This window comes from Mesorhizobium sp. WSM4817, from assembly GCF_055811135.1.
Window position 1 is genome coordinate 76,075 of sequence record NZ_JBVVQQ010000022.1, and the last position, 53,662, is coordinate 129,736.

Genomic DNA, 53,662 nt, shown 5'->3' on the forward strand with positions numbered 1-53,662 from the left:
AAGCCGAATCGCTCAGCTACTCGATTACCGTCGGCGAATTCACTCACAAATACTTCATTGCAAACGGGAAGTTTGCGAGCTGTCTCCTGCTCATATTTTGCATAGCGTGCGACACAGCGCGCTGTTCTACATCAAGGTGGTTCGTCAATGCGGATGCCACTGCGCTCGTAGTCTTGCAGAGCTGAGGCATTGCGTCCGTTAGCCTTGCCAGACTGGTTCGAAAAACCGGGGAAAGCTCAGACGCGGTGATTTCCATGCGAAGGGGATGTGAGCAGAAACAGAACTTGTCGATGATTTGGCAAATTTCGCAATTACATGCCCCCAGAGCTATGTCAGTGAATATTTCTTCCGCTCGGAGAGCGAGTTCCGTTGGCGATGACTCACCGGAGGGGGCGGTTCGGTCGAGAGGGTGAGTTCGTGTACGAGTTAAGGCGAAGGTGAGTGTTGCGCGCGCCACCACATACGAGTCCAATAGAACCCACTCGACCAGAGGTCTCGTAAAGTAGCCCCTTTGAGGAAGGGACACGATCTTCCCTTCCGCTGCAAGTCGGATAAGTGCTTCGCGCACCGGAGTCCGGCCGATGTTGAGCTTGGACGCTAGCTCTTTGTCGCTGAGATGCTGCCCCGGCATGTGGGCTTTGCCGTAGAGCAATTGAAGCACCGCGTCGTAGGCTGCATCGGCTTTTGCGTGCTTCCTGGCGTCAATAGCCAAACTGGGCATCTCTGTTCGACGACATTGGGCCGCATTTTTGCAGAACCACATCTCCACGCTTCCCTTTTTTCGACGTCCTTTGAACGTTCGACTAGCAGAATTGAGTTTCTGCGGCGTTGCTATTTCTCGACATCCGGACATAACGCATGCACCGCGCACCGCCTCAGCTGCATACACCATGCATATGAGGTGTGACCATGGCCGGCCGCGGCGCTCGAATGCCGAATCGTCAGAGGTCCAGACGCGGAAAGATTTAGGAGGCGTTAGGCGCTCGACGCACCTGACCTGCGCGCAAACCACTTCCTGCGCTCGTCGCTTCGCCACGCTAGACGTCATGTTCCAGGGCTGAGATCGGTGGCCGGCCCTTTCGTGCGATTGAAAGACGAGGGTTGCTCGGATGGGCCGAGCCGATCCTCACGCACGGAGGGCGAGCCATGGGAGAGTATAGCGAAGCGTTTGTCGCGTTTGATGTAGCCAAGAAGAAGCACGCGGTGGCGATCGCGGAGGGCGGCCGCACCGGCGAGGTCGAAAATAGTCCTGCAGCGATAGAGCGGACGATCAAGAAGCTGGGAAAGAACTATGATGGACTGCACGTCTGCTTCGAGGCCGGGCCGACGGGTTACGGGTTGTGCCGGCAGGTTCGCGATCTTGGTCACGACTGCATGGTGGTTGCGCCGGCCCTGATCCCGAAGCGCTCGGGCGAGCGGATCAAGACGAACCGACGGGACGCGGTCACGCTGGCGCGGCTGCATCGGGCGGGCGAGCTGACTGGAGTGTGGGTGCCGGACGTCGTCCATGAGGCTGTCCGCGATCTGGTTCGGGCCCGGGAAACTGCAGGCGACGATCTGCGCCGTAAACGCCAGCAACTGCTCTCCTTCCTTCTGCGCCATGGCCGGATATACGAGGGCGGCGGTCATTGGACATTGGCGCACCGGCGCTGGCTTGCCCGCCAGAGCTTCGAGCATATGGCGCAGCAGATTGTGTTCCAGGAGAAGATCGACGCGATCGAGGACGCCGCTCAGCGGCTACGCCGCCTGGACGAGCAGTTGCGCACTATCGTGCCGACCTGGTCCATGGCACGGGTCGCCGAGGCCTATCAGGCGATGCGCGGCGCCTCGTCCCTGGTCGCAGTGATCTTCGCGGCCGAGATCGGGGATGTGCGCCGCTTCGATACGCCGCCGCAGTTGATGGCCTTCCCTCAGCCTGGTTCCGGGAGAGCGCTCGACTGGCGATACGGTCCGCCCGTCGAGCCTTACGCTCGCCGGCAATCGACGCGCCCGCCGCCCCTTGGTCGAAGCGGCTTGGACTTACCGCTACCCGGCCAGGGTCAGCGAAGCACTAAGGCTCCGGCTCGAGGGTCTGCCGAAGGCTGCACCTTCCGAAGCCTGTCGAAAGCAAACAGCTTGCCTTTGCGCACGCTGTCTTCAAGAGGACTCGCCATCGCCAGATGCGCCGCAATCGCGCTGGCCAGCATGCAAGCCCGTCCCGCGCATCGATCCGGCAAGGCGCGGTGTGTCGAAGCGGATTGGTTCTTGGTCGGGGCGCAACAGAATATCCGACGACAGTTGGGCGTACACTCGTCCGCATGACGCATATCGTCGACAAACTTCAACCACTGAGAGGGTAGAAGGGGCTCTGCCCTCTCTCCCCCACAAGCAGAAACCGGCATTCCCCATGCTTCAGCCTTCGGGCCGCAGCACCGGCCTTCGGGTTGGTGATCCCCCTTCCGCTTTTCTGCTTGTCCCCGCTCTCCCGGTCCTCGCCGAACTGGCAAGGCAGGGCCAGGCCTGCACTAGGGAGCTTCGCAAGCCCTGCATTGTCGAGAAAGAGCCTGAGTGCCGACCCGCTATCCCGCTATCGCGTCATGTGGGCGAACAGCGATGCGAACGAACGCATACGCTGATCGCGACTCACCAAGGCGTATCGCTGATGGATCGCGAGATGGAAGGTCGCGAGCAGTCCTAGAGCGATCGCGCAGATAAACCAGTTGCGGGATGCCGCGATATCGATCTGAGCCGTCTCTTGCAGGGTGGCGCTATGATTGACAATGGCGCTCGACACTTCGAACATCTCCTGTTCGAGCCTGGTCATGTAATCCAGCGCGGCCTGGTCGTGTCGTGACGCCTACCAGGAGAATTGTCAATCGGCGCCGAACTTTGACCCCTGATCGGCGTCCAATATTGACCCCCCTTGCATAAGCGCGACGAGGAGCGCTCGCCGGACGGAGCTGGTCGGGGTTGCGCAGCCCGGCGAGTGCGGATTGTTTGGTCGATGGTCGCAGAGATCCGTCAGGCGCGGTTCTTGAAGCGCCAGGACTCGTTTCCGGTCTCGATGATCTCGCAGTGATGGGTGAGCCGGTCGAGCAGCGCCGTCGTCATCTTTGCGTCGCTGGCAAAGACACTCGGCCATTCGCCGAATGCCAGGTTGGTGGTGACGATGATGGAGGTGCGCTCGTAGAGCCGGCTGATGAGATGAAAGAGAAGCTGCCCGCCGGCCTGAGCGAAGGGGAGATAGCCGAGTTCGTCGAGGACGACGAAGTCGAGTCGGGTGAGGTAGTCAGCGATGCGTCCCTGCTTGCCGTTTCGGTGCTCCGTCTCGAGCCGGTTGACGAGATCGACGACGTTGAAGAAGCGGCCGCGTGAACCGTTGCGGATCAGGGCGCGCGCGATGGCGATCGCCAGATGCGACTTGCCGGTTCCGGTGCCGCCGATGAGCACGGCATTGCGCTGGTCGGCGACGAAGGTGCCGTTGGCGAGTTCGCCAACGAGGGCCTCGTTGACCGGCGTGTCGGTGAAGTCGAAGTCCTCGATCTCCTTGGCGAGCGGCAGCTTGGCGACGGTCAGCTGGTATTTGATGGAGCGCGCCTGCTTCTCGGCGATCTCGGCCGACAGCAGATCGCCGACGATCCTCGGCGGCTCGTGCTGACGCTTGATCCCGGTGGCCATGATCTCGTCATAGGCGCCGCGCATGCCGTAGAGCTTCAAGGTGCCCATCAGTTCGAGAACCTGTGTCCTTTCCATCAGCTTGCCCTCCTGAGGCTGTCGTAACGGGCGCAGTCGGCCTGCGGCTCATGCTTCAGGCGTAGCGCATCCGGAGTGAGCACGGTCACCGCCGGCGCCGGATCGCGGCGGCGGGCCAGGATGTTGAGGATGACAGCCGACGAGCAGACGTTCTGGTCGAGGGCCTCCTGACAGGCCGTCTCGACGGCCTCGATCCCGTCGGAGACCACTGCAGCCAGGATGGCGACCATCTGCCGGTCGCCGTCGTCAGCGTCCTTCAGTTTGCGGCGAACCTTCTCCGTGGCCGACGGCAGAACCCAATCCCGGAACGGTGCGCCGTTGCGTAGCGCTCCGGGCTTTCGGGAGAGGACCGGGACGTAGTGCCAGGGATCATAGACGGTCTCGCCGCGTCCGAAGGAGCGGGCGTGCTCGCCGACGATGAGGCCGTCCTGGCGGATGACGATGCGGTCGGCATAGGCCTGGGTCTCGACCGGCCGTCCGACTGCCGTCGACAGCACCGAGTATTTGTTGTTGTCGAAGCGCACCGTGCAGGTCTTCGACACCGAGGCGGGAACCGCATGGAAGCCATTGAACGGGCCGCGATAGGCGATCAGCTTGCCGCGTTCCTCCTCGAACACCTCCCAGATCGTGTGGTCCGGCTGATCGACATGGCGGTGGGCCTTAGCCCAGGCGACGCACTTGTCGAGCAGCCAGGCGTTCAACTCCTCGTAGCTCCTGAAGCGCAGCCGTGGCGTGAAGAAGCGCTCGCGCACCAGTCCGACCTGGTTCTCGACCTGCCCCTTCTCCCAGCCGGAGGCCGGGGTGCAGGCGACCGGCTGCACCAGGTAATGGCTGCACATCTGCAGGAAGCGGCGATTGTATTGCCGGTCCTTGCCCACGAAGACCGTCTCCACCGCCGTCTTCATGTTGTCGTAGATGCCGCGCGTGCAGGCTCCGCCGAAGAGCGAAGGCCCGATCGTGGGCATCGAACACCATCTCCTGCGTCTCGCGCGGATAAGCCCGCACGAACATCATGCGGCTGTGGCAGAGCCGGACATGGGCCACCTTCACGGTCACCGTCACGCCGTTGATGAGGACGATCTCGTGGCTCCAGTCGAACTGGTAGGCGTCGCCGGGCGGGAAGAACAGCGGCACATAGGCGTCCTCCGACGCCGACCCTTGCGCCTTCGCCCAGTTCTTGGCGTAGCGCCGGACCGCATCATAGCCGCCTTCGTAGCCGAGCCGGTGAAGCTCTTCGTATATCCGCACCAGCGTCAGGCAATCACGGCCGGACTTCCCGCGGTTGCTGCTCAGGAGCGCATCGAACTGGTCCTGCCAGGGTCCGATCTTCGGCATCGGCTGCCGCTCGCGCTCATAGGAGAAGGACGTCTCATCAGACCTGAGAATCTTGCGCACCGTGTTGCGCGACAGATGAAGGTCCCGGCAGATCCGTTTGACGGACCAGCCCTGAACATAAAAAGCGCGCCGAACACGGGCAATTGTATCCACCGACTTCATCCCCCCTCCATCCGCTCGCCGAGACAAGCGGATGGTCGCAGATCGCCATCAACAGGGGGGTCAAAATTGGACGCCGATTCCCCGCCTTAGGGGGTCAAAATTGCACGCCGAAACACAAGGAGAATTATCTGGTGAACTGACCGGCCAACGCCAAACTGATGCTCGCCAGGCCGACTTGTCAGCAGACGACAGAAAACGCTCAACGGCCGCGCCTTAGTAACCGCTTCAAGCTCAAACCGGCCAAAAAAATGTAAGGCGGCATGGCGAGCGAATAGTGACCACAGTTTAATTCCAAAATATTTGGCCTAGCCCCGGCGTCCTTCAGCCTCTGCATGAACCTCTCCGATAGCTCTGGCAACACCACCTTGTCTCTCTTGGCCAACACAACCTGAAGATCGAGACCAGGCCGTGCCAAACTATGCGCGTAATTCTCCAAGTTAAGTGGACCCCAGGCCCTTCTGAGATCGGCCAGCTCAATCTCAGGCTCAAGGCCATCGCGTATCGATCGTGTCGCGCGGCCCGTCCAAACCATATCCGCTAGACTCCCCGCCGTCAGAAACAACGAGGCTTTTGACACAGCCAAGTCGTGTGCCGCGACTATGGACGCAACCCAGGAACCTAAGCTCATTCCGAGAACCGAAATCTCTCGATAGCCTTCCCTTTTCAACCAACGTATGAGTTTTCGCCCATCCAACACTGCCTGCCTTACAGATTGGATCGTTCGACCGAGATTAGGGCTAAGCATGTAGTCGGCGTGCATGGAGCCGGGACGGCTGCGTTCGAAGTGGTAAGGCATAGCAATCTCGACAACCGTGATGCAACGCTGCGAGAAAAAGTTGGCAATCTGACGATTCCGGGCGCTTGCATTCCAATGGTGAAAAATCACCATCGCCTGATCGAACGAACCGCTTTCTGTGATTTTCGCCCAGACTACATTGTTGTCTTCGATGTCAGTAGAAATGTCCGATGGAAATTTGAGCCACCCGTCTTGCCTTTCAAAACCCTGATCGCTCCCGCTCGGCTCATCGAAAAAGGCTAGATCAGCCACGGCCCGGTCGGCAAGGACACAAAACTCCTCGATACTTGCTATCTTCTTCGCACCTGGAAAGGCGCGTTCCGCGTCAAGGACGAAATCCGTTGGTTTCTTCCCTTCCTCTGCGCGAAGGGCCCGGCGTTCGTCCCAACGATCGAGCCAACTATGAAACACTCTGATTATTTCCTAACTTACTCGCTCGCCATCGCCCCAACCCTGGATCAAACAGGCCGTATATTGCGAGCAGCACTCCAACGCCCAGAAGGATCGAAAAGCCAGCAAATGCATCGATCAGCAAGTAGCCAGCCACGAGTAACGCTACCATCGCTGACATCCTCCACAAAGGCATACAAAACCGACGTTCGACACCTAAACGGATGGAACCATAGAGAAAAACAACACAGGTCGAAATAGCGATAAGAAGGCTACTGTAATGGGTCGGCCTACGATAGCTGATCCCGGCGCTCACATCATTGCGCCCATAGAAGGCGGAAGTCATATCGCTGACCAACCAAGCCACAATATTCTCTCCTCGCGATGTCAAGTAAGCACTCTGGACCTTCATGACTATGGCGATCAGAACCCCCAAAACAGTACACTGAAAAATTCCACGCATCACTCTGAGGCTGGCTTCGTTGTGCTCGTGCTGACAATCCACTTCCGGCCGATTACTCGCTGCTTCTCCAATTCTCCAAAGATCATGGATCACCGTATAGAGCAAAATGAGACCTACGAAGAACAGATAAAAGCACAGGCACATGTATAGGTAAGCGAGCCCCGTGAATACGACCGCTTCCGGCACCGATATAACCTCAGGGCGCACAATCGCTAACGAGCCCCAATCCGTCGCATAGTTGCCACCGCCTTGCATCAACGGAATCAAACACACGCCGATCCACTGAAAAAGACCGGCGAACAGCACACAAATCAAAAAAACCGCCCAATATGAACATGAAGAAGCTTCTACGCTACGCGCCCAGGCATCGTCGCTTTCCATCTTATTGCCATTCCCCACAAGCTTTGGACGGCCTTCATCTTTCCAAAAAATCACTAGCTCGGTCACGAAGGCAAAAAACAGTGGCAAAAATACCATGAAGACGAATGTCCAATTCGCTGTCCAAAGAAACCCAACCTGCTTGACGACGCCATCCGCCCGGCCATATGTCACGCTGTGAATCCCCGTAATATACGATACAAACCCAAGGGCGGTGACACCCGCAAACACCGACGCCGGTAAATTCAGGGGAGATCCGTGACTAAAGAACGCCTCCGATTTCCTCGCCAAACTAAAACGCCGCCTCGGCCCCTTGCCGTCAGTATCCCTTTTTAGCTCTGCCGGAGACGCTGTGTCGTCATCGAAGGTCGCAGCCAGTGCTGTATCTGGAATCTCTTGTGCAACGCTGCTTCCGGCTTTCTTCCATTCTCGTCTCTTGGCCGATAACCGCGATTGCGCCGCACTAAGCTCCATCTGCCATTCGCTGGTTGCCACCGGATCATCGCACCCAAAAACCCTCGCCAGCCAACGAATATTGGCAGTGCTGATTCCCTTCTCGTTCTCTTGAAACCAAAGCTGCACCGTTCGCAGATCGACCCCAATCCGGTTGGAATCGATCTGTGAAATCGCCTCTGCGAGAAGCTCGGGCGTCCATGGGCCTGCAGGAAACCCGTCCTTGCCCAATGGCCGACCAGCACCCGCCGCGGCCAACCGCTTGAATATTTCTTTGAAATCACTTTCGTCTCCGGGCGGAGGGAGAAATATTTTTCCATTCTTAATCAATGGCTTACAGGCGCTGCTTTCGTTTCGTTTCGCTGGCCTTCGTATCCTATCGTGCTCTCGTCCTTGATCAACGTTTTTATCAACTCGATTTTGGCCGGCACGGGAGAGGATCGAATACCGGCGACCCGCTAGAGAGGCTGAACACGGTTGTTGCGTCGGTCATGCGAGCTGAGCATGGCAAATGTCCCCTAGGCCGGAACGACCCTACGTCGGAACGAAGTGATCCGGTGTGAAGGCTGGTCCGCTTTGCCGAACCGATCGTAGCGGGCGCACCACATGAGGGGTTGAAGGCCCGTTCTCGCCGCCTGGCCATCGGGGGATCACACGAAATCGCCGAAGCGTTCAGGGAGGGAAACGAATGCAGCACTGGCTGGATAAGCTGACTGACCTTACCGCTGTCGAAGGCGATCAACGCAACCTTAAGGATGCTCTGGCTGGCCTGGCTGAACAGATCGGCTTTGGCGGGTATGCCTATCTCAACATCCAGCCCGGCCACACGCTCGCGATTTCGAACTATCATCCAGAGTGGCAGTCGGTATACTTCGGACGAAATTATTCTGCGCTCGATCCGGTCGTAGGACGCGCGAAAACCATGAAGCGGACCTTCACGTGGAGCGGCGATCAGGAGAGGCCGCGGCTTTCAAAAGCCCAACGCGCGTTTTACGCGCACGCGGCTGATTTCGGCATCCGCTCCGGCATAACCATCCCCGTCAGAACGGCGAACGGTTCGATGTCGATGTTCACCCTGGCCTCTGAGAAGATGGCGGTCGACCTCGACCGGGAGATCGACGCCGTTGCCGCTGCGACGGCGGTCGCCCAGCTCCATGCCCGCATCGCCTTCCTGCAGGCAACGCCCAGCGTCGAAAGGGCTGCCTATCTTGACCCCAAGGAGGCCACCTATCTTCGCTGGATCGCCGTCGGCAAAACGATGGAGGAAGTGGCGGAACTGGAGGGAGTAAAGTACAACAGCGTACGCGTCAAACTTGCCGAGACCAAGAAGCGCTTCGACGTCCATACAACGACGCACCTGACTGCCCTCGCCATCCGCAGAAAGTTGATCTGAAGCTCAGTTCACCGATGCCTTCGGGATATAGCCGAGAATGCTGATCAGCGTGTTCACAACGCTCATCTGCGCGTGCATCTCCATACTGGCCTCGATGTAACAGAGATGCCGAGCGCCGCCGATCACATTTCGTGACTTATACTCCTCAGGTAATGCCTGGAAGTTGATCAGCCTTGTCCACCAGACGCCGGTGGGTTCGGATGGCGTCGATCGTGAGGGTCTCCAGGTCGGTCGGGGGAAGTCCGCTCGTGAGCCCCACTATCGGCCGAAGCTCGAATTTTTCCTTCAACGTCGCGTCGTCCGATTCCATTCCAGTCCCCTTAGGTTTGGCTGCGGTACGCCCCCGCTGACGACGAACCCTTTGAACCCTAGCCGGGGTTCGGATCCGAGATGACTCGGCCCTGAGACCTTTTGACCCCGTGCTCCTTCCGCCCAGGTGCGCGTCACCTGCGGCCGCCAGAATGCGACGGCAGGTACGACATTCACTGCCACGACAACAGGAGGGAAATGATGACAACTACCTCATATTTCGGACTGGATGTCCACAAAGACACAATTTCCGCCGCGGTAGCTGACGCCGACCGGGTGGAGGCGCGTTTCTTCGGCCAGATTGCCAACACGCCGGAGGCCGTCACAAAGCTGACAGCCAACTGAGCAAAGACAATCAATTGATCGTTTATGATGGCTCCTATTTTTCACGAGCGCCGATACCCGACAGATCGATCCGAATGCCTGCTTTATTCGGGTCGGTGGTCGCGGCTTCACGCGCAAGATCGGTTCCGCCAGCCGCGGTTTTGTCGCCACGCTGCTCGGCGGTTTCCCCTTCGCTCGCGGGCGTCGGCTGGGCCAGCTTCTCTTCTGTGGGGTCGGGCGCCCGAAACACGGCCGTGCCTTCGAAGTAGCCGGTCTGCCAGGCGATGATCGCGTCGTCGAAAAGCTGCGGCAGGACCTCCTTTTCGGTGGGGTTGCCGTACCATTCAGTAACGATCCGATAGACCTTGGCGAACAGCGCCGTACCCATCCGGAGATTGGCGCAGGCATCGACCAGGTCGGGCTGGAGTTCGCCCGCCTCAACGACGCCAAGGCCGGCCGGATATTGCGTGATGCCGACGCGCACGATATTGCGACCGACATGCTGGCGGATCAGTTCCATCGCCTCGTCCGGCGTGGCTGGCTTCGGAACAAGCACGACACGGTTGCCCGACCGGACGGTGACGGTCAGCGGATCCTGCGACCCTGCCCGCTCGATGAACGTCTCAACGATCGCTGGCTTCAGAGCCCGATCGGCGCATTGCTGAATGAGGGCGGCGTCGACCATCCCGGTTTCTCCTTTGCTCATGTGTTGAAGGCCTGCACCAATGGACGGTTGAAGAGCTTCGCCCAGGCGACCGCGCTGGCCCGCTGGATGGCGACGATCGAGGTGCCGGCGGTCCACCAGCCGTTGCCGGTCGCCACGATGATGTCCGGGGCGTGCAGCATTGACTGGAGCGCCGGCCAGAGAATGAGCTGCTCGTAGCAGATCAGCGGCGCGATCCTCGTGCCCGCGAGCCCTACGACCGGATTGGCAAAGAGGTGGGCTCGGGCGCCGCCGCCCTGTCCCGTCCAGGCCCGCCATGGCTGCCACATGGAGACCGGGACCGGCACGCGTTCGCGATAGAGGATGCGCGCCTCGTCGGCGGTGATCGCCACCATGACATTGTCGTAGCCGCTGGCGTCGATCACGGCCGCGCCGGCGAGGACGGTGATGTCGGACCCGCGCAAGCCCTCCTGCCAGAGATGCACGACGGTTGGCGTCCAGAAGCCCAGCGCGCTCTCGGGAAGAACGATGAATCGGCTTCCCTCGGCTGCCCGAGCGCGAACCGTTGCAATGAGGCCACGGTGATGCTCGAGCGAACCGTCACGCCCGAGCCTCTGGCCTAGTTCGAGGTCGACGCCCTTCCATCCGGCCGGTAGGGAAGGTTCTGTCCACGTTGCGGCGGACCAGAGCCACAAGCCTCCCAGGGCAATGACGGCTGCCGGCCAGTATCGCGATGTCATCATCGCGATACTGGCCGCAGTTGCGGCAAGGCCCCACCATCCCCATCCCGAAAAGAGCACGCCCGCCGCCGTCGTAGAATGCGCCCAGCCGGTGATGCCGAAGGGCGGCAGCCCCATCAGCACCGCCGCCGCGAGATACCGCACCGCTCTTCCCTTCCCCGGATGCCGTGTCCAGAGAAGCGCATGCACGGTGACGAAGGAGGTCGAGGGCATCACCCAGAGCAGGAGGCCCGGCCAGATGTCGGCGGCATAGAAGGTCGCGACACCCTGTGGCAGGCCGCGTGAGGCGGCGAGGAAATAGCCTCCCGAGACGGCGGCCGCGACCACGCGCGACGGCGACTTCGCCCAGAGCAGCGGGAAGACCATCGCGACCGGGAGGGTCAGCACAGTTCCGCTCCAGCCGACAGTGCCAACCACAATCGACAAGGCGATCAGGACCGACCCGCGCCAGCGTTTACGGATCGAAGGTGACGACCGGCCGGGCAAGGCCGAGAAGCCCGCTGTCGGGTACCGGTCCAAAATATCGGGAGTCATAGGAGCTCGCAAAGGATGAGTGGAGATAGAGATGGCCCGGTGGCACGGTGCCTCCGGGATAGGGGTCGATCGCCCTGCCCTCTCCGTCCGTCTTACGAATGCGGGACGAGCCAAGCACCTCGCCGTCGATCTCGACGTTGACGCCGATGTCGATGCGCTGCCCGGGAAGTGCCGCGACAGTCTTGATGAGAGGCGCGAAGCGGCCGGCACAGAGTCCGCGCCGGAGATAGCCGCGCTGTCGTGCTGCCTCGAACCGCGGCTTGGCCGGAGGGCAGATGAACACCAGCTCCCCGGCAATGGCGGCTCGATGAAGCGGCTCGATGCGCCAGATACCGAGCGGCTCGCTCGGCGTGAGATTCAACCGAAAGCCGCCGACAACACCGATCGCCGCCAGCGCGCCGATGATGCTGCCGGTCGCGCAGAGCGCCGCCGTGACACCACGCCTGGTCATTGCTTCATCACCGGCGTCTGGCGCTGCGAAAGGCGCAGTTCCTCTGCCTGCTTCAGCATAGCTGCCGTGCGCTCGTGGGCTGCGAGCTGCTGCGCGGTCCGCATCACCGGCCAGGCCTCCTTCAGCCGTTCCTTTTCCTGGGGCTGGAGCCCTTCGGCGAGTTTGTCTAAGAGCTGACCTGCGGGATTGCGCGCGGCGTTGGTCAGCAGCGTGCGCTCGCCGAACCGTTGCGCCACCGCCTCGTTGAAGCCGTCGATCTCGAGCTTGGCCTCGCGGTTGCTGAGTGCGTATCCCAGCGCTGCGGGAAGATCGTTGCGGTCGATGGCGTCGCGCACCCGTTCCAGCACACTCCGCGCGGCAGGCGACAGCGCCGGAATGTCGATCGACACACGCTGGCGCAGCGTCTTCTCCTCACCCTCGATGCGCTGCAGGGCGCTCTCACGCATCTCAAGATAGCGCTCGATGTCGCGCTTCAGCGCCGGCGCGTTGACGTCGGCGACGCGGCGGGCTTCGCGGTCCGCCTTGCTGGCGAGAAGGCCGGTCTTGCCGATGAGCGGGCCGATCGATACCGGATCCGTCGCGAGCTTCTGAAGCGTCTGCGACGCCGCTCGGCCGTCGGCCAGGACCGCGTCGAAGTTCATCGTCCGGAAGGCGGTCTCGGGATCGGCGAAAACGTAGCGGAACCGGGTCGAGACCTCCTCCCATTGTTTTTTGAGGGCGGGATCGTTCGCGAGCGTCTGCTCGACGGCGTCGCTTAAGGGTATCGGGAACAGCTTCACGCCGGCAAGCATCGGGCGGGCCTTCTTCGTTTGCATTGAGGGGGTCTGCAGCAGGCCGAGGCGCTCACCCGCCGCACGAAGGAGGATCGCCAGTTCCGCGAGCTTCGAGCCCTGGCGCAGCGTCCAGTCGAGCCGGTCGCGCAGCATCGTTCGGGCGACATGAACGATGTGCAGGCCGCGGTTCTCGGCGAAGGAGAGCGCGTGACGGTAGAGCGTGCCGCGCTCGTAATCGAGCGTGGTTTCCTTGGCGTTCCGACGTGACAGGATCTTCGTCAGGCCGCCATTGAAGGCGAAGGAGCGGCGGCCATAGTAGAGCTGCAGATCGTCGCGATGACGGGTCATCGCGACATAGGCCAGATGGCGATCCAGGGAGAGGGAGGCGAGCACCTTCACCCGATCGACGGTGGCGCCCTGGGACTTGTGAATGGTAGTGGCATAGCCGTGGTCGAGATTGTTGTAGAAGCGCTGTTCGACCGTCACCTGGCGGCGCTGACTGCTCTCACCCAGGCTGACCGTGATACGGTTCGGCGCTGCCTCGACCACGCGCCCGGTCATGCCGTTCTTGACGCCGAGCGAGCCCTCGTTTTTCAGGAAGACGATCTGGTCGCCGGCGTCGAAATGGCGGATGCCGTCGGCGGTCCTGAAGGCATGGCCTGCACTGAGGATACCGCGATCGACCAGCTTCTCGCGCGCGAGCTCGTTGAGCATGCGGACGTCACGACGCAGGTGCGCGAGAATCAGCGTGGACTTCGCCGGATCGTAGTCGCGGTTCCAATCGGCGATCAGCTTCTCGACAGCCTCAGACTTCAGCTCCGAACCGAGCACCCTGCCCTGTGAGCGATAAGCGGCAAGCGCCTGGTCGACACGGCCGCGCGCCAGATCGAGCGAGGCCTTGCGCATCCAGTCCTCGCGCTGGCGATAGATCGTTTCGAGCTCGGCATAGCCGATGCGGTCGACGATGGCGCGGAAAGCGGCGCCCGCCTCGATCGGCTGCAGTTGCTCCGGATCGCCGACCAGAATGAGCTTGGCACCTGCCCTGACGACGGCCTCGACGAAGCCGGCCATCTGCTTCGACGCGACCATGCCGGCCTCGTCCATGACGAACACCGTCTTGGCGCCGAGCGTGTCACGGTCCTCCTTCCAGCGTAGCTCCCACGACGCCAGAGTGCGGCTGACGATCCCTGCTTCCTTCTCCAGACCCTCTGCCGCCTTGCCGGCGAGTGCTGCGCCGACAACACGGTATCCGGCAAGTTCCCATGCCTCGCGGGCCGCCTTCATCATGGTGGTCTTGCCGGCGCCGGCGCGGCCGACGACAGCGGCTACCCGGGCGGGACCGGCGACGTGCTCGATGGCGGTTCGCTGCTCGTCCGACAGGCGGGCATGCCGGGCAAAGGTCGCTTCCAGTAGCCTCTGCGGAACGCCGTGGGTCTCATGACCGGAAAGCCAGATCGCCCGCCGCGCCATCCCGGCTTCGAGCCGGATCAGATCCCGCAAAGTGTAGCGGGCGGGCATCCTTTCTCCGGTTGCGAACGCCACCGTGTCGCGCTGCAGGCGAAGCACCTCCGGGCGCTGGATGATGCGCGCAAGGAGCTGCTGAAACACTGCCGGATCGTCGACATAGCGATGCAGCACCTTGGCAATATCGCATTCATCGAAGACGCTTTTCTCGCGGGTAACGAGATCGAGCACGATCTCCGGACGGGCCTGAATGCGGCGCAGGTTCTCAGCCTTCCGCTCCTCCTGCAGATCGAGCCTCTCCAGCGATGGCTTCCACCCTTCCGCTGTTGCCTTGCGCTGGATCGCCTTGGCGCCAACGCCGACATGGATCGTCGGCACGAGCTCGATGCCCTGCTTCTCGTAGGAGCGGCCATCGACCTGCAGCGCGATCCCGTTCACCGCGAGATGATGGTTTAGTCGTTCAAACCAGGCATCGCGAAACGCGTTGAAGTCTTGGCCGTCGCCGGCCCATAGTTCGTAGACGATCTTGCCAGTGTTGTTTCGCAGCGGCTGCCCATCTTCGCCGGTGACCGCGACCTTCTTGGCGCCAAAACCGTCTTCGGTGAGCGGCCGCAGCGTCGTCATCAGGTGGATATGTGGATTGCCGGGGTTGTCGTGGTAGACCCAGTCGGCGACCACACCCTTCGACAGGATGTGTTTTTCCACGAAGTCGCGGACGAGCGCGATGTTCTGTTCTACTGAGAGCTCCAGCGGCAGGGCAATGGTGAGGTCCTTTGCGAGCTGCGCGTCGACACGCTTCTCGAAGGCCTCGACCCTGTTCCAGAAGGCTTCCGCCGCACCAGTGACAGACCGGTCCGCGATCAGCTTGCGCGCCCAATGCGGCGCATCGGCCGGCAGCAGGAACTCCTCATGCACCAGGCCCTGCTTGAGCGAATAGTCGATCGTCCGCGCCTCGCGTTCGTAGTCCATCCGGGCGCAATGCCGGTAGGCCGCTGACAGCACCGCGCTGCGACCGTCGCCGCGGCTGACGATGCTGACGGAGAAATGGGCGATGGCCACGGCGACGAAAACTCCCGAACACGAAGCTCATTCGTCGAGAGCCGCCGGCCACTTGGGCCTCGACGCAAGACGTCGCGTCAGCGACGTATAATTGCGCCCTTGGATCCGCTCCTTCGGAACGGCGGGATGATCCTCCAAAGTGTCGGCCTTGCCGACGTGCAAATCTGCACGTTCCTCCGGACGTGCTTTTGAGAAAGTCTTGCGCCGAAACAAACGCCACCTGACTTCAAGGAGACGCGACCGGAATGAAGAAGCCGTCGTCGAAGATACGTGAAGAAATCGCCCGCCTGCAGGACCAGCTCAAGCAGGCCGAGACGCGCGAGGCCGAGCGCATCGGCCGGATCGCGTTGAAAGCCGGACTTGGAGAAATCGAGATGGAGGAGGCCACGCTTCAGGCAGCGTTCGAGGAAATCGCCGTGCGCTTTCGCGGCGGCAAGGGAGCTGCGACCGGAAAGAGAAACACCGGTGAGGGCAGGACTGCGGGCGCTCCGCCCGCGACGGTCGCAACTGGCGCGGCTGCGGGCAGCGGTAGCGAGGCTTGAGCGAATGCGCCGGAGCCAAGCGACCGACGCACGAAAGAAGGATACGCGCGAGAAGATCGAGCTCGGCGGCCTGATCGCGAAAGCTGGTCTCCGTTACGAGAAGCGAGCCCTGCTGCTCGGCCTGCTGATCGACGCAAGCCAGCGCATCAAGGGCGACGATGCGGAGCGCTCGCGCCTGACCGCAATCGGCGCGGAGGCCTTCGGCAGTGACGGCGAATAGGATCGCCCTCGCCCTGATCCCGGCGACGATGATGGTCGGGGTGACCATCATCATGCCGGGGATCGAGCACTGGCTCGCAGCCTTCGGCAAGACGGCGCAGGCGAAGCTGATGCTGGGACGCATCGGTCTCGCTTTGCCCTATGTGACGGCGGCCGCGATCGGCGTGATCTTCCTGTTCGCAGCCAACGGCGCGGCCAACATCAGGGCGGCGGGTCGGGGCGTCGTCACCGGGAGCGTGGCGGCGATTCTGATCGCGTTGATGCGCGAAGCAGTCCGCCTTGCGGGAATTGCCAATATCCCATCCGGCCAATCCGTCTTCGCCTATGCCGACCCGGCGACGGTGCTCGGCGCCTTCGCCGCCTTCCTCGCCGGCGCGTTCGCGCTGCGCGTCGCCGTGAAGGGCAATGCCGCCTTCGCAAGGCCTGCTCCGCGCCGTATCCATGGTAAGCGTGCGGTCCATGGCGAGGCGGACTGGATGGGCATGGCCGAGGCCGCAAGGATGTTTCCGGATGCCGGCGGCATCGTCATCGGCGAACGCTATCGTGTCGACCGCGACAGCGTGATGGCCGTGTCGTTCCGGGCAGAGGCGCGGGAGACATGGGGCGCCGGCGGCAAGAGCCCGCTGCTTTGTTTCGATGGCTCGTTCGGCTCGTCGCACGGCATCGTCTTCGCCGGCTCCGGTGGTTTCAAGACGACGTCGGTGACAATCCCGACCGCGCTCAAATGGGGCGGCGGTCTCATCGTGCTCGATCCGTCGAGCGAGGTCGCGCCGATGGTCGTCGATCACCGGCGCAGAGCCGGCCGCAAGGTGATCGTGCTCGATCCGGCCAGCCCTGCCACTGGCTTCAACGCGCTCGACTGGATCGGTCGCTTCGGCGGCACGAAGGAGGAAGACATCGTCGGGGTCGCGACATGGGTCATGACCGACAATGCGCGCGCTGCATCGGCGCGCGACGACTTTTTCCGCGCCTCGGCCATGCAGCTCCTGACCGCTCTGATCGCCGACGTCTGCCTCTCCGGTCATACCGAAGAGAAGGACCAGACGCTGCGCCGTGTCCGCGCCAATCTCTCCGAGCCTGAGCCGAAGCTGCGCGAGCGGCTGACGCGCATTTACGAGCAATCGGAATCCGCCTTCGTGCGCGAGAACGTCGCGGTCTTCGTCAACATGACGCCGGAGACGTTCAGCGGCGTCTATGCCAATGCGGTGAAGGAGACGCACTGGCTCTCCTATCCGAACTATGCCGCTCTCGTCTCGGGCGACAGCTTCTCGACCGACGAGCTCGCGGGCGGCGGTACGGATATCTTCATCGCTCTGGATCTGAAGGTGCTGGAGGCGCATCCGGGGCTGGCGCGGGTGGTAATCGGCTCCTTCCTCAATGCGATCTATAACCACAATGGCGAGGTCGCGGCTAAAACCCTGTTCCTGCTCGACGAGGTGGCGCGTCTCGGCTATCTGCGGATTCTCGAAACCGCGCGCGACGCGGGGCGTAAATACGGCATCAGCTTGACGCTGATCTTCCAGTCGATCGGCCAGATGCGAGAGGCCTATGGCGGCCGCGACGCCGCCTCGAAATGGTTCGAGTCCGCATCCTGGATCTCGTTCGCGGCGATCAACGATCCGGAGACAGCGGAGTATCTTTCGAAGCGTTGCGGCGACACGACGGTCGAGGTCGACCAGACAAACCGCTCCTCCGGAATGAAGGGATCGTCGCGATCGCGCTCGAAGCAGCTCAACCGCCGGCCGCTGATCCTGCCGCATGAGGTCATGCGCATGCGGGCCGACGAGCAGATCGTCTTCACCGCGGGCAACCCGCCGCTGCGCTGCGGGCGCGCGATCTGGTTTCGCCGCGACGACATGAAGGCCTGCGTCGGAACCAACCGGTTCCATCGGAGCGAAGGCGGTGACAGTGGCTGATTTGCCCAACGCCGATCAGGCTTCCCTCGTCCCGAACGTCACGCCTGCTGCGAGAGGATCGTCACGCGAACGCGCCGAAACCGTTTTAGCGGGTTCGGTGAGCGCCGCCTTTTCGGCGCGAGTAGAGCCGTCCGCCGTACGCGGCTCGCCCAAATCCGATTCAGCCCAAGTGGCCATTTCTGGCCTCTGAGATGCGGGGAAGTTGAACGATGCCCGTAAGACGATCGAAACCGCATCCTGCGACAACCTCGCAAGCCAAGCAGGGAGGCATGCGTTGAACACCGTCGTCAGATTCCGGCAGAAGAAAACACCGCGCTTCGGGCAGCCGAAGACGCCGCGCGGGAAACAGTCCGTCTATCGGAGGAAATCATCGCGTCGGAAAATCGGATCGGCGATTGCGAAATTGGTCGTCGGCGCACTCGCCGCGGCGGCGGCATTTGGCGCTTACCAGCTCAGCCAAGCGGGCGGGATCGAGGGAATGGCGGCCCTCGTCTCGGCACCGCGGCAGGACTTGCTTTCGGCTTCGTTTCCGATTTGCGGCGACGGTCCCCGCGTGACCTGCGTGGTGGATGGCGACACGTTCTGGCATCAGGGTGTGAAGATCAGGATTGCCGATATCGACACGCCGGAGCTGAGCCCGCCGCGATGCGAGGCAGAGCGGACAAAGGGTGAGACGGCGAAGCGCAGGCTGCGGGAATTGCTGAATGCAGGAAAGTTCTCATTGGTGGCCGGTTGGCGCGACGAGGATCAACATGGGCGGAAGCTGCGAACCGTGACCAGGAACGGGCATTCGATCGGCGAGACATTGGTCGCAGAGGGCCTTGCCCGCCGGTGGGACGGGGGCCGGCGGAACTGGTGCGACTGACGCATCAGCAGCGTGAATCGGTCGGCAGGGATCGATTCAGCAAAGTCGTTGGACGGCGCTTCCGAAGGAAGCGAGAGTCGCGCCATGTCGAGCAAGGAAACCGGACCCGTTCATCTTCGCCGCATCGACCCGACACAAAACATGCGGCGCTTCTATGTGCTGGCGATCCAGCCAACGCTGTTCGGAGGCGCTTCGGTCATCCGCAACTGGGGCCGCATCGGAACGAACGGCCAGTCGATGGTTCAGACATTCGATCAGTCGGAAGAGGCGGACAGCGCCCTGGTCCGCCTCGAGCGGAGCAAGAGGCGAAGGGGCTACCGCGATGCCCGGCCGCCGGAAGCCTGAGGATTCTTCGCGCCCATTTGCAGCACATGCTGTGACCCGCGCGAATCGCGCCCGAAGCGGACCAGGCCGTTCGCGCAAGATTAGATCAATGCTTGCGTTGGTTACTTGAGTTCCGCCTTTAGATCCAGCAAGGCAGTTACCGCTGTTCTCGAGAATTTCGGGACGGCGAGAACGAAATTGCTGCTGATGAACTGGTCGGCCGCCCCAAATTCCGGCAGTTCTCGCAATTCATCATCCGCTACGCTATGGCAGATCGAAGCGCATTGCCGATCTGCAGGGAATCGACAAACCGGAACGGTCGGTTGTGAAGCGCCCCGACAGATGGAGCAATCGCGCCGGGCATGCCTCTTGCCATTTGCAGCTCGGCGATGAACCAGCAAGCGTCGAAGAGTCCGGCTTCACGCTTCTGCCCGTCCGGAGCCGACAGGATTTGCTCGAGAGTCTCCCTGAGTTCGGGGGCGCAGGGCAATCGGGCAAAGGCCGTGCCAAGCCATTTGGGATAGGGCGCATAGCGGCGCTCGACCAGCATTGCGAGCCGCATGATATTTCCGACCATGCGCGCGGCGATTACGCGGGAGCCAATCTCGTCACCGGCATTCCCGGTTCGACCGATATAGGCGCGCTCCTCGGCGATGCGTCCCCACTGGGCCGCGAGCTTGTAAAGCCACACGTCACGTGGAAAGTAGCAAAGGCGATCCCTAAGAGCGCGTAGTTCGCCGATGTCGTCTCGAAACACCGCACCAGCCGTCACGGTCAAAAACAATTGCTCGGGATAGGAAAGCCAATCGTGCGTGGTGACGTCAGCTGTAAACTGCCTCCCGAGAAAGCGATCGCACCAAGCCGACAATGTATATAGTTCAACACCGTGTTCTGATCCCAGCAGACCTGCTCGGGCATCTGCAGCGGACGGACGGACATTGGTGGGGTAGCGAACTGGCCAGCCGTCGAATGTATCGGGCAAGCTGAGATCAAGGATCCCCTTCCGCCTGCCGGCGTTCGCTTGGAAAGGCCGAAGGCCCCGCCTTGCGGCGGAGCCTTCGTCGAGGCGATCAGTCCCGGTTGGGGCGAGACCAGATCAGCTGCAGGCCTTCCTCGCCTTCCACCTCGATAAGGGTGGCGTAGATCGGAGCGGGGAAGCTCGGGTCGTCCAGCTTGACCGAGAGGTAGTCGCGCTCGGTTTCCCTGGAGACCTTCTGCCAGGCCGCACCCAACTCGACATTGCCCGAGAAGATGCGGAAGTGCGGGCCCTTGTCGGAGGGGCTGTCGATGCGAACCAGCTTGGCCTTGACGTTGAGGTTGAGCGTTTTGATCGTGCCCGCAAAACCGTTGCCCGAGGAAGTGAAGGTGCCGATGGTAGCCATGATGTCGTCTCCGTGAGTTTCTCGGGCCGCGACCATCGCGACCTCGATGGCGGTCGACAGACCGGAGGCGATCGGCCCGCACCCCGCAGGGGACGCAACGCAGTGGAGGGCAGCCAGGGCGAGGCTTTCTTGTTCCGCGCGGAATGGCGGCGCAGCCGTCAGGGGAAGAAAGTCGCGACCGGCTGTTGCGGGTTTGAGAACGAGTCGGAGCGAAGCGAAGACGGCCTTCGGTCAGACCAGCCACATCGAGGACGCAGGTGGTGCGCCCTTCCATGAAACCGCCGGCCAGATGACAGGCGAACCCTATCGGCATGATCACCGCAACCGCAGCCACGGTTAGGCGCCATCAAACACGTCCCTCCCCGTCAGGCGCGATCGCATAACGACAGACCGTCCAACCGGAAAAGGGGCGCCACCGCCGCCTCCTATCCGGTCAAAGGACGACCGGCCGACTGGCGAAAGTCCGGGTCCGGCGTCTGCCCCTTCAAGATGGATGGCCGCTACACGGTCATGCAAATACCCATCTAGGCTGGACGTCGGCAGAGGCCGGCTGATCTGACTCGGCCCGCTGGGCAGCTACCCGAACTCACCGGTGCCATGGCGGGGTCTTCAGCCGACTGCGGAACGCCGGTTTGCTGAAGCCACCGACATGTGCCAGGCGGGACGATTACAGACCGCACATGCCCTCGCATTCATTCGGCCAGAGGTCGAGCTGGCCGTGGTCGGCCGCCCAAATCGGCTTCATCTAGGGCAACGCCGGAGCGATGCAGGAAGGCCTCGCCGCGTATGCCACGCAGGCCGGTGCGGATCGCCCGATCCACCTCCACGGCATCGTCCCACGCCGCCCGGTCGTTGTTCCGCATGGATCGCCACATGGCGTCACTGTGGAACGGGCAGCCGATGCACGCGCTTTTCGGCGGTTTCGGATAGCCATGGCTTTTCAGCCAATCGAGACAGTTCTTCCGGGTCATGCGGCTCTCGATGAGGGGAAAGCGGTTGAGTTGCCACGCTGCCCGGCTCGGCTTCATGCGCACCACCTCGTCCATCGAGATTCCCAGCCACTGGTGAACGACGGGGTATGTCGGGGAACGTTTGCGTGTGAGACCAGCCAGTTCCCGCACCTTGCGGCGTATCGGTTCGATCTTGCTGGTGGTGGTGCATTGTCGCCGTATCATGCCGATCGAGATATTACCGCGGCGGTCGACGGTGCGGGTGAAAGCCGGGATCGACGCCCATCTCTTGCCGTTGCCAGCGGCAATCAGGCTCTCCCGAAGATTGCGGGCCGACACGATATGCACCGGAAACGGCAGGACATTCGGCGACATCAGCCAGCGCAGATGCTCGTAGACTGCGGCAGGCTCCCAGCCGGTATCGGCGAAGATTGCACAATCCAAGGAGCCGAAATGCCCATGGCGGCCATCAGTGCGAGCGTGGTGGACTGGACCCTGCCCCGAGGCTGAGCACACGAAGGCGGATGGGGGATGGCTCCACGCCACCCCCGGCAACGATCGGAGAATGCAACATCACGCAGCCTCCGTGATCTGTGTCGCAGTCGGTTGGAGATCATGCAGATAGTTGACCGCACGCTGAGCATGGGCCGCCGCGGCAAAGATGAATCGCTTCTCGTTCCTGAGGATTTCGAGCCAGCTTGCCAGGTAGCTGGCATGATCAGGCCGCGGCTCGAGCTCTGGCACGATGCCGAGGTCAGCTGCTAAAAAGCAGCCGCCGAGGTCGGCCACGAGCTCTTCGTGGGCCCGGAACTCGCGATCCTTGTGGTAACGGGAGAGGTTGCGATCAAGCCGCTTTTCCGACCCGACCCAATGGGTCATTTCGTGTCCGAGGGTCGCATAGTAGCCAGGCCCGTCGCGGAAACTCTCGAACGGCGGCATTTGCACAATATCGAGAGCCGGATTGAAATACGCCTTGTCGCCACCGTGGCGGATGACGGCCCCGGTATTCGCGAAGAAGGCATCCGCATGTTCGATCCGCTCCACGGGATCGGACACCGGCGCGGGATTGCCGTAGTACTGCGCGGGCAAGCCGTCGATCTGGTCGGCACAAAACACCGTATAGGCCTTGAGGAACGGAATTCCGCGCTCGACCTCTTCGCCATGGGCATCGGTTTCGGTGCGTACGATGCGGCTGGCATAGACAACCATCGAGCCGGTTTCGCCTTTGCGGACATGACCGCCCAGCTCGACGCTCTGCTTGAACGTCATCCAGGTCGGGGAAACAAAACCCCTCGAAACCGCCTCCGACCAGAGAAGCAGGGTATTGATCCCCTGATATGGCAATCCATTGTGGCGCAGCGGGCGCGTGATACGCCCCGTGGTGTTCGCCGCGCTCCACGGCTTCACCCACGGACGCACGCCCTTTTCCAGGTCCGCGACGATGCGGTCGGTGATCTTCCCGTAGATATCGACGCGGGATTTGTTGCTCTTCCTGTCCATTTTTCCGGACCTCCATTCGAGGCCGCGCCAATCGCGGCCGTCACGAGGTCCGACAGCGCAGGACCGCAGGTCCGCGAACCCGCAGAAGAGCAATCGGAAGAAAGGAACACGTCGCGTAAGGGCCGCAACGTTAGTGGAGGACGGCGAAGCCGTTTAGCGGAACGAGGACCGGAGCAGGACCAACATTCGTGATGGCCGCGGTTGGCATGGCCGCATCAGGTGGTCTGCCTGCTTTTTCTCATCTATTGCTTTAGGCCCAAGGTGCCTGCTGGCGAATCGGGTGCCAGGCGCAGCAATGTTGATCAGGGCTGGAATACCGCGTGAGAGCTTTTGAACGACCGCTATTCATTACATTTTCGTGCGCTTCTTTCTTTATCGTTGGTGTCGGAATCGTTCTGCCTGCCTGGATAGCTTTCCACGTTGGCGGCTCTCGACTGGTGGGACTGGTGTTGCTTTCATCCAGTGTGGCGGGTCTGTTGCTTGCGCCGGTCGCGGGTCACCTGGTCGATCGGCACGATAGGCGGACCGTCACAGTCGCGGGGCAGATGATCAGGGCCTTAGGGCTGCTCCTTCTCGCTCCCGCCGGATTTGTCGCAGATTCTCTGTCGCCAGTGCTTCTCATCGTTTCCGGCGTACTGGGAGCCTTCGGGTTCGCGCTCTTGTCGGGGTCGTTGAGTGGCATTTTGCAGGCGATTGTCCCAGAAGCCCAGCGCATGGGATTCGCCCTTCGGCTCTCTCTCTTTAACCAGGCTGGCATAGCGATCGGAACAGGTGCTGCCGGACTTGCCATCGACAGGCTCGGCAGTCCCATGTCTGCCCTGTTGTTCGCACTGGTGGCGCTGGCCTCTCTTCCGATGCTGAAGATGATCACGTCGCATGGCGCCAATGTTCGATCGTCGCAGCGGCTCAGCCTCATGCCCGCTTCGAGGCAGGCGCTGAGCTATTTGCTCGACAATCCCCACAGCCTTTCCGCTGCGGTAACTGTCGGACTGGCCTTTGCCGTGATCCAGATCACCAATCTGCTCCTTCCAGGTTTTGTGACCCGATCACTCAGCGGAGACAGCGGACTGTTCGGACTGCTCGAAATGACAGCCGCTGCCGCTGGGATGCTCGCGTTGGCGGTTGTCGGCATTGCGTCAATTGCCGAACGCCTCCGAAATCTTACGCCCACAATCCTGATTGCCGCGGGTGCCTCCCTGGTTCTGTTCTCCCTGGCTACAAGTCCGGCGGTCGCCGTTGTTCTTTATTGCGTGGCCGGCATGCTGTGGAACGTGGCCCGGGCGGCAGCCAATGGCCATCTTCTGACGGTCGTGGACACCACGATGATCGGCCGCGTGCAAGCCTTCACGACCCTGCTTACCAGTGGGTTTGGCCTTGCCATATATCTGCTGCCGACAATGGTGCCCGGAGCCTCCGAGGCAACCCTCTACATGATGTGTGGCTTCGCCATTGCGGTCTGCGTTGGCGGCTTGTCCCTCTGGAGCAAAGCTCAAGAGCGGCGCTAATCCTGGGACTTGCTACGTCACACGGGTTTGTCGCAAAACCCGTCGTACGAAGAAGGCCGGGCGGAGCCGAAGCTCCGCCCGGTGGCAGTTAGCCCAGAGCCGCCATCTGCAGATCGGCCGCCTGCCGGCTGACGCCCTGGCCGGGGTTCTCGACCTGTCGCTCGTAGGGCCTCCAGCTCTCGCCGACGATGTGCTCGTAGGCGGCGACGGCGCCCTCGGCCGCCATGCGCAACGCGTGGGCTTGAAGGCCCATGTCGGCGGCGAACTCGCGCTTGCGCTGTGCATTGCTGTCGAAACCGACAGGACCGTCGAGGTCCTCGTCGCGGGTGTCGTTGGCCAGCCTGGCTGTGGCGTCCTTGGCCTCGGTGAGGGCCTTCGAGTAGAACTGGCCTGCTCCATAGGCGGAGCCGACATAGGAGCCGACGATCCTCTGCAGGTGGATCTGCATCGCTTTGTCGGAAAGCCCCTCGGAGAGTGTGTCGGCGCCATCGACCAGGCTGCGCTCGTGGAATTCGCGTATGCCGTCGCTGTCGAGGACGGGGAGGCCAAAGCTTTCGGAGATGAGCGTGGCCTGGTGGCCATCCGGGCAGCAGAGCCGGACCATTTCGAGGGTGGTGCCCTTGCGGAGCTGAACGACGCGGGCCTTGGTCCTGGTGGAGCGGGTTGAACTGGACATTGAGCTTTCCTTTCTAGCGATGCCCTTCAGGCGTTCCGGCCCTTTGCCGGTCTTTCCTGCGGGTGCGGTCAAAAGGAACCGGCGGAAGCTGGACGCTTCAGGGTCCGGAGCCTGCCAGGCGAGCGAGGTTGGCTTGCGGACAAGCGGGGCCACTTCTTCACTGGCCCTGCGCGGGACGCGGGGCAGCCTTGCCGAGATCGGCGGGTTCCGGCCGCTCCGCGGCGCGATAGCGGCCTTGAAGCGGACAGCCGCCGGTTCAGACCGCAGCAAACCCGCAGGAAAGACCGGCAAGGGATGAATTCGGACATCGGCATGCGGGAGGAAATGCACCTGTTCAATTCCCGCCGCCACACGATCCGCCTGCCCGCCAGGCTGCGCGAGGGACGGCGTTGAACTTCGACTCCTGCCGGTATCGGAGATGTGCGCCGGTCCGCTGCTGCGGATCAGATCTTCGGCCTGCTCCCACGTCGGACTGACAACGCACTGGATTCAATCCCGCGGCAATGACAGCTCAGAACGACGACTACGTCTATGACGACGCGACAGGGGAATGGCGACCAGCATCGGAGATGGCTGCCATTGCAGCTTCTGCTGGGAATATTGGTGTGCGATGCCGCCGGCAATGTACTGGCCGACGGCGACTCCGTCGCGCTCGTCAAGGACCTCAAGGTCAAAGGCGCCGGGCAGAGCCTGAAGCAGGGTACGGTGATCAAGTCGATCCGCCTCACCGACAATCCCGACGAAATCGACTGCCGGCATGACGCGATCAAGGGGCTGGTGTTGCGAACGGAGTTCGTACGCAAGCGCTGACCAGGCCGCAGTATCAGGCGCGCCTCAGGTCCGGTGGCAGTCTGGTACGCAGCACCTCGATTGCAGCACCCTGCCTTGCGAGCTTGCGGGAGAGAGCGTCGATCTCGTGCTGCCTCTCCAGTGTGATCGCTGCAAGGTTGGCCCGATATCGTTCGAGAAACATTGCCGACCCCGGGCCCCTCCCGCGTCGAGAGTCGGCAGAATGGGGTCTGAGCTGCGGAATGATCGCCGTCATCCGCCTTATGATCTGCCGGTCGATCATATCAAGCTGGCGCTGTGTCTGACGCTGTGCCTCCTCCATGCGAAAGAGCTGCGCGCGGCGATCGGGGACAGACATTATGTGTCCCTCCCCTGCCAATTCATGAAGGTCGATGGCCCGCCATAGACACGATGGCGCGCAACATCGATGACGAATCCAAAGCGGCCGACATGGTATTCGTCGGTCGGAACGAGAAAGCGACGTTCCTCCGTGCCCGGTCCACGCTTACCGCCGGGCGTCGCGATAACCTCGGTGAAACCGGCCTGGTGCTCGCAACGGATCGCCGACACCACGACCCAGTCATCGGTATGCTTCTCGAAGAATGCCCGCTCGTCCTTTTTCGCGGATTGGCCGGGTTCGAGCACCCTGCCGTGGATCGCCTCCCAGGCGTCCGGATACCAGTCGCGGATCGTCTTTTCCGCACAAGCCTTCTCGAAGTCCGTGAAGAGCTGCGGGAAGGCTTGGGCGACGGCCGCCCAATGGCAGTCCTCTTCATACCAGCCGCCATTGGCACGGAGCATGTCACGGACTTTGCGATTTCGCTCCGCCGACAGATGGAACCCGCCATGGCTCGCTGTCGAATGGCAGGTCACACCCTCCGCATAGACAGTTGCTCCCTGCGACGTTCCCCATGGCGTGTGGGCACGGGAGTGGATCTCGCGACGTCCGAGAGCTGCGCGCTGCTGCTGGTGGAGGGCGCTCTCCTCGACATGCGCGCAAAACGCCGCCTCGTCGGCAAGCTCACCGGCATGGCCGTAGAAATCGCTGCGCGTCCATTCGGCCATGGGCCGGCGGATACGCCAGCCCGTGACAAGATAGTGCCGGCCATTCCGGGCCGGAACCATGGCGAACGCCGTTTCACCGACAAGCGCAACGGGATAACCGTCGGCGCTGCGGCCAAAACAAACCCCCGGATTACCGGGGGCCTCGTAGTCTCGTATCCGGGGAGTGGCCGCGCTCATGCCGCCGCCCTCCCCTCAACGGTATCCGCGGCCACGGCATCGGCCGTCACCTCTTGCAGAACGGCTCGCGGATAGCCGTGCTGCGTCAGCCATTCCTCGGCATCCGCACGATGGCTGGCGAGATAGACCAGTTCGGCGTCTTCGCCGTCGCGGTCGAGCACCAGGACCGAGCCGATAGCGGGCCGCTCCTTGACCGCGAAGTTGAGATCGCTGTTCACCGAAAAGCTTTGGTGAACGCGCAGGACGATGGCGCCCTGACTGCCATAGTCACCCTTGTGCAGGGTAATGGATGCCGGCAGCGTGATGTTGCCGACGCGGGTTTCGGCCTGCTTGCGGATCAGCCGGCCGCCGCTGTTGCGGTTCTCCCAGGCGGCGAGCTTCTTGCGATGCCGTTCGGGCGGGCGTGGTGTTCCATCGCGATAAGTTACGATCGAACCGAGTGGAACGAGGTCATAGATCAGTTGAGCCGACATGATGGGTCTCCGGTGTTTAGGGTGAAAACGAGACCGCCGCCGGTGAGGTCACCGGCGGCGGGAATGCGATCGGAAGAAAATGAAGGGGCGCCGATCTATTCGGCGGCCACCTTGTAGGCCTCGACATGCTCGTCGGTGAGGTTCTCGTCCTGTGCGGCCGGGTCCTCATCGACGTAATCATGCGCCGGCTCGACGATCGCATCGCCGTCGAGCTCGTCCTGATCCTCCGGCGTGCCGTCGTCCTCAGGCTGTTCCCTGGCATCGTTCATCTTCAGCCAGGAGGTCAGCTTTTCGAGAGTGGGCGCAAACAGCGCCGAGGGGTGGACGAAGCGGCCTTCCTTGAAATGCTCGACCAGGGCCGCACGGGTGTCCTTGACCTTCTGACGGGGCAGGACGGATGTATCCGCGCAGGCGGCTTCCAATGCCTGCCGCGACAGGCATGACAGGAAGTCCTCCGTCCCCATGTTCGGCAGGTAGTGGTCGGCGGCGATGACGTCGCCGGCGACACGGGCGACAACGCCGCTGTCCGATCGATTCTCCCTGCAGGACAGAACGTCGATCAGCAAGGACCGCACGGCAATGCGCAGCGTGTCCATGTCGAACGCCAGCCTGCCCTCCTGGTCGAACAGGCGCGCGGCATGTTCGCCGAGGCCTGCGGCCCCGTAACAGGAGATGTCGCGGGCACCAGATGCCACTGTGACATTCTGGCCGGCGAAGGCGAGTACGAGCAGCGCCATCAGCGTGTCGTCCCCGATCGGTGCGCGCGACAGCGCCTCGTGCAGCGCGTCGGTACGCAGATCGCCGATCATCTCTATGCCTTTGCGCGTCACGTCCGGACGCGGCTTCGCCGCAATGACGATATCATCGCCATCGGCCTCAACATCAGCGCCATTCTTGCCCTTGGGCTTTTTGGCCGCCGGCATGCGGTACGCGAGCGACTGCACCTTGCCGTCGCGGTCGAGATACATGGCGGTGTGATCGGACTTCGACGGCTTGCCGTACACACGCTCGACCTTGGGCGGCAGCTTCGGCTCGCCCCACTGACCGGCTTCCACGATCACGCCGCGCTTGGGCAGAGTGTTTGCCATCCACTCCTGCTGCGCGCCAAGGAAGGCCTCGACATCGGTCGTATAGCGGCTGTCCGCATCGGCCGGCGCGAACAGGTCCTCGACCCAGGCAATGCCGTAGGCGTGAGCGAGATCGTCACCGAAGCTGGCGTCGCGCGCGTACATGCGGCGCTTCGTCAGCCCCTGCGCCACGCTCCACCACGACACCTGGGGATCGGCCTTGGACGGCTTGTGCTTCTTCCAGACCTCCTTCTGCTCATCAAGCGAAGCCGACGCGACGGTGCGCAACTGCTGCTCGTTGGGCATGTCGCCCTTGGCCATCTGGTCCAACATGGCCGGTAGAACGTTGGCGAGCAGGCGCAGCTTCCTGATCTGGCGGACGGGAAGCGCTAAAGCGAGGGCGATCGCTTCCTCGGTCCAGCCGAGGGCGACCAACCGCTCAATCGCGCGCCATTGGTCGACGGGATTGAGCTGCTCATGCGCCAGCGTCTCGGCCAGCGACCGCATTGCACCACCATCCTCGGCGCGCTCGATCACCAGCACGGCGATCTCTTCCAAACCCGCGGCAATCGCTTGCCTCACACGACGATGTCCGGCATCGATGACATAGCCGTTGCCGCCATCCGCTTCCGGCGCCACGACAGGTGGCTGCACGATGCCGACGGCGCGAATAGTGGCAAGCAGCAATGCGTCGGCCTGCGGGCTGGACTTCGAGCGTCGCGCGTTGTCAGGGTTGCCCTTCAGCGCACGCGGATCGACAAACTTCAGTTCCATGGAGATGCTCCTTCAAGGGGTTTGCGGACACCGCCGTTCGCGGGTCCTTCCTCGTCTTCTTCCCGAAGACATCCCCCGGCCCGCGGAGCGGACGGGCAGGTGCAACTGCGGCCGAGCATCCCTGCCGGGCAGATCAAGCGGGGCTCTTGAGCCCTGCGCAGAGCGATCGGCCGGGATCGCGAGCGGCGCGGTTGAGCCCCAGCGTCAGCGGCCCGCCCGATCTGCGAGCGGGCTCTATTCTTCCTCCGTTTTCCTTGCTCCTTCCTGCGACGTGGATCCAGAACCGAACGATCCGAGACGGGACTCCGCCACGATTTGTATCGCGGCTTGACCGGATATCGGCGCGCCTCCTGTATCGTCTGCACCCGAGCCACCTTGAACCTTTGCCGCCGGTCAATGCCTGACACATTGACCGGCAGCTGTGTTGAGCCTGCTATGCGGCTGCACGCTGATCCTCGCCATCAATCGAAGACGCAAGATCGGTTTCGATTTCCGCAAGCTGTCGGCGCTTCTCGGCCAGTTCACCAGCGAATCCGAATTCGCCACCCTCACGCGAGCGATAGGAGGTGAGCCTGCGCTCGGCATCCTCAAGACGCTGGCGATATCGTTCCTGCTCGCCCTCGAAGCCGGCCAAGGCATGCTCGAGCCGGGCGATGGCGCCAAGCGGCGAGGTGGTGACGGGGAGCTCGATTTCGTAATCGGCGCCGGTGCGCATCAGCATGGTGGCATAGCGGTAGCCGTCCTTGCCGAACCGCTCGCCGGAATATTCGAAATCGAACCCGCCGATGGAGGCGATAGTGGTTTCGCCTTGCTGCTGAAGCTGCACGAGAGTCAGGATTTCCTTCATCAGCGCACGACCGGCGAGTTTGCGCTCCGTGAACGCGTCGCCTCCGATCACCATGCTGAACCCATCGCCGGTGGTTGGCACGAGGCGCTCGATATCCTTCCCGACCTCGCCGATGCGCCGGGTCGAGTATTCGATATCGCGCTCGGCATCGCGGATCTGCCGTCGAACGGCGTGCTCATCATCAATGCGGGCCGCGCGAAGGCGCTCCAGACGGGCAATGTCTGCCTCCAGACCTGCCTTCTGCATAAGACGCGGATCGCCAGAGGCGATCGCCTTGGCCATCGCGAACTGGTTGGCCTGCCCCTCACCGATATCCTCCAACCGACGGATGGACGTGTCTCCGGAGAGGGCCGCCGCGATGAACCGGGCCTTGCGCTCGTTGTTCTGCCACATCTGGGCATCCATCGATCCTTCCGTGGCATAGGCGAAGATATCGATGACATCGTGCTGGTTGCCCTGGCGCAGGATACGGCCTTCGCGCTGCTCGATCTGGGAGGGAAGCCACGGCACATCGAGGTGATGCAGCGCCTTGAGGCGGAGCTGCGCGTTGACGCCGGTGCCCATCGTGTCGGAGGAGCCGACCAGGAACCGGACCTTGCCGGCCCGCACATCACCGAACAGGCGCTGCTTGGCTTGCGCCTTCTTGAAGTCCTGCATAAAGGCAATTTGCGATGCCGGAACGCCCCTGCGGATCAGTTCATCCCTGATCCAACGATAGGCTGAGAAGCCGCGGCTTTTCTCGACGCCGATCGTGCCGAGATCGGAGAAGATCATCTGCGCTGCGCCCGCAAGCTCGAACGGCTTGCCGTCGGCGCGGACATAGCTGCTTTTCGCTGTTTCCTGCCAGATGCGGAAGGCATTGCCGATGAGAGCGTTGAGCTTGTTGTCCGGCTCATCGTCATTGTCCGGATCGACCAGGCGCAGGTCGATAGCAGCGTGCCGGCCATCGGTGATCACCGAGAGCAGGATGTCGTCACCAGGTTCTGCCGGACGGTCGCGTTCCTCGATGGCCTTTATGCGGGCGTCGAGCACCATCTGGTAGCGCTTGAAGGCCGCAGACGGCTTGGCGGTGACAATCTGACGTGCGCCGGTCGAAAGCGCCGGCACCTTCACATATGCGCGAAGGTCTTCCGGCATCACGACATCCGCGAAGGAGCGGAACATGGCGATCAGCTCCGGCACGTTGACGAAGGTGGCGAAGCGCGTCACGGGCTTGTATTTGCCGGATGGCTGCAATTCGAGTTCAGTCGTGACGTCGCCGAAGGTCGAAGCCCAGGCGTCGAACTCGTGCAGGCCGCGCTGAAGCAGCGCCTCGTAACCGAGATAGCGCTGCACCGAGAACATCTCGCCAAGCGTATTGGTGATCGGCGTGCCGGAGGCCAGCACGAGCGCCCGGCCCGGATTCTTCGTCTCCACGAACCGGGATTTGACATAAAGGTCCCAGGCCCGCTGGGAGCCGTTCGGATCGACGCCCTTGAGCGTCGACATGTTGGTGGCGAAGCTGAGCTTCCTGAACTCCTGGGCTTCATCAACGATGATCTGATCGACGCCGATCTCGGAGATGGTCAGCAGGTCGTCCTTACGGGTAGCCAGCGCCTGCAGCCGTTCCCTGAGCCCCTCCTTCAGCCGCTCGAGGCGCTTGCGCGAGACGCGGTCGTCGCTCTCGACCTTGGTCAGCAGCGTCTCGTAGAGCTCCAACTCGTCCTGGATCATCTGTTGCTCGAATGCCGACGGCACGCCGATGAAGCGGAAGGCGCTGTGCGTGATGATGATCGCGTCCCAGGCGGCGGTCGCCGCCCGTGACAGGAAGCGATGCCGCTTGTCCTTGGAAAAATTCGTCTCATCGGCCACGAGGATTCGCGCGGTCGGATAAAGCGCCAGAAATTCGCGGGCCGCCTGTGCAAGGCAATGGCCGGGAACGACCAGCATGGCCTTGGCGATCAGGCCAAGCCGGCGCTGCTCCATGACGCCCGCGGCAATGGTCATGGTCTTGCCGGCGCCGACGGCATGGGCGAGGTAGGTCGAGCCGGCCGAGACGATGCGCCAGATGCCGCGCTTTTGGTGCCCATAAAGAGAAAAGGCGCCGGAGGCGCCTGGAAGTTGCAGATGATCCCCATTGAATCTTCGGGGCGCGATGTTGTTGAAGCGGTCGTTATAGACCCGCGCCAGCCGGTCGGTCCGGTCGGAATCGGACCAGATCCAGTTCTGGAAAGCGGTCTTGATCTTCTGCAGCTTTTCCTTGGCGGCTTCCGTGTCCACAACATTGAGCACGCGCTTTTCAGCATGGCCCTCCTTCACCGTGTCGAAGATCTGCGGCACCCGGCTGTTCAGCGCGTCGGCTATGAGCTCGCCGGCATGACGGCGATCGGTGCCCCATTCGGACGTGCCGGCCGCCATCCATCCCAATTGCCGCGCCTCTACGGTCCACGACGCCAGTTCCGGCATATGATGGATCCTGATCTCGGCACCCATCGTCTCCTTGACGAAGGCGACGACGTCGGCGGCTGGAATCCATGGCGCGCCGAGACGCGCGGTGATATCCGAGGGACGAAGATCGGCCGGCTGCACGCCCTGCAGCGCCGTGACGTTGCGCTCATAGGCGAAATCGAAGGCGGCAGCGGCTTCTGCGACCTTCAACTTGTCGCGGACCTGACCGGAGAGATAGGCGTCGGCCGTTTGCCACGAACCGGTCTCCGGATCGCGGTAGATGGCGTCACCCAGCTCGCCAATGACGTCATCGACATTTTCATGCAGCAATTCGGCGATGTGATCGATGTCAATATGGCCGCGTTCGTTGAGCACGACGGCAAGCGCATCGGAGGCCGATGTGATGATGGGTGCTGCGGGCGGCGCGATGACGCGCTCGGTGAAAATCGGACCCGGCCGGGCGGTATTGGTCTCGAGATCGTAGTCCTCGATAGAAGCGACCAGCCAGCAATCGGGATCATCAAGGAAGGGCTGCAGGTTCGGCCGGCGGTGCGTCTCGCGGACCTCCCCGGTCTCGGCGTCTTCGCTGGTGGAAACGACGGTCGTGTTGATGGGGCCGAATGCGCGCACAAAATTCGACCAGGCGATGCGCAGCTTGACTTGGGCCGGCTTCCAGGGCCGGTCGAGCTCCTGGGCCTTCAGGACCTCGCGCACGGCATCACGGATGGGGATCAATTTGCGGATGATCCGCGCGTGCTTTTCGGGGATGCCTTCGGCGGTGCGGCCCTTGCGTACGGTGATGGTCACAGCAGCGCCATCTACCATCTGCGCAAGGGCGGTATTTTTCGCGACGAAGAAACTGCCCTCGCGCACTCCGGCGATTTCCGGCAGGGCATCGACAACGTCGGCACTGTCCTCGGCGTCACGATCCATCTCGTCCGGCTCGCCGTCATAAATGGCTTGCGGAAGCAGGGAGATCGCTGCGGTGAGCGCCCGCTCCAGATCGACACCGGGATGGGGCAGGCAGGAATAGGCCTCACCGTAAGGCCCCGAGACAGTGGCATGCGTGCCGAGCACGAAATCCGGGTGGCGCGCGAACCAGCGGTTCACGCGGATCGCGCCTTCATCCTCCGTCGCCTGGCGGACTTCCTCGATGTCGAGCCAAGAGAGATCACCTTCGGGCTCGGCGACCTTGCGTTTGCGGAAAAACAGCACGTCGACCACGACGTCCGTGCCGGCGTCGGCCCGGAAGCTGCCTTCGGGCAGGCGCATGGCGGCGATCAGGTCGGCCGTTTTGGCGATATGCTCACGCGCAGAGGAATCCGCCTTGTCCAAAGTGCCGGAGCTGGTGACGAAGGCGGCGAAAGCGCCCGGCTTCAACAGGTCGACGGACCGGGCGATGAAATAATCGTGCAGGCGCAGGCCGAGCGAGCGATAGGCCCGGTCGGAGCGAACGGTGCGATCGGAAAATGGCGGATTACCGATGGCAAGATCGAAATTCGCCGGCAGATCAATGCGGGCGAAGTCGCCAGTGACGATCCGTGCCCGGGGCTGCAACAGCCGGGCGATGCGTGCCGTGACCGGATCGAGTTCGATCCCGGTGACTTGTGACACATCACGTAGCGCTTCGGGCATCAGCGCCGCAAACAGGCCCGTGCCGATGCCGGGCTCGAGCATACGGCCGCCGCGCCAGCCGAGCCGCTGCAGGCCTGACCAGATCGCCCGGACGATGAAGTCCGGGGTAAAGTGGGCATACTGGGTGCAGCGGGCGAGCGAGGCGTAGTCGACCTCTCCGACTGCATCCTCCAGCTCTAAGCCGATTTCGTCCCAGCCTTTGCGGAAGCCGATCTCGCCGGGGCGGCGGAAGACGCCATTGGCAAGGTCGGACGCGCCGAAGCCGGTGAAGCGGATCAGCCGCTCCTGCTCCTCGCCCGTGGCCGGGCGCTCGTCCGCCTCGATCCCGGCGGCGAGCCGGATCGCCGCGATATTGTCGCGCGCGCGCTCCTTCCAGCCGCGCGCCAGGCCACGGCTACCAGCGAGACGGAAGTTCGGCCCGCGCGCCCGACAGGCCGTCGACGGCGGCCGCATGACTGCCGCGACCGGCATCGCGGGCGCCGGCGACGACGCATCGGGATCGTCGTCACCGTCGGGCTCGACAGCGTCGCCAAAGGCCGTCACGCCGAGGCCGAGGCCGGAGGACAGCGCGGTGTTACCGAAAAGGTCAATGGTGAAAGGATCGTCATGCGACATGGCTGGATCTCCTGAGTGAGGGCGCACGCCGCCGTCCCACTGGATGGCTCCAGCCGGCCGGACGTGCGAGGAATGTGGGGGATTGGATGTTGGACGGCCGTCGGACGGCGCCCGCCAACGGATCGCTAGTCTCGCACGATCACGAAGAGCTGCATCGAGTCCTTTAGGAACGCGATGCGCAGATGCGTGCAGCCGGGACTGGCTGCGATCAGGGCCTGCAGGCCTGCGGCGTCGAGAAAATCCACGCCGTCGTCGCCGCCGAACGTCCGGCGTTTGATCTCGAACCAGCCGTCGTTTCTGCGAGGATCGCATTCCTCGGCGTAGGCGACGAGCGGCTTCGCCCCCTTTGCCAGTTCGCCGTTGGAGCATAGGTAGACGCCGTGGTCTCCGACGAGCCAGAGGCCGGGCTTGCGGTTGTCGGCGGCGGATAGTCCGAAGTGGGGATCGCGGAACCCGCCATTGGCTTTCGCGTCGACAATGCCGCGAGCGATGACCTCGCGGACGGCGGTGATGGTGAAGGTCAACATCATCTCACAGCCTCCGTCACGCCGCGATCGCGTCTGGGAGATAGCGCAAATGCACGGGCAGCTTCGCCGCGATCTCCGCATCCGTAAGGTCGTCCAGCAGCTTCAGCGTGGTGCCATGGCCGCCGCCATAAAACATCACCGTGCGCCTGCCGCGGTCGCGTTCCGGCCAGCGCTCACCGGCGTAGCCGCGATAGTCGTCGTGGGTGCTCGACCAGATGTGCTCCAGGCGCTCCTCGCGGGTCATCGCCCGAACGGGACGGGTTTCGCGTTCGACGATCGCATCGCGCATCCGCTCAGGCGAGCCCTTGTCGAGCAGGTCGCAATAGCCGTGGAAATACCGCATGCGGCCATCGATGTTCAGCGCGTAGAAGATGCTGGTGATGCGGTCGGTGAGAAACTCAGGCAGCGCGAACATGTCACCGCGCATGAAGAGCGGCGGCAGGATCTCGAACATGTAATCGTGCTCGGCCTCTGAGATCTCGAACCATTCGCCGGGGTACAAAGCACCGGCATCGTCCTGGAACCGATCCGGACGTTGAGCGTGGCGGTCGAACATGCGGAACATCTGCCGGCGGTCGGCGATGCCCTGATAAACCTTGCGGACGGACAAGCGGGTCATGGGTGGGCTCCTTTCAGCCTCGTCGGGCTGGAGCGCGGCTCATCCACTCGATGTCGCCATCCTCTTCCGGCCCTTCCTGACCCCTCCTCCGCGGCCGCCTCTCCGTCCGGCCGGGTCAAGGGCCGCGAAGCGGGCGCAGCTTTACCCTTGACGCGGCCGGCGGGCATGCGGCAGCCAGGCTTTCTTATTTCCTCTTTTCTCCCTTTACCCGGTTCTTCACCCTTGCCTTGAGCTCGGCGTTCCAGTCCTCCTCGTCCGGCCGGAGACGTTCAAAGCCGCAGCCAGCCTCGCGGGCGACCGCTTCGAGGCGAACCGCGTAGGTGTCGCCCTGCGCGTTGTTGTCGGTGGCGGCGACCAGCAACAGGCCCTCCCGCGCCGCCAGCAGCCGGATAGCCGCATCGGTGACGGGAGCCCAGCCGCCCCCGGTACTGACATAGAGGCTATCGCGGCGAGTGCTCTCGAGCGCGGCCAGGCTCATGGCGTCGATCGCGGCCTCGGTGACGCAGAGACGGAGCGCATCGCAGAAGCCAAAGCGGAACAGCACCTTCGCGCCGCCGGTCGAGAAGCCGCGCCATTCCGGACCGCGTTCCTCGCAGCCGGTCACGACCCCCGCCCCGTCCCTGTGAGCGGCCCACATGCTGCCGCGAGGACCTTCGCGCAGGAGGTCATGACGGATGGCGGCGCTGATCACGGCTTCCGGAAGATGGCGGTCGTCGCGCAGGTAGCGCCATGTCATCGATCCCGGCCAGGGCTCGCGGCGGGCGCTCCAGCGTTCGGCGACGCCGAGATCGGGCTTGCGCTTCCGGGCCTGCCTTTTCCACACAGGCTCGCGCGGCTCGTGGCCGACCAGGCGGGCGACCAGCAACGTCGCCTCCCCGAAACCGACCCCATGCAGATGGGTCATCAGCGAGAACACATCCCCCTTTGCGTCGGAGAGCGGATCGAACCAGCCTTTTCCGTCATGGATCACGATGACGATCTGGTCGCCGCGCCGGTATTTGACCGCACGTCGGGTACTCTCCTTCAGGTCGATCGCGTAACCAGCGTGATCCAGCGCGGCCGCGCAGGCCACCCTTTGTCGAAGTTCATCGAGTTCGTTCTGTTCCATGTCCCTCTTCGTGCGCCGCAGGCACCCGCCTTCCTTCAGGTTTTCTTTCCCGCACCTTGCGGAACCCCTTCCGGACGCCGCGAAGAGCAAAGGCGGCAAGGGCGCGGCTGGCAATGTGTGTTTTTGCACCTCGGACCGCCGCCCCCGGGCCAGCTGCGGCGCAGCTTCCCTTGCCGGCGCAAGCTCGCAAGCGGCACCTCCGGGAGGAGGAGGCCGGCTCAATGAGCCGGCCCGTGTTCAAAGGGATCGTATTCGGCGAGAGTCTCGACCTCATCGTCGTCGAGTTCGGCGCTTGGCAGGACGCCGAACTCGTCGCCGGAGCGGAAGAGCGTGACAGGGACCATGAGGGTGCGGGCGAGCTGGAAGGCGTGGCTTTGGGCGAGGGAAAGATCTTGCGACATCTGAGGACTCCATCTTTGGAGCGGGCCAATTCCCGCTCGATGGCTCCTCAAAGGTCGGGCTCCGGGCGCGATCACCGCAAAGGCGAAGCCGCCGCGGCCGCAGCTTGCTAGCGGACCCCTTCAGGGGTTGATCGTGGAAGATCCGGAGCTGGACCAGGAAGCCATCTCAAGAGAGCGGGATTGGGCTGCGGGCCGAGCCCGCGTGCCGCCCGATCGGCTCGCACATTGAACACGAGCTGGACTGGCAGATTTCCACCACGAGGTCCCTTTCCAGATGTTCGAGGTCCGAGGGGGAACACGCGCGGCAGTCGCTCGCAGTCGAAGCCGAGCGGTTGTAGTTGTCTCGACATGCATTGCGAATGGCACGATCGAGCTATTGCGGATATCAGCGGATTTGATGTTTCTGCCATTCCGGCTCGACCGGCCGGAATAGCCAGAGGCCAGCGCAGAGCGCCGTCAGATAGACAACCGCTGCCGCCCCGAATAGGCCCTGCGCGCCGAGCGCATTCATCATGCCGCCGGCGACGACGGGGCCGATGACGGCGGCCAGAGCATAGACGGAGGCAAGGGCGGCGGTAGCCGCCGTCAGCATCTCAGCCCGGAAGCGGTCGCCGATCAGCGCGAGCCCAGCGGTGTAGAGCCCGTAATTCGCGCCGCCCCAGACCAGCATCAGCCCGGCTACGGGCCAGAATCCCATACCTGGTCCGGAAACCAGCGGCAGGGTGCAGGCGAGCGATAGGCCGCAGCAACCAAGAACCGTGCGGCGGCGGCCAGCCTTGTCCAGCGCCAGCCCGATCAGCGGCTGCCCGATCACCAGGCCGACATGGAACACCGCGGCGAGCAGCACCGCCTGCGAGACGTCGAAATCGCGATCGAGCATGATGACCGGCATGAGGCTGATGGCGATGGCATCAATCGTCGAGGCGATGAAGAGAAAGCCGAAGGCTAAAGGAAAGGCTGTGATCGCCGACACGATGTGGCGCGCCGATCCCGCCACTACCAAGCGGCTCACCGGCCGTTCCACCGCGGCGAACGGGATCACCGCCATCAGCGCTATCGCGGCGCAACCGAGGAGAAGCGCGGCCGGGCGGTCGGGCATCAGCGCGATCATCGCGGGACCGAGTACGAAACCGAGGGCATTGGCAGCGGTATAGACGCCCATGATCTGCCCGCGCCGCTCTGGCGCCGCGGCCGCGTTCAGCGCCGTTTCGGCGACGATGAACATGAGACCCGCACCGCAGCCCAGAATCACGCGGGCCGCGAAGATCGGCCAGAAGTCCCGCAGGAAGGCCAGTGCAACGAGCGCCAGCGCCAGCAGCCCCACACCTGCCAGCGCCGTTCGACCCGCGCCCAACCGGCGGGTGAGGCCGGGCACCAGCACCACGCCGGTCATGAGGCCGAGGCCGGTCGCTGCCGTATTCAGGCCATTGAGCGCGCCTGACACGCGATCCGATAGCAAGAGACCCAGAAGCGGATAGGTGGTGCCCATCGCGAGGCCGTAGATCGTCACGCCGAGAATCAGCGCTACGATCATCCGGGTTTGGGGGTTCTGCGCTCGGGTCATGGCATCCTCCTGGCGATGGGGATCCCAGGAAATCGCGCGAAGTGAGCTTTCACTCAAACGACATTTTTTGCTGCAAGCGAACGCTTTTGTTATGCTGGTCTCATGCGCAAACTGCCCAACCTCAACGCCACCCGCGCCTTCGAAGCAGCTGCCCGGCATGGCAGCTTCGCTGCGGCGGCGGACGAACTGGGCGTCAGCCATGCTGCCGTCAGCCGCCACGTGCGCAATCTGGAGATGGAACTGGGCGTCGAACTTTTCGAGCGTCATGCACGCCATGTCGTGCTGACCGGCGAAGGCAGCCTCTTCGCCCGCACCGTCGCCCGGTCCTTCGCCGATCTGGCGCTCGGCGTCGGACGTCTGAAACGCGGCACGGCCAAGGGAACAGTGGTTCTGGATGTGGAAACCGATCTGGCGGTCTTGTGGCTCATGCCACGCCTGACGGCGCAGGCGCTGGAGGCGCTGCGGGTCAACGTCGATCTCCGCTGCCGCCCGGACCCGCCGCGCAGCCTGCCCGGCGATGTCGACCTGGTGCTGACGTGGGGACCGGCGGCGCTGATCGGCTTTCGCTCCGAGCCCTTCCTTGATCTCAACGCGTTCCCGGTCGCCTCGCCCGCATTGATCGCCAAGGGCCCAGATCCGGCCTCACGAGGCTTCTACGCTGCGCACAGGCTGATCCACGAGCGCGGGCTCTACTGGTGGCGACGCTATTGCGAAGCGGCAGGCGTCATGCTGGACGATCTCGACAACCACCTGTTCTTCAACCGCACCCATCTGTGCATCGACGCGGCGCTCGGCGGCCTTGGCATTGCCATCGGCGACCATCTCTCCTGCGGCCAACATCTGCGGTCGGGGCGTCTTGTTCAGCTTCCCGGCCCAGTGCTGCCGGGACGGGAACAGTATCATCTGCTGACCCCTGACACGGCGCACCTGTCACGGCCCGCGCGACAAATGCGCGACTGGTTGAGGAAGGCAGCGACGCAGAAATGAATGAGGCTGAAAGAACTCAGCCAAGGCTGATCTGTCTGCAACTCGGTCGTTTCGCAGGGGAGCTTTCGGTGGCCGTTCGCGACCCTGGCTGCCCTTAATTGCTGGTGGTTCCCCGCCGCACGCACTGCCTTTTCAAGCGCAAAGAACGCGTGTTTATCAGGGACGGAATCACGTCCGACATGACATAGAACGCCTGGCACCGATTGCAAACAGCGCTTCCCGAGGCCTTTGTCGGCCTTCCATCACCTCGGCGAAGCTCTGCCCGGCTGCGGATGCTTTCAATTGAGCTCGCGTACCAGATCCAAGGCTGACGTCAACTTCGCCTGCGACTCTGTTGTGTAGCCGGCGATTTCCTCCGTCACCTTGGCCGCCTCCTTTGAGGGACGTGCCGGATTTCAGCGAGCATGCGGTGATCATTGCCGCGGTATGTGCGGGTGTGTTTGGCCCGAATGGCCGCCGCTGCCTTCCCCATGAAACGTCGCGTGAACTGGCCTACCGGAACGGTACACTCCAAAGCCGATGAGGCCGCGAGGTCATAGACATTGAATTCGTCCACGATGACCCAGGCCGGCGTATCGAGATTCGCCCTCTTCGCCTCAGTCTGCGGATCTCGATGCAACGCCGGTCAGGTCCCGATCCCGGCTCAAGCATCTGCACGGATCACATCCCAAAAATGGCGGGACGGTCCTGGAATCGAGCCGTCGTCGAGAGATTTTCGCGGCCGCGGTGGCTTCGCCGTCGGCTGTCCGCAGGGCGAAGCATTGTGTTTTAGAAGAAGCTGGTTGATGGCTGCTATCGCTGCGTCCGAAAGGTCTCCGCCAAGGCGGACGCCTCTGATTTCAGCTCCAACACGGCTGGTCAGCGGTATAACGTCGGAGTCAGGAATGGTCAGGTTGAGAAGGACTGGATTGCTCATGGGGATCTCCTGATTGATCTTGGAAGGGACAGCAAGTCACATCCGGCCCGGGGAGCCACTTTAAACCTCAAAGTCTTATGTCCCAACAGTTGCAAGGGTTTGCGCTTCGCCCGAGGTACACCGAAGGGTACACGGGAATGATGATTTTAGTGCAATATCTTCAGAAACGCGGCAAGGCCGGATGGCGCTATCGACGTAAAGTTCCCCCTGCCCTCAAGGCGTTTCTCGGTCGAGGTGAGATCGTTGTGCCGCTCGGGAAAACCGAGGCCGAAGCAATGGCACGATACAAGAAGGTCCATGCCGAAACTGAGCAGCGACTGAAAAACGCCGCACTACGGGTGAATGCGCCTCAGCCTGTCTCACCCGGGACCGCAGACACGCCCCTGGACCAGTTTCAACGCGCCGACAGGCAAGTCAGGCAATGGAAGCTTGATCCCGATTGGCAAGGCGGTGGCAGGGATTTCGACCACGAAGCGGTGGCGAGAGACGTGATTGCTGACAGTATCGCCCAGAAGTATCCAGTCGGGTGACGACGGCTATCCCATTGGTGTTTCCGGCAATGACGCAGCGCTGCTTCGGACATTGATGTTAGGCAGCCGTGACGTGCAGCCCGACCCCACCCTCGAAGATGCCCGGAAGCTTTATCTCAATGAGAAAGTAGGGGACGACAAGACGAAGCAGATGGAGCTTGATCGGATTTTCAAGCTGGTCAGAGAGGGTCTCGGAAGGGACCGGAAACTTAGCAGCTTGAAGCGGCAGGATGCCAAGGAAGTCCGCGACCACATGATCGAAGGCCGGAAGGCTTCGTCCGTGACCGTTACCTTAACGTGGTGCGCGCCGCCATCAATCACGCCATCCGGGAACATGACCTCAAGGTCACGAACCCGTTCATGAACCTGGAGGCGGCTCCCAAGGACAAGGCCGAGCCTGACAAGGACAAACGTCGCCCGTTCACCCTGGACGAAGCCGCAGCAATACGCGCCCGAATCATGTCAACGGCCAAGCAAGACCTTCAGCACATCTGGAGGCTCTTGGATGGCACGGGCAGCCGCCTTGCAGAAGCTTCAGGGCTCAGAGTGACAGACGTACACCTTGATCATGCTTCGCCGCATATGACTGTCGAATGGCACGCCGACCGCCGCATTAAGAATAAAGTGTCTCGCAGGAACGTTCCGTTGATTGGTGACGCCCTTGAGGCAGCGCGCGCGGCTGTTAGGGCGGCTGGCAACTCGACAATGCTCTTTCCTGCCTATGGTAGGCCGCGTGGTCCGGCGTCAGCATCCGCTGCCCTCGGCAAACATGTTCGGGCTTGTGTCTCTGACCCGAAGGCCACCACCCATTCCCTTCGCCACCTGATGAAGGATCGGCTGCGATTGGCCGGCGTCACCAAGTCGGATCAAGACATCGTCCTTGGGCACTCCTCGGGCAGCGTTGGGTAGGACTACGGGGGCGACGAGGCGCGGCTTGAGGTGGCCAGACGGGCGCTTGAGAAGGCATTGGCAAAAGTTGGTTAGAACATACCCAATCTCGCCCAGCAGCACAAACCTTAGGCTTGCCCGATAGATCGCCTTTGATTAGGACCAAGGAACTTTGGTGGAGGCGGGACAATGTCAAAGTTACCGTTTGTCGTGTTGGGTTTGCTGCTTGGCGTCATGGAAGTCAGCGCCGGGCCGCGCGAAGAAGCTTATGACGCGCTCCACCAGGGGATGATTATCCACAAGCGAGGAAACTCTTGGTTGCCGGAGGGTGGCAAGCAGTCCGCTATCCTTGGGGCCAGGCCGAGGAGAGATGCGGCGGCAGATCGGACATCTGTAACGCATTTCAAGAGACGGAAACCTGCGCAGGTACTGGCATGGCACAATGCAGGTTCCGCTACGTCGATGGCAAAGGAAATGCACTGATAGTGATAACCGTCGGAGAGGAGCTGCCGGATTTGACGCTGGATAGATGGTTTGTTCAGCCAGCGGATCAGGAGTGAGATTGATGTCCATCTTACCGAAGCACTTATCACTGGCAGTTTTGGCCGTCGCATTGTTGGCGACAGCATCGGCCTTTGCCGAGACCGTGGACGTGAAGTATCGCGGCCCGGTGGACCTTGCCCACTTCGAGTGCAGCGGCGAACTGGATAGCAGTGTGGTCAAGCGGGTATGCTACAACGCAGCTCATGCCTACATGCTTATCCGTCTGAAGCAGGTTTGGTATCACTACTGCGAGATTGACCAAGGCACGGTGTCTGCCCTCTTAGCGGCCCAGTCGAAGGGCACTTTCTACAACGAGAACATCAAGGACGCGGCGACGGGCGGCAAGTTCGGTTGTAGAGACAAGCCGGTGCCAGAGTTCTGATGCTGCATTTGTGACGGGTGGACCCGCGCCTTGCGGGACACCTTGGGCAACCTTGAGCCGTCTATCGACATCTACCCCAACCAGCCCGGCCCAGTGGTCCAGAACGCGCCGGACGGGCAGCGTGAGGTCGCCAATCTGCGTTGGGGATGCCGACGACGCCTTGATGGTTGTCGAGAAGCCCGCGACGCAGATCAAGTTTCCGCCAGCGCCCGCACAGGGGTCGTTATTCTAAGGGGGTGGGGAATGTCATCAAAAGGGGATGTGACATATGTTCTTGAGAACTCACGCAGAGCCGTATTGGAGGATAACATTTCTCGACGGCAGTGTTTTGCATGCGGAGGTCCACCCAGCTCCGGCCGTGGCGAACACGTGGTTCCCCAGTGGCTACAGAAGCAGTTCAAGCTGGCCAATCAGCGCCTCACCCTCCTCAACCGGAGCTTGATACAGTATCGGCACCTAACGGTCCCATGCTGCGTGAATTGCAATACCGGCTTTCTATCGAGGATAGAGGGTTTTGTGCAGCCGATCTTTGCGCGTGGAACGGTGCGGTCAATCGCCGAGAAGATGGTAATCGGGCGTTGGCTGGCAAAGATACTTATCGGTCTACTCGTCAAGGAAACCAGTCTGCTCTTTGACCGCGCGAAGCCTGAAAGCGGCCCGATTGTCTCCTCAGAATTTATTGAGGAACTGCATCATTGCCACTTCCTAATGCAAAGCGCCCGCAAGCCGACCGTATTTCGATGTTTGCACGGCGAGTTGCCTTTCTCACTCTACCACTTCCAAATTGCAGATGGTGGAGAAGATTGCTTCGATTTGTCGACGAACATCCTGGGACAGTCCGTGGCAATAATGGCCGGACATCTAGGTATTTGTTTCGTCAGCGATGGCGGCCTGCAGATGGAAGTGGGACCGCAGGGGCCTTTTGGCCTTGCCGGGTCAACAGTATCCCGCACTCAGTTCAGAGAGCTGTCGGCTCGAGTGCACTACAAGGCGGCATTACGAGATGCCACCCATTTTTACCTAACCTCCGAGAGCCCAAAGGAGCTTCAAGTCGACCAAGTTAGGGTGACCCCTTATTCTCGCGGCTTCCTGCCGGGAACTCAGGAAGTCCGAATTTTTCGAGAGTGGAACGATGAGGAATTTAGCTATGGTCTGGCCTACACCTTGGGTACCAAACGGTCAGCCTTGTTCGACGAGGCAACGGGACAATGCGGCACGACACTGTTCGATAAGAAGGGAAATCTCGCAGTAGGATCGGCCTAAGATCACAAGCAGTCTCCTCTCAATTCTCGTCCCGCCAAATCACGCGCCGAACCGTCCTGATTTCAGCAAGCCGCCTAACTCGGATGCCCTGCCGTTCTCGCGCCGTTGGGTTTTGCGTCTCCACATTCATGAACTCGTTCATGCCACACCGTTCGCAGTTCATTTTGCTGCCCACCAGCTCCGCCTCAATGTCCCCGAAGATTTCCTTCAGGTCCTCCGGCTGATACCAGCGCTTGACGTTGCAGAGCCCGGCTGCCCGACCTCGTGGGCATTGCTGATTTTCCATTCGCTGCCGCGTTTACGTCTTCCACCAGTGTCAGGCATGATCCAAGATAGGAACTCATTCCTCCTCTGGTCAATTCTCACTTGACATCTTTGTTCCTATTTTGTTCACTATGTCATAGGGCGTTTGGAGGCACTGCCATGGACCACAATGTGACGCTGGACAGCCGCCAAGAGGCCGCCTTACAGGATACGGCCTACAAGTTCGTTGCCGTCCACAAAGGCGACGTAGTGAAGGCGCTCAAGGAAGTGATCCTCCTTAACAGGCACCTTCGGGGACGGCTTGGCGCACTCTCGGCACCGCGCCGGGCGACGCGATAGGAGGCACCACAATGGGCATTTTGCATCTGGACCCCGAGGCCAAGGCGGAACTGCACTCCGAAGCCGAGAAACTCATCGCTCGCTACGACAGCCCGCTTGAGACGGTGAAGGCGCTCATGGCCTACAACTGCGAGCTTGAGACCCAGATAGTCGCCCTCGCTCACCGGCATCCGGGGCTGGTGCATGTCAGCTACGACGACACGCGTGCCATCTTGGGGTGACAGCCGTGGGCGCTCACGCGAGGACGAATGTTGCCCGATGCATGACCTTATCGCCTTCCTGGAAGCCAACTCGGCGCTGGTGCTGGCGAACCCGACCGTCTTTGCGACGTTTGCAGCTCTATTCGGAGGGGGCGGCTTCTTGGTCGGCCGCTACTTGCTGACCGAGCGTATCGCCAATCTGGAAAGCCGAATTGCTAGGCGTGACGAGGAAATCGCAGACCTAAAGGCCAAAGAGAAAGCGCCAAAGCGAGAACTGCCGATGGTGCCTATTGTCGGTGCTGTTGCGACTGGTCCAGGTGGAACGAGCGACTTCGTGCGCCAAGTCCTTCCATTGGATAAGCTCGCGTCCTTGGCGCCTGAGCGGCAGTTCAACGAAAGAAAATGAGCATGTCAGAGAACATCCTCCCGCAGCACAAGACTCCCAAGCTAATCGTGGTCACTGCCTTCGACCGCGACGAGAGCGGCGACCTTCAGCCTGTCTTTGGGCCAGCCGAGCAGCAGACCGAGGACCGAGCAATAAGGACGGCCAAGGGTTTGGCGGCGAAAACACGCCGGTGTGATTGCATGGTCGCGCGAAGCCAATCCGGCGCTTGGAGAATACGGGGAGCCGACGACGCTCTTCGTTGGCGGTGACGTGCCCGACATGGAGTGAAGAGGTGGCTCTTGCTCAGATGGGAGGATCATAGGATGAGCGACGAACTGATCCGCCTTCCGGATGCAATGGAGCCCGTCACGCGCCCCGGCATTCAACACCATCGGTGCGAGCATCCCGGCTGCTGCAAGAATGCAGGATGGGGCTTTGCCAAGCCCAGGCAGACGCCGCACTGGTTCTGTTTCGAGCACCGCGCCGACGGCGAGCGCTTCCTCTAAGGCCCCATGCATGGTCTAATTCAGTCGGAGATTCCATCTCACGGTGTCAGACGAGACATGCTTCCAACGATGAGCCTTTTGACACGATTCACCGCCCTTGCCGTCAGCGCGGGGTGTTTGCCTTCGGCATCTTATGCAGATTTGCGCAACAATCAGCAGATTGAAGACGCATGTTATCCTATGACTGCGGCTAATGAAGCGCTCGCCAGGATGCCCGCCTTTCAGGCGACGCGGGACTTCGTGATCAAGAAGCCCCAGAAACGCAGTGTGACGCATGAAGAGATGGTCTTTGAAAATGGCATCGCGTACCAGCGGAGGACACCTTACGCGCCTTGGCGCAGCACGCCGTACAGTATCGTTGACAATGTCCGCCGTTCGGATTGTCACCGGCTGCGCGAAGAGGTGCTGGATGGTGTCAACACGGTAGTTATCTTCTATAGGAAACATAACCCAAAGTTTGATCCGCGATATTATCGCTGCACCATCTGGCTTGAGATTCCAGAATACAGGAACCGGAAATCGGATTGCGTGAGCGTTGGTCCTGTCGAGGCTGTAGAGATAAAAATTCGCTGGTCCTATCGGACGGACATCAAGGCACCAGTGATAGCCCCGGATGAACGCTGAGATTCTGTCGATGCGAAGGACAAGTCTGCCTTCATCGCCTCTTCGTGGATTCATCCCAGAAGTCCTGCAATGTGGCATGGCGAAGATCTTCCTCGCCCCGAAGGTGCTTCACGCGGGCTTTGATGCCTGGCTTGACCCACTGCGTTGCCGGCCGCCATGGCATGTCTTTGGGCGGTGGCCCGGCATGTTCCTGGACGCGGTCCCAGAGCCGTTCCCGCATCTCGCGATTGACGCTGACGAAGGCGCTGCCAGCGTATTTCCTGGTGCCAGGTTCAGCTAGGAGGGCGAATGCCGGCTTGCCCCTCTCACGCTCGACGCCAAGCAGCTCGAACTCGCCGACTGTGAAGCACTTGGTCTTCAGCCAGTTGGTCGTCGGGCCGCTGCGATACTTGGAGTCCGAACGCTTCGAGACCATCCCCTCCAGGCCGGCCTTATCGAGGAGATGATAGATCGCGTCTGCGTCGCCGGGCAGTGCCTCGCTGAACTGGATACGGCTGACGGACCCTATGAGGCCGGCCAGGATTTCCCGCCTGTCCTCCAGCTCCATGTCGCGTAAGTCGTGGCCATTCAGGTGCAGCAGGTCGAACGCGACGAAGTAAAGATCGTGCTGGCGTTGGGTGATCGCCTTGCGCAGCTCGGCATAGTCCGAATGGCCCTCCTTGTTGAGAACGATCACTTCGCCATCGATGATCACGTTCTGGACATTCAGCCCCTTGGCTGTCTCGGCTAGGTCGCGATACTTGGCTGTCTCGGCTAGGTCGCGATACTTGGCTGTCCAATCAAGACCTCGCCTGGTGAAGATGCGAACCTCCCCATTGTCGATGAGGATTTGAGAGCGGTAGCCGTCGAATTTGACCTCGTGAGTCCATCCGTCTCCTTGGGGCGGCTTGGCCACCAAGGACGGCATCATCGGAGGAATGAACTCCAGCCGGCCAGCACCGGCAGTCACTCGTTTGCGCACAGGTTCGAGTCTAGGCTTATCCGATTTGATGACTAGGGGAACGGACCATGATCCTTTTGCTAAATTAGCAATTGTGCATGTAGTGGCATATCGTTCGCCCAGCCGGCGACCCCCAACGCCCCCCGCCCGCCGGCTAGGCGTGGGGGCCCGATAGTCTCTCGATAGGCTGTCGGGCCGTCCCCTATCGGAGTATGCACGTAGCGACCAACGTGAGCCGAGATCGAACCAACAGCCCCGCAACGGGGAAGAGGCCGCTGATAAGGGAACGATGTAGGCCCGCGCGGGTTGAGAATCGCGGCGGTCGATTCTCCGTGGAAATCCAGCCGCTGTGGGGTCCGTCGTTGTTCCCTCAATGGCGGCGGGCTCCCCCTTGGCAGGACCCGTAAGGGCAGCTATGGAGTTTCGTCCCGACCGGCCTTTCCGATCGCCTCAAGTAATGATGCCAGAGTGGGCGTCAGTTCCTGTTCGACCTCCAGCCCAAGCAACTTGTGTACGTGATGACGATTGTCTTCAGCACTGATGAACTGCCGAATGAACTCCGCAACGGGGGGGCGTTTGCCCGGCCTTATCACGCTTTGCCATGTTGCATGTCCCGACCCCGCCCAGCCGCAACTCGGAATGGTTCCTTCAGGGATCAGGAATGTTTTGGATAGGGCTGCCCGGGTTCTCGTCGGACAATTCTTGCTCTCGCCGCTCAAGGGCCTCCTGAAGCTTCACCGCTAAGGCGGCCAGCCTTGGTGGCAAAGTTCGATCGTTTTCCAGACTCAATCGCTTGCGTAGCTTCCGACGATTGTCTTCCGAACTGATCAATTCGCGAAAGCCACAGTCCCTGTCTCGGGTTACCATAACGGTCCACCTAGTTTCAGACGCAACTCTTCGACTGAAAAAGGGTTCCGTAAGACGGGCCGAATGTGAGGTAGAAATTTCCGAACGCGAAAGACTGGCTCATCAACCGACGGCCATCAGAGGATCATTCGCGTTGGTCGAAGGCTACCGCGCGCCCAAATGCCGGAGCCGCTTCCACGATCAACTCGATCAGATCACAGTCGGTCACTTCCCAATGGGGGCCATCTTCGCGCACCGCTGCTATGGTGGCCTTAACGGAGACGATTCCGCCGTATGGCGCTGCCACGATGACCTCCATAACAAGGTCCCTGAATGTGCGCCCGTTGGTCGTCTTAACGTTCACCCGAGGGTTCCCCGAGCCACTGCCCCAAGTAACCACTTGTTGCACTTTCCCGGAAAAAATCAATGTACGATTTCGCACCAAAAAGGGGCCGGAATGTTTGGTAGAAATTTCTGAGCGGGGGATCGGATTACCGGCTCGCGCGAGGCCCCCCGTGCCCCCTTCCTACTTTGCGGACTGCGCCTCCTTACAGGGGAAGGCTGAGTTCAGCGCCATATAGGCAAGGTAAGAGCCATCTTGGTGCAGCTCTTCAGGGTGAGCATCAAGGTATTTGATGACGATGCGAGCATACTGTGTTGTCCGCACTTCAGGCGGCACACACAGGGCCAGGGCTGGCCGACTTTCCCCCTGAAACCATAGCTGCGACAGACCTTGCAGCATTTCCATCGACCCCATGCACAGCCCGGAAGTGAAGGTGCTTGGGACGTTGATGCCGTCTTTAGTCTGATTGTTGCTGTGAAGACCTCCAACAAGCTCACGGCAGGCCCCCAGCAGTTGTGTTCCCTCTGCCGCCTTCGAGGCCTGTGAGGAGACCAGAACGACCGCCACGGCAATGATGTATTTCATCGTCCACCTCTTTCCCAGCACACACCCCCTTCTATCGGCGACACTGACCCAGTAATTGCAATTAATACGTCGACCCACTTACCAGGATTGCCGGGTTCGTCGAAGGAGGAAGATCGCTCAATCATCTGGACTGTAGCCACAACCACATGGCTTGGCTGATCGACCAGCAACCACACGCCCCACTTCGACACCTTTATGACGCTGTAGGGACTTCCGCCATCGTCGCGCGAGGCAGACATAGAGTTGGTGTCTACCGCGATTGTCACGGGAGCCATTTGGTTCCAACTGCATTGGAACGATAGGACCTCTGCATTGGCAGCCGAGGTGACGACCGCTGTACACAACAATACGCCGCATCGCTTCAGAGCCTTGATCACCTACTGCACTCCCCCGGTGCCAGATTTACTGACCATAGCGGATTTGGCTCGGAATGTTTGGCGGAAAAATTCGCCCGGGTGATCGGATAACCGGCTCGCGCGTGGACCCCCCGTGCCCCCTTCGCTCCACGACGCAGGGGCTTTGACGTTTCGCGGCTGGTGACGATGTGGCCCCAATCTCCGTAATCCGCCAGGTGGATATACGCCCAGGGCGACTGCCGAGATCATGACCGAGGGGCGTGGTCGGGATTACCCGCGCGGGTGTTCACAAACGTATACCTTCGTGAACACGCCGCTTGACGTGTGCACTTACCGTCACTCTGTATTGTTCACCAACTCTCAATGAGGAAAGTGACACTCATGATCATCGGATACGCCCGCGTTAGCTCCACCTTGGCTTACGCGAGTCGATCGTCGCCTTTATCTGCCGGAGAGCTGACAAAGGATCGGGGGCGATGTGCCAAGGCGTCGATCCCGGAGACGGTCGAATTTGCGGCCAAGCCGAAGATGGCGCGCGCCATGGTCGAGGCGGCGCTCGATGCCGGCGTCCCGTGCGTTTCTGGGCGACGCCGTCTACGGGGCCGACAGTAGCCGTCGCCGGATGCTGGAAGCTCGCGAGCAGCCCTATGTCCTGGCGGTTCGAGGCGCTCACTTCATGCGTCGTGGGGGGATCGTCGGTCTGAGGGAGCCTCGCCCGAGGAACTGGCCAGCGAGCTCGCGCCTGAGGACTGGGTCTGTCATGCGGCAGGTGAAGGCGCCAAAGGGCCTCGGCTCTACGACTGGGCACGCATCCGCCGCCCTTGGACATCGAATGACGGCTTCGAGCATTGGCTTATGGTCCGCCGCAAGCGATCGACATCGACAGAAAAAGCCCACTACCTGGTCTTCGCCCCGCCCGGATCCGCCTTGGCCGAATTGGCGGCAGTGGCCGGCCTACGCTGGGCGGTCGAGGAGTGTTTTGAGCGCGCCAAGGATGATCTCGGACTTGATCATTGCGAGGCTCGGTCCTGGCACGGATGGCATCGCCACATGAGCCTGTGCATGGCCGCCCTGGCGTTCTTCTCCAAGCTGTCGGCTGATCTTCGCCACAGCGCATGGAGCAACCGAACGAAACGAGTCCAAAGGAGCCAATCGCCGCCTGATTCGGATGACTGCGCTGGTCCCGAGCGTCCCCGAGATCCGCTATCTCCTCGCCCGGATCCTCCATCTTCCCGCCGACACAAAAGCCCTTCATCATCGCCTGGTCGCTATGGCTACGGCGACATCGGGCCGCGGCCACCATCTGTCACTACAAACGACGCGAATATCCGCAACTGTAGTACTAGGAAAGCTGGTTTCGAGTGGTGGGGCTTCGGCTACTCTGTCGGACGCTGCCGATGGGCTTAGCCAAGCGATCATGCATTTTGCAACTCTTATGGGGTTGCGAAAGATCGAGTTGGCGGATCAACCAGAAATTCGAGATGGGATCCATCACATCAGCGAACCCGGCGAGAGCGGATACGCTGGCGTCGATCGCGTCCTGACGGTCAATTTCGACAGCATGTTGTGGGGGCGGGCGCAGGCGAAAAAGGTGCCAACGCCGACTATACGGGGCCGAATGCTTGCCCTGGAGGGGCATCCTCAACGATTTGTGGCGCCGGCAGTGACACTTTCATCGCCCGACCGGGCATGGTGGACTCCAATTCGCCTGCGATGGCGACGACGACGATGTCTATGTTGGTGGTCAGCAACGATCAGGACCATGGATCGAATGGAAGGTGCCGCTCATCTCGTTGCCTTGGCACGATCAATCGCCCTCTCAGTCTCACGATTGGCGGAATTGCTCCTGAGGCGCGCGCCGGCGAGTTCGAGGAGCGCGCGGGCTATCTCGTCCTCGGTCCAGCCAGATTCCGCGGCGCGCTCACCCAATTGCTGAAAGGCTGGTTCCAAGGCAAGCTGGCATTGAAGGCCGCGATCCGGATGATCGGCAGGGCAGCTTGGTTCCACGATCACAACTTTTGATCGCTTCATTGCAGGCCATGGGCTCTCGCCCCTCTCCTTTTGCCACACGAGGCGCGCCAGCTCACGTGTTGTTGTAGGTGTGCGCCTCGGCAACCGCTTCATCTTGTCAACCAGCCGCTCCAGCGATCCGGCGCGTTCCAGCTCCGCAAAGAAATGGTGCGGCGTGACGCTACCGAGCCGGTGCATCTCGGCCAGGTTCCACACATATGGATACTCGACCATGAAATCGGATCGAGGCGAGGCCTTGGACGATTCAGCCTTGGTCAGGATGCCGCCGCCCACGAGCCGATCAGCCTTCTCGATGATTTGGCGCACCCTCGATTTCGACAGGCTATGTTCCTGCGCCAGGTCGGCGAAACTCTTGCCCTTCAGAAAGCCTTCGACCAGGGCGACATTCCTATCGACGGTCGGGCTAAATCTCCAGCAGGCGCGCAGTTTTTCCAGTATCATTCCGTTCGTTCATCCGGTTGTTCGCCCCCTTGCAAACCCTACCCGGCCAAATCGGCGCTTGGAAGACACGACTCACATCATGGCGTACGTTGCTGCGAAAACTGCCAACTGACATAAACGATCAGCGACTTCTGGTCTGATCTCGGCACCGATGCGGCCGACTGTGGCCATGTGAACACGAAAGATGCGGCGATCACCAGGATCGTTGCTGACCGCCCACCTCACGAATGTCGGACCGGTAGCTCTCGGCAATATTGAACAATTCCGTAGATGGTTGATTTTGTCATCGAGGCTCGATCCATCAGGATCGGTGTCGACGATTGTATATTTGAGGAACCCGAATTCGTTTGACTCGCGGAATTCGCTACACGGTGAATCATCCCAAGCGCGGGGGTGTGTGTCCTAACTCTCTTGTGCATTGAGGGCTGAAATGAAAGCCAATCCGGTTATTGTCCGCACTAGATTGCGACATCCTGCGAAGTGCCCGCGTTGCTGGAATGGATTTTGGGGAAGTAAAAAGGCCCCTGCGCTGGGTCGCGCGCCGGGGCCTTCAGGCATGTACGAGCTACCAGCATGTCCAGTTATGACCGTGCGCTATTATAATGAACAAACGGTGAATGATCGCTATCCGAGGTGCAGGCGCGCGAGATGGTGGGGCGGCGAGGGACCTGTACCGCAGCAGCGTGGCCACGAGCAGCGACCGAGCCATGCGCCACGCTGCAGGACCTCGATTTCGGACCAAGCGTCGAGCCAGCAACTGGCCTTGCTTCTCGGAAAGCATAAGGCTTTGTGGGGCGGTTAAGCAGCGCGACATGGCCGCGGAGATACGAGTTTAATCATCTTTCCCCTGTTCAGACGGTCAGGCTGCCTTCGCCGCCGGCTTGGCTGCCTTGACATGGGTTATAC

The 53,662-nt window shown here is 61.8% G+C and carries 49 protein-coding genes and 7 pseudogenes; 24 read left to right on the top strand and 32 right to left on the bottom strand.

The features are described from left to right. Window positions 1–43 precede the first annotated feature (43 nt). Window positions 44–1,048 carry a GntR family transcriptional regulator gene (locus AC0L2K_RS25855; RefSeq protein ID WP_473532674.1) on the bottom strand — a complete coding sequence of 335 codons (1,005 nt, stop codon included), beginning with the start codon at window positions 1,046–1,048 and terminating at the stop codon, window positions 44–46. A gap of 53 nt (window positions 1,049–1,101) precedes the next feature. Here AC0L2K_RS25855 and AC0L2K_RS25860 point away from each other — a divergent pair, with 53 nt between their 5' ends. After that, entirely contained in the window at window positions 1,102–2,301 is a 1,200-nt protein-coding gene (locus AC0L2K_RS25860) for an IS110 family RNA-guided transposase (RefSeq protein WP_473532675.1), read from the top strand. A 265-nt stretch (window positions 2,302–2,566) separates the two neighbouring features. Here the strand turns inward: AC0L2K_RS25860 and AC0L2K_RS25865 are convergent, their stop codons facing one another. The 5 genes and pseudogenes from AC0L2K_RS25865 to AC0L2K_RS25885 form a co-directional block, all read right to left on the bottom strand. Next, window positions 2,567–2,803, bottom strand: a complete 237-nt coding sequence (locus AC0L2K_RS25865; RefSeq protein WP_473532676.1) for a hypothetical protein — start codon at window positions 2,801–2,803, stop codon at window positions 2,567–2,569. Window positions 2,804–3,000: 197 nt separating this feature from the next. Then, window positions 3,001–3,732 (bottom strand): IS21-like element helper ATPase IstB, encoded by a 732-nt coding sequence (gene istB / locus AC0L2K_RS25870; RefSeq protein WP_473532677.1) that lies wholly within the window; start codon window positions 3,730–3,732, stop codon window positions 3,001–3,003. Next, a pseudogene (istA, locus tag AC0L2K_RS25875) lies at window positions 3,665–5,229 on the bottom strand (IS21 family transposase). Before istA ends, istB begins: the two are co-directional and overlap by 68 nt. Before the next feature lie 199 nt (window positions 5,230–5,428). Then, window positions 5,429–6,436 (bottom strand): alpha/beta fold hydrolase, encoded by a 1,008-nt coding sequence (locus tag AC0L2K_RS25880; protein WP_473532678.1) that lies wholly within the window; start codon window positions 6,434–6,436, stop codon window positions 5,429–5,431. Further along, window positions 6,426–8,039: an RcgA family putative transporter gene (locus tag AC0L2K_RS25885; RefSeq protein ID WP_473532679.1), complete on the bottom strand. Its 1,614-nt coding sequence runs from the start codon at window positions 8,037–8,039 to the stop codon at window positions 6,426–6,428. The genes AC0L2K_RS25880 and AC0L2K_RS25885 overlap by 11 nt, the downstream gene beginning before the upstream one ends. A gap of 358 nt (window positions 8,040–8,397) precedes the next feature. Here AC0L2K_RS25885 and traR point away from each other — a divergent pair, with 358 nt between their 5' ends. After that, a complete protein-coding gene (gene traR / locus AC0L2K_RS25890; RefSeq protein ID WP_473532680.1) occupies window positions 8,398–9,102 on the top strand; it encodes an autoinducer-binding transcriptional regulator TraR in 705 nt (234 codons plus the stop codon). A gap of 3 nt (window positions 9,103–9,105) precedes the next feature. On the opposite strand, the pseudogene AC0L2K_RS25895 reads toward traR, so the two are convergent. Continuing rightward, a pseudogene (locus tag AC0L2K_RS25895) lies at window positions 9,106–9,412 on the bottom strand (transcriptional repressor TraM). 200 nt (window positions 9,413–9,612) lie between these two features. Between AC0L2K_RS25895 and AC0L2K_RS25900 the strand changes: the two are divergent. Continuing rightward, window positions 9,613–9,756 (top strand): hypothetical protein, encoded by a 144-nt coding sequence (locus AC0L2K_RS25900; RefSeq protein ID WP_473532681.1) that lies wholly within the window; start codon window positions 9,613–9,615, stop codon window positions 9,754–9,756. Window positions 9,757–9,790: 34 nt separating this feature from the next. Here AC0L2K_RS25900 and AC0L2K_RS25905 read toward each other — a convergent pair whose 3' ends face one another. From AC0L2K_RS25905 to traA, 4 genes are read right to left on the bottom strand one after another with little or no spacing between them, the layout of a single operon-like run. Continuing rightward, on the bottom strand, window positions 9,791–10,420 hold the full coding sequence (locus AC0L2K_RS25905) for a TraH family protein (protein ID WP_473532682.1): 630 nt from the start codon (window positions 10,418–10,420) through the stop codon (window positions 9,791–9,793). Window positions 10,421–10,437: 17 nt separating this feature from the next. Beyond that, window positions 10,438–11,673 (bottom strand): conjugal transfer protein TraB, encoded by a 1,236-nt coding sequence (locus AC0L2K_RS25910; RefSeq protein WP_473532683.1) that lies wholly within the window; start codon window positions 11,671–11,673, stop codon window positions 10,438–10,440. Further along, window positions 11,594–12,124 (bottom strand): conjugative transfer signal peptidase TraF, encoded by a 531-nt coding sequence (traF, locus tag AC0L2K_RS25915; protein ID WP_473532684.1) that lies wholly within the window; start codon window positions 12,122–12,124, stop codon window positions 11,594–11,596. Before traF ends, AC0L2K_RS25910 begins: the two co-directional genes overlap by 80 nt. Beyond that, window positions 12,121–15,420: a Ti-type conjugative transfer relaxase TraA gene (gene traA / locus AC0L2K_RS25920; RefSeq protein WP_473532685.1), complete on the bottom strand. Its 3,300-nt coding sequence runs from the start codon at window positions 15,418–15,420 to the stop codon at window positions 12,121–12,123. The genes traF and traA overlap by 4 nt, the downstream gene beginning before the upstream one ends. A 245-nt stretch (window positions 15,421–15,665) precedes the next feature. On the opposite strand from traA, the gene traC reads away from it, so the two are divergent. The 5 genes from traC to AC0L2K_RS25945 all read left to right on the top strand — a co-directional run bounded on the left by traC (window position 15,666) and on the right by AC0L2K_RS25945 (window position 19,307). Then, window positions 15,666–15,962, top strand: a complete 297-nt coding sequence (gene traC / locus AC0L2K_RS25925) for a conjugal transfer protein TraC (protein WP_473532686.1) — start codon at window positions 15,666–15,668, stop codon at window positions 15,960–15,962. Between the two features lie 4 nt (window positions 15,963–15,966). Beyond that, window positions 15,967–16,182, top strand: coding sequence for a type IV conjugative transfer system coupling protein TraD (gene traD / locus AC0L2K_RS25930; RefSeq protein WP_473532687.1), 216 nt, complete (start codon window positions 15,967–15,969; stop codon window positions 16,180–16,182). Beyond that, entirely contained in the window at window positions 16,169–18,097 is a 1,929-nt protein-coding gene (gene traG, locus AC0L2K_RS25935; RefSeq protein ID WP_473532688.1) for a Ti-type conjugative transfer system protein TraG, read from the top strand. Before traD ends, traG begins: the two co-directional genes overlap by 14 nt. A 478-nt stretch (window positions 18,098–18,575) precedes the next feature. Beyond that, complete coding sequence (locus tag AC0L2K_RS25940) at window positions 18,576–18,962, top strand: thermonuclease family protein (RefSeq protein WP_473532723.1); 387 nt, start codon at window positions 18,576–18,578, stop codon at window positions 18,960–18,962. A gap of 84 nt (window positions 18,963–19,046) precedes the next feature. Then, window positions 19,047–19,307 carry a WGR domain-containing protein gene (locus tag AC0L2K_RS25945; protein WP_473532689.1) on the top strand — a complete coding sequence of 87 codons (261 nt, stop codon included), beginning with the start codon at window positions 19,047–19,049 and terminating at the stop codon, window positions 19,305–19,307. A gap of 238 nt (window positions 19,308–19,545) precedes the next feature. Here the strand turns inward: AC0L2K_RS25945 and AC0L2K_RS25950 are convergent, their stop codons facing one another. The 4 genes and pseudogenes from AC0L2K_RS25950 to AC0L2K_RS25965 form a co-directional block, all read right to left on the bottom strand. Further along, window positions 19,546–20,268: a DUF4037 domain-containing protein gene (locus AC0L2K_RS25950; protein WP_473532690.1), complete on the bottom strand. Its 723-nt coding sequence runs from the start codon at window positions 20,266–20,268 to the stop codon at window positions 19,546–19,548. Between the two features lie 88 nt (window positions 20,269–20,356). Then, entirely contained in the window at window positions 20,357–20,668 is a 312-nt protein-coding gene (locus AC0L2K_RS25955; RefSeq protein ID WP_473532691.1) for a DUF736 domain-containing protein, read from the bottom strand. A 667-nt stretch (window positions 20,669–21,335) separates the two neighbouring features. Then, a pseudogene (locus AC0L2K_RS25960) lies at window positions 21,336–22,192 on the bottom strand (hypothetical protein). After that, on the bottom strand, window positions 22,192–23,118 hold the full coding sequence (locus tag AC0L2K_RS25965) for an ArdC family protein (protein WP_473532692.1): 927 nt from the start codon (window positions 23,116–23,118) through the stop codon (window positions 22,192–22,194). Before AC0L2K_RS25965 ends, AC0L2K_RS25960 begins: the two are co-directional and overlap by 1 nt. A 320-nt stretch (window positions 23,119–23,438) precedes the next feature. On the opposite strand from AC0L2K_RS25965, the gene AC0L2K_RS25970 reads away from it, so the two are divergent. Then, window positions 23,439–24,623, top strand: a complete 1,185-nt coding sequence (locus tag AC0L2K_RS25970) for an MFS transporter (RefSeq protein ID WP_473532693.1) — start codon at window positions 23,439–23,441, stop codon at window positions 24,621–24,623. 88 nt (window positions 24,624–24,711) lie between these two features. On the opposite strand, the gene AC0L2K_RS25975 is transcribed toward AC0L2K_RS25970, so the two are convergent. Then, window positions 24,712–25,299 carry a hypothetical protein gene (locus AC0L2K_RS25975; RefSeq protein ID WP_473532694.1) on the bottom strand — a complete coding sequence of 196 codons (588 nt, stop codon included), beginning with the start codon at window positions 25,297–25,299 and terminating at the stop codon, window positions 24,712–24,714. Between the two features lie 503 nt (window positions 25,300–25,802). Here AC0L2K_RS25975 and AC0L2K_RS25980 point away from each other — a divergent pair. Beyond that, a pseudogene (locus AC0L2K_RS25980) lies at window positions 25,803–26,109 on the top strand (alkylphosphonate utilization protein). Between the two features lie 13 nt (window positions 26,110–26,122). On the opposite strand, the gene AC0L2K_RS25985 reads toward AC0L2K_RS25980, so the two are convergent. The 10 genes from AC0L2K_RS25985 to AC0L2K_RS26030 form a co-directional block, all read right to left on the bottom strand. Continuing rightward, on the bottom strand, window positions 26,123–26,272 hold the full coding sequence (locus AC0L2K_RS25985; protein ID WP_473532695.1) for a hypothetical protein: 150 nt from the start codon (window positions 26,270–26,272) through the stop codon (window positions 26,123–26,125). A 173-nt stretch (window positions 26,273–26,445) separates the two neighbouring features. Then, the gene (locus AC0L2K_RS25990) at window positions 26,446–27,330 is read right to left on the bottom strand and encodes a DUF7007 domain-containing protein (protein WP_473532696.1); all 885 of its coding nucleotides are present in this window, start codon (window positions 27,328–27,330) and stop codon (window positions 26,446–26,448) included. Continuing rightward, the gene (locus AC0L2K_RS25995; protein WP_473532697.1) at window positions 27,327–27,803 is read right to left on the bottom strand and encodes a hypothetical protein; all 477 of its coding nucleotides are present in this window, start codon (window positions 27,801–27,803) and stop codon (window positions 27,327–27,329) included. The genes AC0L2K_RS25990 and AC0L2K_RS25995 overlap by 4 nt, the downstream gene beginning before the upstream one ends. 95 nt (window positions 27,804–27,898) lie before the next feature. Continuing rightward, entirely contained in the window at window positions 27,899–29,644 is a 1,746-nt protein-coding gene (locus tag AC0L2K_RS26000; protein WP_473532698.1) for a ParB N-terminal domain-containing protein, read from the bottom strand. Between the two features lie 433 nt (window positions 29,645–30,077). Further along, window positions 30,078–35,168 (bottom strand): lactate dehydrogenase, encoded by a 5,091-nt coding sequence (locus AC0L2K_RS26005; protein WP_473532699.1) that lies wholly within the window; start codon window positions 35,166–35,168, stop codon window positions 30,078–30,080. Window positions 35,169–35,293: 125 nt separating this feature from the next. Continuing rightward, a complete protein-coding gene (locus AC0L2K_RS26010) occupies window positions 35,294–35,695 on the bottom strand; it encodes a DUF3085 domain-containing protein (protein WP_473532724.1) in 402 nt (133 codons plus the stop codon). 16 nt (window positions 35,696–35,711) lie between these two features. Then, a complete protein-coding gene (locus tag AC0L2K_RS26015; RefSeq protein ID WP_473532700.1) occupies window positions 35,712–36,314 on the bottom strand; it encodes a DUF1419 domain-containing protein in 603 nt (200 codons plus the stop codon). 184 nt (window positions 36,315–36,498) lie between these two features. Then, on the bottom strand, window positions 36,499–37,422 hold the full coding sequence (locus AC0L2K_RS26020; protein WP_473532701.1) for a DUF3991 and toprim domain-containing protein: 924 nt from the start codon (window positions 37,420–37,422) through the stop codon (window positions 36,499–36,501). 218 nt (window positions 37,423–37,640) lie between these two features. Beyond that, entirely contained in the window at window positions 37,641–37,823 is a 183-nt protein-coding gene (locus AC0L2K_RS26025) for a hypothetical protein (protein ID WP_095488758.1), read from the bottom strand. 385 nt (window positions 37,824–38,208) lie between these two features. Continuing rightward, window positions 38,209–39,588, bottom strand: coding sequence for an MFS transporter (locus AC0L2K_RS26030; protein WP_473532702.1), 1,380 nt, complete (start codon window positions 39,586–39,588; stop codon window positions 38,209–38,211). On the opposite strand from AC0L2K_RS26030, the gene AC0L2K_RS26035 reads away from it, so the two are divergent. Beyond that, window positions 39,490–40,374 (top strand): LysR substrate-binding domain-containing protein, encoded by an 885-nt coding sequence (locus tag AC0L2K_RS26035; RefSeq protein WP_473532703.1) that lies wholly within the window; start codon window positions 39,490–39,492, stop codon window positions 40,372–40,374. The two genes, AC0L2K_RS26030 and AC0L2K_RS26035, sit on opposite strands and share 99 nt — an antisense overlap. Before the next feature lie 763 nt (window positions 40,375–41,137). Here the strand turns inward: AC0L2K_RS26035 and AC0L2K_RS26040 are convergent. Continuing rightward, window positions 41,138–41,290 (bottom strand): annotated as a pseudogene (locus tag AC0L2K_RS26040) (TauD/TfdA family dioxygenase); the annotation flags it as partial. 137 nt (window positions 41,291–41,427) lie between these two features. Here AC0L2K_RS26040 and AC0L2K_RS26045 point away from each other — a divergent pair. The 6 genes from AC0L2K_RS26045 to AC0L2K_RS26070 all read left to right on the top strand — a co-directional run bounded on the left by AC0L2K_RS26045 (window position 41,428) and on the right by AC0L2K_RS26070 (window position 44,896). Next, window positions 41,428–41,820: a DUF6538 domain-containing protein gene (locus AC0L2K_RS26045; RefSeq protein WP_473532704.1), complete on the top strand. Its 393-nt coding sequence runs from the start codon at window positions 41,428–41,430 to the stop codon at window positions 41,818–41,820. After that, the gene (locus AC0L2K_RS26050) at window positions 41,783–42,184 is read left to right on the top strand and encodes a hypothetical protein (protein ID WP_473532705.1); all 402 of its coding nucleotides are present in this window, start codon (window positions 41,783–41,785) and stop codon (window positions 42,182–42,184) included. Before AC0L2K_RS26045 ends, AC0L2K_RS26050 begins: the two co-directional genes overlap by 38 nt. Then, window positions 42,181–42,729, top strand: coding sequence for a tyrosine-type recombinase/integrase (locus AC0L2K_RS26055; protein ID WP_473532706.1), 549 nt, complete (start codon window positions 42,181–42,183; stop codon window positions 42,727–42,729). The genes AC0L2K_RS26050 and AC0L2K_RS26055 overlap by 4 nt, the downstream gene beginning before the upstream one ends. Window positions 42,730–42,897: 168 nt before the next feature. Continuing rightward, the gene (locus AC0L2K_RS26060) at window positions 42,898–43,191 is read left to right on the top strand and encodes a hypothetical protein (protein ID WP_473532707.1); all 294 of its coding nucleotides are present in this window, start codon (window positions 42,898–42,900) and stop codon (window positions 43,189–43,191) included. Between the two features lie 82 nt (window positions 43,192–43,273). After that, window positions 43,274–43,633: a KTSC domain-containing protein gene (locus AC0L2K_RS26065; protein ID WP_473532708.1), complete on the top strand. Its 360-nt coding sequence runs from the start codon at window positions 43,274–43,276 to the stop codon at window positions 43,631–43,633. Window positions 43,634–44,149: 516 nt separating this feature from the next. Next, on the top strand, window positions 44,150–44,896 hold the full coding sequence (locus AC0L2K_RS26070) for a hypothetical protein (protein ID WP_473532709.1): 747 nt from the start codon (window positions 44,150–44,152) through the stop codon (window positions 44,894–44,896). 19 nt (window positions 44,897–44,915) lie between these two features. Here AC0L2K_RS26070 and AC0L2K_RS26075 read toward each other — a convergent pair whose 3' ends face one another. Continuing rightward, window positions 44,916–45,182 carry a hypothetical protein gene (locus tag AC0L2K_RS26075; protein WP_473532710.1) on the bottom strand — a complete coding sequence of 89 codons (267 nt, stop codon included), beginning with the start codon at window positions 45,180–45,182 and terminating at the stop codon, window positions 44,916–44,918. Window positions 45,183–45,319: 137 nt separating this feature from the next. Here AC0L2K_RS26075 and AC0L2K_RS26080 point away from each other — a divergent pair, with 137 nt between their 5' ends. The 6 genes and pseudogenes from AC0L2K_RS26080 (at window position 45,320) to AC0L2K_RS26105 (ending at window position 47,214) form a co-directional block, all read left to right on the top strand. Beyond that, window positions 45,320–45,499, top strand: a complete 180-nt coding sequence (locus tag AC0L2K_RS26080) for a hypothetical protein (protein ID WP_473532711.1) — start codon at window positions 45,320–45,322, stop codon at window positions 45,497–45,499. Window positions 45,500–45,510: 11 nt separating this feature from the next. Continuing rightward, the gene (locus AC0L2K_RS26085) at window positions 45,511–45,720 is read left to right on the top strand and encodes a hypothetical protein (RefSeq protein WP_473532712.1); all 210 of its coding nucleotides are present in this window, start codon (window positions 45,511–45,513) and stop codon (window positions 45,718–45,720) included. A 37-nt stretch (window positions 45,721–45,757) separates the two neighbouring features. After that, on the top strand, window positions 45,758–46,105 hold the full coding sequence (locus tag AC0L2K_RS26090; protein ID WP_473532713.1) for a hypothetical protein: 348 nt from the start codon (window positions 45,758–45,760) through the stop codon (window positions 46,103–46,105). 2 nt (window positions 46,106–46,107) lie between these two features. Beyond that, window positions 46,108–46,372: pseudogene (locus tag AC0L2K_RS26095) on the top strand (hypothetical protein). Window positions 46,373–46,407: 35 nt separating this feature from the next. Then, the gene (locus AC0L2K_RS26100; RefSeq protein WP_473532714.1) at window positions 46,408–46,590 is read left to right on the top strand and encodes a hypothetical protein; all 183 of its coding nucleotides are present in this window, start codon (window positions 46,408–46,410) and stop codon (window positions 46,588–46,590) included. A gap of 69 nt (window positions 46,591–46,659) precedes the next feature. Further along, window positions 46,660–47,214 (top strand): hypothetical protein, encoded by a 555-nt coding sequence (locus AC0L2K_RS26105; RefSeq protein ID WP_473532715.1) that lies wholly within the window; start codon window positions 46,660–46,662, stop codon window positions 47,212–47,214. Window positions 47,215–47,245: 31 nt separating this feature from the next. Here AC0L2K_RS26105 and AC0L2K_RS26110 read toward each other — a convergent pair whose 3' ends face one another. From AC0L2K_RS26110 to AC0L2K_RS26120, 3 genes are all read right to left on the bottom strand, one after another. Then, window positions 47,246–48,124: an ATP-dependent DNA ligase gene (locus AC0L2K_RS26110; RefSeq protein WP_473532716.1), complete on the bottom strand. Its 879-nt coding sequence runs from the start codon at window positions 48,122–48,124 to the stop codon at window positions 47,246–47,248. A gap of 1,021 nt (window positions 48,125–49,145) precedes the next feature. Then, on the bottom strand, window positions 49,146–49,319 hold the full coding sequence (locus tag AC0L2K_RS26115) for a hypothetical protein (RefSeq protein WP_473532717.1): 174 nt from the start codon (window positions 49,317–49,319) through the stop codon (window positions 49,146–49,148). Between the two features lie 207 nt (window positions 49,320–49,526). Then, the gene (locus tag AC0L2K_RS26120) at window positions 49,527–49,928 is read right to left on the bottom strand and encodes a Rap1a/Tai family immunity protein (protein WP_473532718.1); all 402 of its coding nucleotides are present in this window, start codon (window positions 49,926–49,928) and stop codon (window positions 49,527–49,529) included. Window positions 49,929–50,711: 783 nt separating this feature from the next. Between AC0L2K_RS26120 and AC0L2K_RS26125 the strand changes: the two are divergent. After that, window positions 50,712–51,447, top strand: a pseudogene (locus AC0L2K_RS26125) (IS701 family transposase); the annotation flags it as partial. A gap of 622 nt (window positions 51,448–52,069) precedes the next feature. Here AC0L2K_RS26125 and AC0L2K_RS26130 read toward each other — a convergent pair. Beyond that, window positions 52,070–52,756: a hypothetical protein gene (locus tag AC0L2K_RS26130; RefSeq protein ID WP_473532719.1), complete on the bottom strand. Its 687-nt coding sequence runs from the start codon at window positions 52,754–52,756 to the stop codon at window positions 52,070–52,072. Window positions 52,757–53,662 lie beyond the last annotated feature (906 nt).

Excerpts from the sequence above, each read along its gene's own strand:
- AC0L2K_RS25855 (WP_473532674.1), bottom strand. The coding sequence starts at position 1,048 with ATGACGTCTAGCGTGGCGAAGCGACGAGCGCAGGAAGTGGTTTGCGCG.
- AC0L2K_RS25865 (WP_473532676.1), bottom strand. The coding sequence starts at position 2,803 with ATGACCAGGCTCGAACAGGAGATGTTCGAAGTGTCGAGCGCCATTGTC.
- istB (WP_473532677.1), bottom strand. The coding sequence starts at position 3,732 with ATGGAAAGGACACAGGTTCTCGAACTGATGGGCACCTTGAAGCTCTAC.
- traR (WP_473532680.1), top strand. The coding sequence starts at position 8,398 with ATGCAGCACTGGCTGGATAAGCTGACTGACCTTACCGCTGTCGAAGGC.
- AC0L2K_RS25900 (WP_473532681.1), top strand. The coding sequence starts at position 9,613 with ATGACAACTACCTCATATTTCGGACTGGATGTCCACAAAGACACAATT.
- AC0L2K_RS25905 (WP_473532682.1), bottom strand. The coding sequence starts at position 10,420 with ATGGTCGACGCCGCCCTCATTCAGCAATGCGCCGATCGGGCTCTGAAG.
- AC0L2K_RS25910 (WP_473532683.1), bottom strand. The coding sequence starts at position 11,673 with ATGACTCCCGATATTTTGGACCGGTACCCGACAGCGGGCTTCTCGGCC.
- traF (WP_473532684.1), bottom strand. The coding sequence starts at position 12,124 with ATGACCAGGCGTGGTGTCACGGCGGCGCTCTGCGCGACCGGCAGCATC.
- traC (WP_473532686.1), top strand. The coding sequence starts at position 15,666 with ATGAAGAAGCCGTCGTCGAAGATACGTGAAGAAATCGCCCGCCTGCAG.
- traD (WP_473532687.1), top strand. The coding sequence starts at position 15,967 with ATGCGCCGGAGCCAAGCGACCGACGCACGAAAGAAGGATACGCGCGAG.
- AC0L2K_RS25940 (WP_473532723.1), top strand. The coding sequence starts at position 18,576 with ATGGCGGCCCTCGTCTCGGCACCGCGGCAGGACTTGCTTTCGGCTTCG.
- AC0L2K_RS25945 (WP_473532689.1), top strand. The coding sequence starts at position 19,047 with ATGTCGAGCAAGGAAACCGGACCCGTTCATCTTCGCCGCATCGACCCG.
- AC0L2K_RS25955 (WP_473532691.1), bottom strand. The coding sequence starts at position 20,668 with ATGGCTACCATCGGCACCTTCACTTCCTCGGGCAACGGTTTTGCGGGC.
- AC0L2K_RS25965 (WP_473532692.1), bottom strand. The coding sequence starts at position 23,118 with ATGGACAGGAAGAGCAACAAATCCCGCGTCGATATCTACGGGAAGATC.
- AC0L2K_RS25975 (WP_473532694.1), bottom strand. The coding sequence starts at position 25,299 with ATGTCCAGTTCAACCCGCTCCACCAGGACCAAGGCCCGCGTCGTTCAG.
- AC0L2K_RS25985 (WP_473532695.1), bottom strand. The coding sequence starts at position 26,272 with ATGTTTCTCGAACGATATCGGGCCAACCTTGCAGCGATCACACTGGAG.
- AC0L2K_RS25990 (WP_473532696.1), bottom strand. The coding sequence starts at position 27,330 with ATGAGCGCGGCCACTCCCCGGATACGAGACTACGAGGCCCCCGGTAAT.
- AC0L2K_RS25995 (WP_473532697.1), bottom strand. The coding sequence starts at position 27,803 with ATGTCGGCTCAACTGATCTATGACCTCGTTCCACTCGGTTCGATCGTA.
- AC0L2K_RS26000 (WP_473532698.1), bottom strand. The coding sequence starts at position 29,644 with ATGGAACTGAAGTTTGTCGATCCGCGTGCGCTGAAGGGCAACCCTGAC.
- AC0L2K_RS26005 (WP_473532699.1), bottom strand. The coding sequence starts at position 35,168 with ATGTCGCATGACGATCCTTTCACCATTGACCTTTTCGGTAACACCGCG.
- AC0L2K_RS26010 (WP_473532724.1), bottom strand. The coding sequence starts at position 35,695 with ATGTTGACCTTCACCATCACCGCCGTCCGCGAGGTCATCGCTCGCGGC.
- AC0L2K_RS26015 (WP_473532700.1), bottom strand. The coding sequence starts at position 36,314 with ATGACCCGCTTGTCCGTCCGCAAGGTTTATCAGGGCATCGCCGACCGC.
- AC0L2K_RS26020 (WP_473532701.1), bottom strand. The coding sequence starts at position 37,422 with ATGGAACAGAACGAACTCGATGAACTTCGACAAAGGGTGGCCTGCGCG.
- AC0L2K_RS26025 (WP_095488758.1), bottom strand. The coding sequence starts at position 37,823 with ATGTCGCAAGATCTTTCCCTCGCCCAAAGCCACGCCTTCCAGCTCGCC.
- AC0L2K_RS26035 (WP_473532703.1), top strand. The coding sequence starts at position 39,490 with ATGCGCAAACTGCCCAACCTCAACGCCACCCGCGCCTTCGAAGCAGCT.
- AC0L2K_RS26030 (WP_473532702.1), bottom strand. The coding sequence starts at position 39,588 with ATGGCTGACGCCCAGTTCGTCCGCCGCCGCAGCGAAGCTGCCATGCCG.
- AC0L2K_RS26045 (WP_473532704.1), top strand. The coding sequence starts at position 41,428 with ATGATGATTTTAGTGCAATATCTTCAGAAACGCGGCAAGGCCGGATGG.
- AC0L2K_RS26055 (WP_473532706.1), top strand. The coding sequence starts at position 42,181 with ATGAACCTGGAGGCGGCTCCCAAGGACAAGGCCGAGCCTGACAAGGAC.
- AC0L2K_RS26060 (WP_473532707.1), top strand. The coding sequence starts at position 42,898 with ATGTCAAAGTTACCGTTTGTCGTGTTGGGTTTGCTGCTTGGCGTCATG.
- AC0L2K_RS26065 (WP_473532708.1), top strand. The coding sequence starts at position 43,274 with ATGTCCATCTTACCGAAGCACTTATCACTGGCAGTTTTGGCCGTCGCA.
- AC0L2K_RS26075 (WP_473532710.1), bottom strand. The coding sequence starts at position 45,182 with ATGGAAAATCAGCAATGCCCACGAGGTCGGGCAGCCGGGCTCTGCAAC.
- AC0L2K_RS26080 (WP_473532711.1), top strand. The coding sequence starts at position 45,320 with ATGGACCACAATGTGACGCTGGACAGCCGCCAAGAGGCCGCCTTACAG.
- AC0L2K_RS26085 (WP_473532712.1), top strand. The coding sequence starts at position 45,511 with ATGGGCATTTTGCATCTGGACCCCGAGGCCAAGGCGGAACTGCACTCC.
- AC0L2K_RS26090 (WP_473532713.1), top strand. The coding sequence starts at position 45,758 with ATGCATGACCTTATCGCCTTCCTGGAAGCCAACTCGGCGCTGGTGCTG.
- AC0L2K_RS26100 (WP_473532714.1), top strand. The coding sequence starts at position 46,408 with ATGAGCGACGAACTGATCCGCCTTCCGGATGCAATGGAGCCCGTCACG.
- AC0L2K_RS26105 (WP_473532715.1), top strand. The coding sequence starts at position 46,660 with ATGAGCCTTTTGACACGATTCACCGCCCTTGCCGTCAGCGCGGGGTGT.
- AC0L2K_RS26110 (WP_473532716.1), bottom strand. The coding sequence starts at position 48,124 with ATGATGCCGTCCTTGGTGGCCAAGCCGCCCCAAGGAGACGGATGGACT.
- AC0L2K_RS26115 (WP_473532717.1), bottom strand. The coding sequence starts at position 49,319 with ATGGAGGTCATCGTGGCAGCGCCATACGGCGGAATCGTCTCCGTTAAG.
- AC0L2K_RS26120 (WP_473532718.1), bottom strand. The coding sequence starts at position 49,928 with ATGAAATACATCATTGCCGTGGCGGTCGTTCTGGTCTCCTCACAGGCC.
- AC0L2K_RS26130 (WP_473532719.1), bottom strand. The coding sequence starts at position 52,756 with ATGATACTGGAAAAACTGCGCGCCTGCTGGAGATTTAGCCCGACCGTC.